Below are 57,671 nucleotides of genomic sequence, written 5' to 3'. Positions count from 1 at the left end.
GTTTCCGAGACGGTCACCACACCGTCGGCCCGGTTCAGCAGCATTCGTTGCGGCCACCAGGACAAGTGGTAGATCCGCCAGGCGAGGCGCAGCAGGCTGGGCAGGTCCCGCGGCGGGGTGCGATTGCGGTAGTAGATCAGGTCGTGCACGGTGAGGAGCAGACGGTATTGCCGGCCCCAGGAGCCCATCGTCTGCATCGGAGTGAACACGACGTCGGGCCGCAACTGATTGATCTTTCGGGCGATGAATGGTTCCCGGATGCTGGTGGGCGCGCTCACAAGCTGCCAGGGCAGGTCCGGAAGCAGGGCGAGCTGGCGGTGGTCGGAGATCAGCATGGTCACCGGGTGCAGTTTGCCCAGCTCCGTGACCAGGCCGGCGGTGTACCGACTGATGCCGTCATGCCGGTCGAACCGGGTGTAGCGACAGTCGAACACGATCCTCATGTCGTGACCTCCGCGGCGAGGAAGAGGCGCACGGCGTCGGCGGCCTGCGCCGGCACCTCGTAGTGGATCAGGTGCCCCACCTCGGGAAGGACCCGCAGGGTGGCGTCGGGGAACAGCTCCTGCAACCGGTGCTGGGCCGCGACCGGGGTGATGTCGTCTTTCTCCGCCGCGATCAGCAGCGTGCGCTGCGGGATGCCGGCGGCGAACTCGCTCACGTCGGCGCCCACCGAAGCGGTGAAGGCCTCGAGCACCACCCGGCGGTCCGCGAACGCGGAGAAATACCGGTCGTGCTGGTCGTGAATCCAGCGACGCAGCCCGGGGTCCGACGTTTTCGCCATGGTCACGCTCATCACCCTGACGATGACGCGGTTGCGCAGTAGCGCGAAGCCAAGGCCTTCCGGCAGTCGAGCAGCCGCCCAGTAGTAGAAGACAGCAAGGCGGGTGAGGATACCGCGCGGCCCGGACAGGGCGGGAGCGGCTATGGGATTGACCAGAACCACGTCGTCGGAGTGCAGTCCCCCCGCGACACCGGCGGCCACGATGATAGACCCGAACGAGTGCCCAAGCACCACCACCCGTCCGGTCAACGCCAGCGCCGCCACGAACTCCGCCAGCCACCGGCCGTAGCCGTCGATGTCGTGCTTGGCCTCCGTGAGCACCCCGGACTCGCCGAATCCGGGCAGGTCAGGGGAAATCATGCGGAATCCGGGCAGCTGGGCGACCACGGGTTCGAGGCCGTGGTGGTCCCCGCGGAACCCGTGCACCATCACAATCGTGGTGGCTGCGGCCGCATCGCCGTAGTCCCAATAACGGGTTACGCTGCCGAACACCGTGACATCCCGAACCCTCACGGGAATCCGGGCGAGCAAGGCGTCGTAAGGCGAAGGAACATTCATCAACCCAAGTTTAGGGCGGCTGATGGCCGCCGGAAGGAACGCCATGAGCTTCACCGCCCCCATCCAGCTCCCCGGGCTCACCCTGGACCCGCACTGGTATCGACGTTCCCTGTTCTACGAAGTGATGGTGCGCTCGTTCGTCGACAGCAACGGCGACGGCGTGGGCGACCTGGCCGGTCTCATCTCCCGGCTCGACTATCTGCAATGGCTCGGCGTCGACGCGCTCTGGATTCCTCCCTTCTTCACCTCCCCGTTGAAGGACGGCGGCTACGACGTCACCGACTACCGGTCGATCCTGCCTGAATTCGGCACCCTTGAGGAGTTCAAGGAGCTGGTCACAAAGGCACACGAACGCAATTTGCGCCTCATTATCGACCTGCCGCTGAACCACACTTCGGATCAGCACGACTGGTTTCAGCAGTCCAGGAAGCATCCCGACGGTGCATACGGCGATTTCTACGTGTGGAGCGACACCGACGAGAAGTACCCGCACGTCCGCATCATCTTCACCGACACGGAGGACTCGAACTGGGCCTTCGACTCGGTGCGACGGCAGTTCTACTTCCACCGGTTCTTCTCGCACCAACCGGACCTCAACTTCGACAACCCGAAGGTGCATGACTCCATTCTCGAAATCGTGCGTTATTGGCTCGACCTGGGCGTCGACGGATTCCGGCTCGACGCCGTTCCGTATCTGTACGAGTCCGAAGAGGGCAATGGGGAGGGCGAGCCGCCCACCCACGAATTCGTCCGGAAATTGCGCACGATGGTGGACCGGGATTATCCCGGCCGGATCCTCATCGCCGAGGCAAACCAGTGGCCCCGTGAGGTGGCGGCATTCTTCGGGTCCGAACCCGAACCGGAATGTCATATGGCATTCGATTTCCCGGTCATGCCCCGGATCTTCTACTCCCTGCGCTCGCAGCGCGCCGGCGAGCTCGTGCGGGTGCTCTCCGAGACTACGGATATCCCCGCGGCCGCGGGTTGGGCGGTCTTCCTCCGCAATCACGACGAGCTGACCCTGGAAATGGTGAGCGAGGAGTACCGTCAAGCCATGTACGGTTGGTACGCCTACGACCCGCGAATGCGCGCGAACGTCGGCATCCGACGTCGCCTTGCCCCCCTGCTGGACAATTCGCGTGCTGAGATGGAGCTCGCCCACGCCCTGCTCTTCGCACTTCCCGGTAGTCCGTTCCTCTACTACGGGGACGAGATCGGAATGGGGGACAACATCTGGCTCCCCGACCGGGACAGCACGCGCACCCCCATGCAGTGGACACCCGACCGCAACGCCGGTTTCTCAGCTGCAGACCCTGGGAAGCTGTTTCTTCCGGTCGTACAGTCGCTGGTCTTCAACTACACGCAGACCAACGTGGAATCGCACCTGGCGCAGTCTAATTCGCTGCTGCACTGGATGCGCAACGTCATCCATGTGCGCAAGAGCCATCCGGTCTTCGGGCTCGGCACCCTGCGGGCGGTGTCCACGAGCCACGAGTCGGTGCTGGCCTTCACCCGCGAATACACCGGGTCGGGAACGAGCCTCGGGGATCAGCCGGAGACGCTCCTCTGCGTCTTCAGCTTCTCGCACAACCCGATCGCCGTACGCATCGAGGACCCGGCCCTGACCAGCCTGCATCTCTACGACATCTTCGGCGGCTCCGTGTTCCCGAGCTTCGACGAGGAGGGCGCCGTGACCCTGACCCTGGGGGCGCAGAATTTCTACTGGCTGCACTGCGGCTGACCGGGCCTGGTTCACGGATTCGGCGGCACGGACGCGTGGACACCCGTGCATGACAGTGGTCGGCCATAGGCTTTCCCCATGAGCAACTGGAGTGACACCCTCGCCGTTTTCGACCTCGAGACGACCGGCATCGACGTGGAGACGAGCCGTATCGTGTCGGCCACCGTGGCCATCATCGATGTGGCCGGAGAAGTGCTCGAGCGCGTCGACTGGCTACTGGACCCTGGCATCGAAATCCCTGCCCAGGCCACGAACGTCCATGGAATCACGACCGAGCACGCTGCGCAGAACGGTCGGCGCGCAGCGGAGGGCGTCGCCGAGATCGTGGCGACCATCCGGGAGCATCTCGCTCGCGGGCTTCCCCTGGTGGCCTACAACGCCCCCTACGACCTCACCCTGCTCAACCGGGAGTCGATTCGCTACGGTGTAACCCCGCTCGACACCCCCTCGCCCGTGGTCGATCCGCTGGTCATCGACAAGGCCGTGGATCGTTACCGTAAAGGAAAGCGAACCCTTGAGGTAACCAGTGCGTTCTATGGCGTCACGCTCAATGCTGCCCACGACTCCGGCGCGGACGCGATCGCCGCCGGTCGGGTCGCACAGGCCATCGCCCGGGCGCATCTGACGGCACTGCCGGTCACCGTCGGCGAACTGCATGTCTTGCAGGGCCAGTGGGCCCAGCAGCAGGCGGAGAATTTCCAGGCGTATATGCGCCGCGAACGCGACCCGGAATTCACTGCTGCCGGCGGCTGGCCCGAGCGCTAGCCACGGTTCCGCGAGCAGCACGACCCGGGCTCGAACGCAGGAAGGGCGACCAGCCGAAGCTGGTCGCCCTTCCTGCGCTACACGCCGTGGTGTACAGCGCATGGTGTGGCTGTGCGGCGTGGTTACTTGCCGAAGCCCTTGTAGCGCGAGTTGAACTTCTCGACGCGTCCGGCGGAGTCCATGATGCGCTGTTTGCCGGTGTAGAACGGGTGCGACTCAGATGAGATTTCAACGTCGATGACCGGGTAGGTCGCTCCGTCAGTCCACTCGATGGTCTTAGCACTGCCGACCGTCGAACGGGTAAGGAACGTCGCACCCGACGCGAGGTCGCGGAAAACCACGGGAGCGTACGTGGGGTGAATGTCAGACTTCATGAGACTTCCTTATTGCTGTTCGATTGGTGAGTTGCGCTTCGCTGAGCGGTTTCAGACTCGCCAGGGGCGGCAGAAAAAACGTGCGGTCCTAGGACCGACTGTCGAGTTTAGCAGAATCCGGTGGCGATGACCGCCATCCGATCTCGGCCATCCGATTTCGGTTAGACCGCGCGGGCGCTGAACCGGCCTTCAGTTTCGCGCAGCTCGATCGGAAGCCCGAACGCCTCGGACAGTGTTCCCGGGGTCAGAGCATCGGCCAGGGGCCCGGCGCTGACGATGCGGCCGCCGGACAGGAGCAGCACGTGCGTGAACCCGAGGGGGATCTCCTCGACATGGTGGGTGACCATGATTATGGCTGGTGAGCCCGGCTCACTTGCATAGCCGCCGAGGAGCTGCAGCAGCTCTTCGCGGGCGCCGAGGTCGAGGCTCGCGGCCGGTTCATCCAGCAGGAGGACTTCGGGGTCGGTCATTATCGAGCGGGCGATCTGGACGCGCTTCTGCTCTCCGTCGCTGAGAGTGCCGAACTTGCGGGCGGCCAGAGCGTCAAGCTTCCACTCCCCCAGCACCCGCTGGGCGCGGCGCTCGTCGATGGTCTCGTACTCTTCCGTCCAGCGCCCGGTGACCGAGTAGGCGGCCGTCATGACGACGTCGATGACCTTCTCACTCGCCGGAACCCGGCGGGCCATCGCCGTCGACGCGAAGCCGATGCGCGGTCGAAGCTCGAACAGGTCGGTACGGCCGATGGGCTCTTCGAGCACCACGGCCTTGCCCTTCGATGGGTGGACCAGCGCGGCGGCGATCTGCAGCAGGGTGGTCTTGCCAGCCCCGTTCGGGCCGAGGATCACCCATCGCTGGTCATCATCAACACTCCAGTTCACTGAGTCGAGGATGGTTGTGCCATCCCGGACGACGGAAACGTCGGTGAATTGGAGAACGTTGACCATACAACCATGGTAGCTGCCGTCACCGATCGGCAGACACGCGAGCCGGATGCCGCGCGCGTCGCATCGGCACCCGTCGCACGAGAGTCAAAGCAGTGAGGAGTAGATCTCACGGGTGCGGGTCGCGATCTGAGCCCAGCTGAACATCTGCTCGGCCCGTACCCGGCCGGCACGTCCCATCTCGGCAGCTCTCACGGGGTCGGCGAGCACCTCGATCAGGGTGCGAGAGAGGTCTGCCACGAAGAGGTCGGGGTCAACAGGGGTACCGGTTCCGTCCGTGGCTTGGTCGATCGGCACGAGCCGGCCGGTCACACCGTCGGCAACCACTTCGGGGATGCCCCCGGTAGCCGTTCCGACGACCGGTAACCCACACGCCATGGCCTCCAGGTTGACGATCCCGAGGGGCTCATAGACAGACGGGCAAACGAAGACCGTGCCGGCCGTCAGCACGGCTGCCAGGTCAGGCTGAGACAGCAGCCGGTCGATCCAGACCACGCCCGACCGTTCCTTCTGCAGCGCCTCGACGCCGGCCGTGACCTCGGCCAGGATCCCCGGGGTGTCCGGAGCGCCGGCGCACAATACCAGCTGCACCTCCGGCGGCAGCAGGGCCGCGGCGCGGAGCAGGTACGGCAGGCCCTTCTGTCTGGTGATGCGTCCAACGAAGACCACGGCAGGCCGGTCCGGGTCGATTCCCAGTGCGCGCACGGTGTCCAGGTCGTCGGTGGGCTTCCATCGTTCGAGGTCGATGCCGTTGTAGACGACGTGAACGCGGGATGCGTCGAGCGCGGGGTAGCTGCGCAAGATGTCGCGGCGCATGCCCCCGCTGACGGCGATGACGGCATCCGCAGCCTCGAACGCCGTGCGCTCGATCCAGCTGGACACGCGGTAGCCGCCGCCGAGCTGCTCGGCCTTCCAGGGGCGCAACGGCTCCAAGCTGTGCGCCGTCACGACATGCGGGATCCCGTGCAGGAGCTGCGCGAGGTGACCGGCTCCGTTGGCATACCAGGTATGCGAGTGCACGATGTCGGCACCCTGCACGTCCTGGGCCATCTGAAGGTCGACCCCAAGCGTCGCCAGGGTCGCGTTCGCGTCGGCCAGCTGCTCGGGCACCTCGTACGCGTGCGTGTCGGGCGCGTCACGAGGCGCACCGAAACATCGCACGGACACGTCGATATCGGTCCGGAGAGCCTTCACGAGCTCTGCCACATGCACGCCAGCCCCGCCATAGATTTCCGGGGGGTATTCCTTGGTCAACAGATCCACTCGCATGAGGCAAAGCTAGCGCAGGCTGCCCCCGGACACGCCCGATCCTGCTAGATCGACGTGACGATTGGCCCTACTGTAAAGACATGCAGTCAAAGAAGATCTTTGGAATCGTGCTCGCAGGTGGAGAAGGAAAGCGGCTCATGCCGCTCACTGAGGACCGCGCGAAGCCGGCCGTGCCTTTTGGAGGGCATTACCGACTGATCGACTTCGCGTTATCGAATCTGATCAACTCGGGCCTCACCCAGATCGTGGTGCTTACGCAGTACAAGTCGCACAGCCTCGACCGCCACGTGTCCCAGACCTGGCACGTCTCCGGCGGCCTGTTCAACTCGTATATCGCATCGGTGCCCGCGCAGCAACGCTTGGGCAAGCGCTGGTTCAGCGGTTCGGCCGACGCGATTCTGCAGAGCCTCAACCTGATCCACGATGAAAAGCCCGACATCGTCGTCGTGGTCGGCGCCGACCACGTGTACCGCATGGATTTCAGCCAAATGATCGAGGCGCACATCGCATCAGGGGCAGCGGCGACCGTCGCCGCCATCCGTCAGCCGATTGCACTCGCCGACCAGTTCGGCGTGATCGAGGTCGACGCGGCCACGCCAGACCGAATCCGTGATTTCCGTGAAAAGCCGAAGGATGCGATCGGCCTCGCCGACGCGCCGCATGAGGTCTTCGCTTCCATGGGCAACTACGTGTTCAACACGGAAGCCCTGATCGAAGCAGTTTTGCGGGACGGCGAACGCCCCGACTCCAGCCATGACATGGGTGGCGACATCATTCCCGACTTCGTGTCTCGTGGCGAGGCTGGCGTCTACGATCTCAAGCTCAACGACGTCCCCGGGTCAACGGACCGTGACCGGGACTATTGGCGCGACGTGGGCACCATCGACTCCTTCTTCGAGGCGCACCAGGACCTGATCAGCGCGCTCCCGGTGTTCAACCTCTACAACCAGAAGTGGCCGATCTTCAGCCAGCAGCTCAACTCGCCGCCGGCGAAGTTCGTGCGCGACGGCCGCGGTTTCCTCGGCACCATGATCGATTCAATCGTTTCCCTTGGTTGCGTCATTTCCGGAGCTCACATCGAGCGCAGCGTTCTCGGCCCGTGGGCTGCGATCGATTCCGGCGCCCAGGTGGTCGACTCGATCGTCTTCGACCGCGTGCAGATCAAGCCGGGCGCGACGGTTCGCCGGGCGATCCTCGACAAGGACGTAGTGGTGGCTGCCGGAGCCGAGGTCGGCGTGGATCGCGATCGCGACCTGGCCCGCGGCTTCAGCGTCACCGACTCCGGCATCACCGTCGTCGGCAAGGGAGTGCACGTCCACCCGTGACCGCTCCCGCTCGTTTCCTCGTCGTTCTGGACGCCGATTCCACTCTCATCGAAGACGAGGTCATCGAGCTCCTTGCCGCGGCGGCCGGGTCACTCGACCTGGTCGCCGCTGTGACCGAGCAAGCCATGTGCGGTGAGATCGATTTCGCGGAGAGTCTGCGGCTGCGGGTCGGCACCCTGGCCGGGTTGCCCGTAACGGTTTTCGATGAGGTCGGGCGGCGCATCCGCCTGACCCGTGGAGCTCAGGCCCTCATCGACGGACTGCACGCGCACGGCAGCCGCGTCGGCGTTGTCTCGGGCGGATTCCACGAGGTGCTCGACCCGATCGCCGCCGATCTGGGCGTCGACCACTGGCGGGCCAACCGGCTGGAGGTCTCCGACGGACACCTCACCGGAGGACTGGTCGGTCCCATCATTGACGCTGCGGCCAAAGCTCGCGCACTGAGAGAATGGGCCGAGTTGGAGGACGTCGAACTCCCCCAGACCATAGCCGTCGGTGACGGCGCCAACGACCTGCAGATGATGCGAGTGGCCGGCCTGGGCATAGCCTTCAACGCCAGACCCGTCGTGAGGGCGCAGGCGGACCTGGCGGTCGACGCCCGCGACCTCAGCCAGGTCCTGCCAATGCTCGGCCTGCGCGGTTAGTGCCCCATCCCCAGTCCACCGTCGACGGGGATGACGGCGCCTGAGATGTAGGCGGCGTCGTCGCCGGCCAGCCAGGTGACGACTCGTGCCACCTCACCGGGCGTTGCGAAGCGTCCCGCCGGAATGCTGCGCTTGTAATCGGCCTGCTGCGTCTCTGACAGCTTCGCGGTCATATCCGTCTCGATGAAACCAGGAGCGACGACGTTGGCAGTGATCCCCCGGGCGCCGAGTTCACGGGTCACGGATCGGGCGAGTCCGATCAGTCCGCTCTTCGAGGCGGAGTAGTTGACCTGGCCGGCAGACCCGTAGAGGCCGACCACGCTGGAAATCAACACGATGCGCCCGAACCGGGCCTTGAGCATGCCCTTCGAAGCGCGCTTCACAACGCGAAATGCGCCGCTCAGGTTGGTGTCGATCACCGAGGTGAAGTCGTCCTCGCTCATGCGCATCAATAGCATGTCGCGGGTGATGCCCGCATTCGCGACGACAACCTCGACCGGGCCGAGAGCAGCCTCGATCTCTGTGAAGGCGGCGTCGATCGACGCTGCGTCGGTCACATCGGCGCGCACGGTCCAGCTACCCGCCGGACCTTCGCCGGAGCGGGCCGTGACAGCGACACGATGCCCCTGCCTGATGAACTCTTCGGCAATCGAGAATCCGATGCCGCGGTTGCCCCCGGTGACAAGGACAGTTCTGCCAGTCGTCATGCTGGGTCCAATCTCTTTTTCTCAGCGAACGAACAGCCGCACGCACGTATATTCCAGTTTAGGCCGTCTGCGTTTGACCCCGACGAGACGTAGAATTTAGAGGGAAATTCTTCCCCGACTGACCGAATCGATGACCCCCATGAAACAGCAGTCGATCACTTCTTTGCCTCCCTCGCCCGAGGCGGAGCGGCACGCCCGGATGGTCAAGTACCTGATTGCCATGGGTATCCGGATGGTCTGCATTGTTCTGATGCTCTTCGTTCAGGGCTGGTGGCTTCTCGTTTGCGCCATCGGGGCGATCGCGCTGCCGTACTTCGCCGTTGTCTTCGCGAATGTGCAGGGTGCGGCCGCGTCCTCCACGGTCATCCGTCCGGGAGCCGTGCAGGTGTACCGCAGGCCTGGCCACGACGAGAGCGGCACGTGATCGGTCTGGGTGTCGACCTCGAAACGACGAACTGCTCGCGCGCCGGCTGCCGAGAAATGGCCGGTTGGCGGTTGGACTGGCGCAATCCGCGCATCCATTCCGCGGACCGGGTGAAGACGTGGCTAGCCTGCGACGAGCACGTCGACTACCTCCGTGACTTCCTCACCACCCGGGACTTCCCGCTCACGGTGGGTCCGTTCAATACGACATCGGAGACGGGGTCGGCGTGACCGGTTGGAAGTTCGCGTTCACCCGGCGCTGGGCTGGCTATCTGGCACTGACCGTCCTCTTCGCTGCCGTCTGCTCGGGCCTCGGGCTCTGGCAGCTGTCGCGCCGGGCCGAGGCGTTGAGCGAGATGGGCAAGGTCGATGCGAACTACGCGGCCGACCCGGTCCCCTTGGCCGAAGCGCTACCCCGCCTGGAGTCGTTCTCCGACTCGCAGAAGTGGCAGCCGGTCGTCATGACCGGAATGTACCTTCAGGACGACGAGTTGATCGTGCGCAACCGACCGCTCCAGATCAACCCGGGGTTCGAGGTGCTCACTCCCCTGTTGCTCAGCGACGGCTCGGTGTTCATCGTCAACCGGGGCTGGCTGCCCACCGGGGAAACGGCGGAGGCCCCGACCTCGGTTCCGACCGCGCCGTCCGGTGAAGTCACTGTCGTCGCACGACTCAAGTCGGGTGAGCCGCTCCTCGCCGGGCGTTCCGCCACCGGCAACCAGATCGCCACCATCAACCTGGAGGAGGTGGCCGGTCGTCTGGATCTACCGACCTACACCGGCGCTTATGGTCTGATGGCTACAGAGGACCCGGCCCCGGAAGAACGGCCCGTCGCCGTCACCCGGCCGGTCAAGGACGAGGGCCCGCATCTGTCGTACGCCTTCCAGTGGTTCGTGTTCGCCGTGATGGGCTTCGTCGGCTTAGGTTGGGCGATGCGGCAGGAATACCGCACCGTGAACTTCGACGACCCGGGCGAGCGCGTCCGCTCCGCGGAGCGGGCCCGGCGTCAAGCGGCCAAACCGCGCAGCGACTCGGAGATCGAAGATGAACTCATCGACAGCCACTGATCAGCAAGCTGAATCGGAAAAAGCCAGCACAACGCCCGGGCCAACCGGCCCGGGCGTGGTAGTGCAGCACGGATGATTAGGCAAGCATGATCAGGTCGAGGTAGTCCTTGTTCCAGTGGTCCTCGGTGCCGTCCGGCATGATCAGGACTCGCTCGGGGTTGAGCGCTTCTACCGCGCCCTCATCGTGACTGACCAGGACCACGGCGCCGGCGTAGTGCGCCAGGGCGTCGAGGATTTCCTCACGGCTGGCCGGGTCCAGGTTGTTGGTCGGCTCGTCGAGCAGCAGGACGTTAGCTCCGGACACCACGATCATGGCCAAGGCCAAGCGGGTCTTCTCTCCACCGGAGAGCACCCCGGCCGGTTTGTGTGAGTCGTCTCCGGTGAAGAGGAATGAGCCCAAAACCCGGCGCGCCTCCATTTCGGTGATGTTGGGCGAGGAGGACACCATGTTTTCCAGCACGCTGCGCTTGACGTCGATCGTCTCGTGTTCCTGCGCGTAGTAGCCGATGCGTAGCCCATGACCAGGAACGATCTCCCCGGTGTCAGGCTTGTCCACCCCGGCGAGCATGCGCAGGAGCGTGGTCTTGCCCGCGCCGTTGAGGCCGAGGATGACGACCTTCGAGCCGCGGTCGATTGCTAGGTCCACGGCAGCGAAGATCTCGAGCGATCCGTAGCTCTTCGACAGGTCGGTGGCCATCAGCGGAGTGCGCCCGCAGGGAGCAGGCTCGGGGAAGCGCAGCTTGGCGACCCTGTCGACGGCGCGCACGGCATCCAGTCCGGACAGAAGCTTCTCGGCCCGTGCCACCATCTGATGAGCGGCAGCAGCCTTGCTCGCCTTGGCTCCGAACTTGGCGGCCTGCAGCTGCAGGGTGGACGCCTTCTTCTCCGCGTTCGCGCGTTCCTTCTTTCGACGGTCCGCATCTGCCACGCGCTGACGCTGGTAGTTCTTCCAATTCATGTTGTAGATGTCGATGACCATGCGGTTGGCATCGAGGTAGAACACACGATTGACGGTGTCGCCGACCAGCTCGATGTCGTGGCTGATGATGATGCAGCCACCTCGGTAGCTCTTGACGAATTCCCGCAGCCAGACCACGGAATCGGCGTCGAGGTGGTTGGTGGGCTCATCGAGGATCATCGTCTCTGCGGCGGAAAACAGAATGCGCGCCAGTTCGATGCGACGGCGCTGTCCACCGGACAGGGTTCGGAGCTGCTGGTCGAGGATACGATCCGGCAGGTTGAGGTTGCTGGCGATGGAGGCTGCCTCCGCCTCGGCCGCGTAGCCGCCGAGCGCGTTGAACTCATCGGTGAGGTTGCCGTAGACCCGCATGGCCTTGGCACTGACTTTGGGGTCGTCACTGCCCATGTCAATGCCAGCCTGGGCGAGACCCAGGGAAATAGTGCCGAGCCCGCGCGCATCCAGGATCCGGGTGCGGGCAAGCATGTCCGGGTCGCCCGACCGGGGATCCTGCGGCAGGTAGCCGATTTCACCGGTGCGTGAGATCGACCCATTGGTCGGAACGGTCTCCCCGGCAAGAGTCTTCGTCAGCGTCGTCTTACCGGCGCCGTTACGACCGACTAGGCCGATCTTGTCACCCGCAGAAACCCGGAAATTGACGTCTTCCATGAGCACGCGCGCCCCAACTCGGATTTCGAGATTTTGCACACTCAGCACAGCAACAGTCCGATCAGGGGAGTCGTAAGATTTCTCGGCCGAAACAGGCCAACTCTCCACTATATTTGATCGTTCGCTCCTCCGCGTGCGCCGGGCGGAGAAAGCGCCCCCTGGAGGGCCTTGCCCAGCCAATCGCGGTAGGCGGGGACGGACCATCCCAGATCCAGCACCAACGACCGATACACATGTGGATGTCCCAGCGACCACACCGCTGCGGCCGCCTCGTGATCACTCAAACCTGCACGCAGGCTGTGCCGGGACCGCAGCGCTGTCGCTACCTCCCCGTACTGCATAAGCCGCTGGGTGGATCGCCGGGTTTCCAGCTCCGTGATGTCGGTATCCACGCCGGACGCCTGAGAAATCACCCGGTGCACCCCGGACGTGCGTTCGTTCAGATCGGCGATCCATTCCGTCAGGATTCGCACGACCTCGGCAGCAGAACCGGCACTGCCGATCCGGCTGCGCAACGGTGCCGCATCGATATCGTCGTCTATCGGTTGAACGGAGGCAAGGTCCAGCACAGCGGACAGGATCGCCGCCTTGCCCCCGACCGAGTTGTAGACCGTCTGCACGGCCACACCCGCTTCCGAGGCTATCGCTACGATCGTCGTGGGAATATAGCCCCGCTCCAGCATCAGGTGCAGAGCTGACCGCACGATCAGGGCGCGAGTCGCCAGGGACTGCGCATCTCGGCGCGATTTCGAGTTCATCATGACGTCACTCATGTACTTAGAATAACGTTCTAGTCAGTGGATGGCCACTCCACCCAGGCAATCAGTCTCCAGCCACCTATCGGTTCTTGGGGCTGAGGTCTACCGTCGCCACCTGCTGCAGCATCGGCTGCGGGAAGGCGAGGATGGCGTCGATGGACAAGGACCTGCCCGCATCACCGGAACCCGGAGGGAATGAGCCTCCCCAGACAGGCCGAGTTTCCAACAGCAGTCGGGCATCCCGGTCGGCTACATGTACCAGGAAGGTGAGACCCACGTCGGACCGCTCCCGTCTCTCATCAAGTTGGAGAACTGGGAGGAATCCGATGTGGCATCGGCCGCACACACGGATGACGCGGGTCTAGGGGACACCACATAGGACGAGTGACCGGTTCGCGACCGGCGAGCGACCCTGAATGGGACATAAGAATGGGGCACCGGCCAGCTGGCCGATGCCCCGATTTCATGCGTGGACCGAGTGGCTCAGATCGAGAAGCCGAGGGCCCGCATCATGTCTCGGCCGTCGTCGGTGATCTTTTCCGGACCCCACGGCGGCATCCACACCCAGTTGATGCGGAACTGGTCGACAACGCCATCCAGCGCCTCGGCAGTCTGCTCCTCGAGCACGTCCGTCAGCGGGCAGCCGGCCGAGGTGAGAGTCATGTGAATGATCAGGGCATCGTTCTCGTCATCCCAGCCCAGGTCGTAGATGAGCCCGAGGTCAACGACGTTGATGCCGAGTTCCGGGTCCATGACGTCTTTGAGCGCCTCTTCGATTTCATCGAAACGCGCCGGAGTCAGCGTGAAGACCATCTTCTTAGCCTACGTTCGATTCCGTGAGAAAGCGATCGTAGCCCTCGTCTTCTAGGCGATCGGCAAGTTCGGGACCACCCTGCTCAGCGATGCGGCCGTCAACGAACACGTGCACGAAATCCGGCTTGATGTAGCGCAAGATGCGAGTGTAGTGCGTGATCAGGAGCAGACCCAGGCCCGTGTTCTCCTTGGCCCGGTTCACGCCCTCCGACACGATTTTGAGCGCGTCGACGTCGAGTCCGGAGTCGGTCTCGTCGAGTACCGCGAACTTCGGCTTGAGCAATTCGAGCTGAAGGATCTCGTTGCGCTTCTTCTCTCCGCCGGAGAATCCCTCGTTCACGTTGCGCTCGGCGAAGCTCTTGTCCATTCGGAGCTGCTTCATCGACTCGCGAACGTCCTTGATCCAGGTGCGGATGGGAGGAGCCGATCCGTCGATCGCGGTCTTAGCTGTGCGCAGGAAATTCGTCACGGTGACGCCGGGGATCTCGACCGGGTACTGCATGGCCAGGAACAGTCCGGCGCGAGCGCGCTGATCCACGGTCATGGTCGTGACCTCTTCGCCGTCGAGCAGGATCGAGCCGCTATCGACGGTGTACTTCGGGTGACCAGCGATCGTATAGGCGAGGGTTGACTTGCCGGACCCGTTCGGGCCCATGATGGCGTGGATCTCACCCTCGTTGATGGTCAGGTTCACTCCGTGCAGAATCTGCTTGGTGCCCTGATCGGTCTCGACGCTGACGTGCAGGTCTTTGATCTCAAGAACTGACATGAATTCGATTTCTCTTTCGTTCCCCGGCGCGCACGCCGGTAAGTTGGGTGGCCGTTCGGCCGGTTCTGGAGGTGGCCAGCGTCACACGGCCACGGTGACGGACGGGTCGATGTAGACATCTCCGTCGACCAAGTCGACCTGGTAGACGGGGACCGGCTCGTACGCCGGAAGGTTCAGCGGCTTTCCGGTCCGCAGCGAGAATTTGGATCCGTGAGCCCAGCATTCGACGGTGTCGTCCTCGACGAACCCCTCAGACAGGGAGATGTCGCCGTGCGTGCAGGTGTCACCGATGGCGAACACATCGCCGGCGGCGTCACGGACGACAACGATCGGAACGCCATCAATTTCGACCTTGACCGCCTCATTGACGCCGAGTTCGTCGAAGCCACAGATCTTGGTGGATGCCATGTTAGTTGTCCTTTGTTGCGGTCAGTTCCGCTTCGACGGCCGCCTGGAGGCGCTCTTCGAGCAGGGGGGATCCGATCTGCTGCACGATCTCACTGAGGAAGCCGCGCACGACCAAGCGGCGGGCCTCGTCTTCAGTGATGCCGCGGGATTGCAGGTAGAACAGCTGCTCGTCGTCGAAGCGGCCGGTCGCGCTCGCGTGCCCGGCACCCGTGATATCGCCGGTCTCGATTTCCAGGTTCGGGATCGAATCGGCGCGGGTGCCCTCGGTGAGCACGAGGTTGCGATTCTGCTCGTAGCTGTCGGTTCCGGCCGCTTCGCGACCGATCAGTACATCGCCGATCCAGACGGTGCGGGCACCCTTGCCCTGCAGGGCGCCCTTGTAGGTGACTCGGCTGCGAGTGTTCGGCGCGATGTGGTTGACGAACACCTGCTGCTCGAGGTGCTGATCCGCGTCGGCAAAGTAGAGGCCGAATAGCTCGGTGTCCGAGCCGATCCCGGCCAACTGCACCGACGGATTGACCCGCACGATGCTTCCGCCCAGGGTCACGACGACATGCTTGAGGCGCGCGTCGCGGCCGATGGTCGCGAAATGGTTCGTCAGGTGCACGGCCGTGTCGCCCCATTCCTGCAGACTCACGACCGTCAGGTTCGCGGCCTCACCGAGAATGATCTCAACATTCTCGGTCAGGCGAGCCTCCCCCGTGTTCTCCAGGATCAGGATCGCTCGGCTGAACGGCCTGGCCTCGATTATGGTGTGTGCACCGCGGGCACCGGAGCCCAGGCCGGCACGGGTCACCGTGACCTCCTTGGCCTCCTCGCCGCTGATGGTGATCGCGAGTGCTTTCTCGAAACTCGACCACGCGTTCGCCGACGCGCGCTCTTCTGGAGCACCGGCGGAACCAATCCGCGGATCGGCGCGATCGACCCAGTCGACGCTCACACCGGCGACGTCGGAGGCGTGGATCGGGTAGACGGATCCGTCGAGGACGCCCGCGGTCAGGTCTGCGAACTTCTTCACCGGGGAAAGCTTCCAGACCGCTTCGCGACCCGTGACGGCAGCGAAGTCGGTCACGTTCACGCTCTTGAATCGGTCGGAACGGGTCTGCACCGGCACGTAGCCGAATCGGCCGTCCGAGTGCTCCTTGATGCCGTGCTGCTCGGCGGTAGGCAGCGCTTCGGTGGCTGCGTCCGTGGTGGTTGGGGATGAATTGAGTTGTGCAGAGGCGGCGGACATTTAGCCGACGGATCCTTCCATGCCCATTTCAATGAGCTTGTTGAGTTCGAGGGCGTACTCCATCGGGAGTTCCCGAGCGATTGGTTCGATGAAACCGCGCACGATCATAGCCATCGCCTCGTCTTCAGGCATTCCTCGGCTCATCAGGTAGAAGAGCTGCTCTTCGCTGACTCGCGAGACCGTGGCCTCGTGGCCGAGTTGCACATCGTCCACCCGGATGTCGATCGATGGGTACGTGTCGGATCGGGACTGGGTGTCGACCAGCAGTGCGTCGCAGCGCACGGTGTTCGCGGAGTGGTGCGCCGTGGCATCCACCCGCACCTCGCCGCGGTAGCCGGAACGGCCGCCGCCCCGGGCAATGGACTTGGACACGATCGACGACTGCGTGTAAGGCGCCATGTGGATCATCTTCGCGCCGGCATCCTGATGCTGGCCGGGACCCGCGAAGGCCACCGACAGCGTCTCGCCCTTGGCGTGCTCGCCCATCAGGTAGATCGACGGGTACTTCATGGTGACCTTGGACCCGATGTTGCCATCGATCCACTCCATCGTCGCGCCCTCGGCGGCCGTGGCCCGCTTGGTAACCAAGTTGTAGACGTTGTTCGACCAGTTCTGGATGGTCGTGTAGCGAACGCGGGCGTTCTTCTTCACGATGATCTCGACCACGGCAGAGTGCAACGAGTCGGACGAGTAGATCGGCGCCGTGCAGCCCTCGATGTAGTGAACGTAGCTGCCCTCATCCGCGATGATCAGGGTGCGCTCGAACTGCCCCATGTTCTCCGTGTTGATGCGGAAGTAGGCCTGCAGGGGAATCTCAACGTGCACGCCCGGCGGCACGTAGACGAAGGAACCGCCCGACCACACCGAGGTGTTCAGCGCGGCGAACTTGTTGTCTCCGGACGGGATGACGCTGCCGAAGTACTCCTCGAAGAACTCCGGGTGTTCCTTCAGAGCGGTGTCGGTGTCCATGAAGATGACGCCCTGGGCGGCGAGTTCCTCGTTGATCTGGTGGTAGACCACCTCGGACTCGTACTGGGCGGCGACGCCGGAGACGAGACGCTGCCGCTCGGCCTCCGGGATGCCCAACTTCTCGTAGGTGCTCTTGATGTCGTCGGGCAGGTCTTCCCAGGTCTGGGCTTGCTTCTCCGTGGATCGCACGAAGTACTTGATGTTGTCGAAGTCAATGCCCGACAGGTCGGCGCCCCAGGTCGGCATGGGCTTGCGCTCAAAGAGTTCGAGAGCCTTGAGCCGACGCTGCAGCATCCACTCGGGCTCGCTCTTGAGGTTGGAGATGTCGGTGACCACCTCCGGCGAGATTCCACGACGGGCGGATGCGCCGGCGGCGTCGGAATCGGACCAGCCGAACTCGTAGACACCGAGCCCCGCTAGTTCGGGGCGGTCAAGCAGGACGTCAGACATATTTACCTCTTCTCCCACTCACGACAACCCGGATATTAGTCCGGTCATTCTCAGACCGGCCTCCAGCGGAGTCACAGTCAAAGAACGGGTTGTGTGGGCGGCTACGTTGCGTACCTAAGATGTTATGGACGGCGTGATCGTGCGCCACGGTTATGTCAACCGTTGTGCTGCTGCCATGAAACACCTAATTCTACAGGCTAGCGACGCGATCGGTGGTGCGATCCGGCGTTTTCACATGTGACCCATCGAAGAGGAAGCAGAACCGGTGAAGCGTATTTCGGAGTGGTTGCCGACCAGGATTGATCGGCGCGTGCGTGTGATCGCGTGGGTATACCTGGCCGCCCAGATTCTTCTGGTCGGAACGGGTGGCCTGGTGCGTCTCACCAGTTCGGGGCTCGGCTGCCCCACCTGGCCCAAGTGCACGGCCGATTCACTGGTCAACACGCCGGAGATGGGTATCCACGGTTTCATCGAATTCGGCAACCGCCTGCTTGGCGTGGCTCTCGGCCTCGTGGCCATCGCGGCATTCCTGGCCGTGGTGCGCCTGCGCAAGGAACGACCGGACCTGTTCTGGATTGCCTTGTTGGCGGGGCTGGGCATTCCCGCCCAGGCCGTCATCGGCGGGATCAGCGTCCTCGTCCAGCTGAACCCCTACGTTGTCGGGTTCCACTTCGTGATCTCCGTGATCCTGGTCGCGCTCTGCACGGTCTTCGTGCATCGGGTCTACACCGGCCGGGTAGAGCGCACCCTCGCGGTGCCACGCTGGTACCGGGCCGTTGCCTACGCCACGAGCGCCGTCATCCTCGTCACAATCCTGGTCGGCATCCTCACCACCGGCTCTGGCCCGCACGCCGGGGACGCGGACGCACCGCGCACCGGGCTGGACCCCGAGGTTGTGCAGCACGTGCATAGCTGGCCTGCCTACATCACCGTGGCTCTCACCCTGGTGCTTCTGGTCGTGGCCTTCTCGCGCAGCCTGCCGACGCAGGGTTGGGCCATGCTTCTTCTGCTGGTGGAGGCGATGCAGGTCGGCGTCGGCCTGATCCAGTCCAACACGGGGCTGCCGGCCGGGCTGGTCGGCATCCACATGGTTCTGTCCTGCGTGGTCGTGGCCGTCATGACCGTGCTCGTGCTGAACCTCAGCACACCGGTCGCCGGTCGTGTCTCCCCCGCGGCGTCGACGCCCGATTTGGTGGGGCACCGGTAGCGGACTTCGGCGACCGTTCACATCCGTCGGCGCGGAGCCTGGAACGGAAGCAGCGGGTCGATTCCCACGGCTACGAACAACAGTGTGAGATACACGATCGATCCGTGGAACACACGCATCGGTGACACCTCCGCATGGCGAATCGCGAGGCTGAACAGCCGGTGCGACTCAGAGACGAACCAGGCGCCCGTGACGAAGGCCACGAAGAGGTATACGAGCCCCATACCGGCGATGGGCACCAGCAGAAGTGAACAGGCGACGGTCGCGTTGGTTAAGGCCCAGAGCCAGACGATGGATGCCAGCCCCACCACCCATGAGAACGCGGGGGTCTGACGGTCGGTCAGTTCTCCCGTGACCAATGAACGATCCCTGGTGGCGCACGAGCGGAATCTGGGCCTTGGACGGGCAGGTGAAGATGCGTCATGGACGGACACAACACGGCGTGCCAACCGGCGTTGCCTATACTGGGGATGCTCGCCAATCACGGTGCACGCATGCATGATCCACCGGAACCGGGCATCTGCTGCGACATTGTGATGACGCTGATGTCCTCGGGCGCGCACAATAGCGGGTGCGGGTTCTCAGCAACCTTCTCCCTTGTCCTCAGAAGGGTCAATACCAAGTGGCAGCACTGCAGTGGGATTCGATTGATAGCAAGGCGGTCAACACGGCACGCCTCCTCGCGGCCGACGCCGTGGAGAAGGTCGGGAACGGGCATCCGGGTACCGCCATGAGCCTTGCTCCCGCTGCGTACCTTCTGTTCCAGAAGGTCATGCGCCGGGACCCGTCCGACAACGAGTGGATCGGGCGGGACAGATTCATTCTCTCGGTCGGTCACAGCTCGCTCACGCAGTACGTGCAGCTCTACCTGGGCGGCTACGGTCTCGAGATCGACGACCTCAAGGCGCTGCGCACCTGGGGTTCCAAGACCCCCGGGCACCCCGAGTACGGTCACACCGACGGTGTCGAGATCACGACCGGTCCCCTGGGCCAGGGGCTGGCCTCCGCGGTCGGCTTCGCCTACGCCTCCCGCTTCGAGCGGGGATTGTTCGACCCGGAAGCCCCCGTCGGCCAGAGCCCGTTCGATCACTTCGTCTACGTGATCGCCGGCGACGGCGACCTGCAGGAAGGCATTACGAGTGAGGCTTCCTCGCTCGCCGGCCACCAGCAGCTCGGCAACCTGATCGCGATCTACGACAGCAACCAGATCTCCATCGAGGACGACACCAACATCGCCTTCACCGAGGATGTCGCGGCCCGCTATGCGGCCTACGACTGGCATGTGCAGACGGTCGACTGGAAGAAGACCGGCGAGTACGTCGAAGATGTCGCCGCACTCAACGACGCGATCGAGGCAGCCAAGGCCGTCACTGACAAGCCGTCGATGATCATCCTGAAGACCATCATCGGCTGGCCCAGCCCGAAAAAGCAGAACACGGGCAAGATCCACGGGTCGGCGCTCGGCGCCGAGGAGCTGGCCGGCGTCAAGACGGTCCTCGGCTTCGACCCCGCGCAGTCCTTCGAGGTCAGCGCCGAGGTCATCGCGCACACCCGTCAGGCCGTGGACCGCGGCGCCATCGCCCATGCCGCATGGACCGCCACGTTCGACGCCTGGGCGACCGCCAACCCCGAGCGCAAGATCCTACTCGACCGGGTTCTCTCCGGCGAACTGCCCGGCGGCGTCGACGACGCCTTGCCTGTCTTCCCCGCCGGCACCGAGGTGTCGACCCGCGCCGCGTCCGGCAAGGTTCTCACGGCCCTCGGCACCGTCATCCCCGAGCTGTGGGGTGGCTCCGCCGACCTTGCCGAGTCGAACAACACGACCATCGGCGATGCCGCCTCGTTCATCCCGGCCGAGCACTCGACCGGCGCGTGGACCGGGAACGCATACGGCCGGGTCCTGCACTTCGGGATCCGCGAACACGCCATGGCTGCCATCCTCAACGGCATCGTGCTGCACGGGAATACCCGCCCGTTCGGCGGCACGTTCCTGATCTTCAGCGACTACATGCGTCCCGCCATCCGTCTCGCAGCGCTCATGAAGGCGCCGACAATCTTCGTCTGGACCCACGACTCCGTGGCTCTCGGCGAGGACGGCCCCACCCACCAGCCGATCGAGCAGCTCGCGACCCTGCGCGCCATTCCCGGACTCGACGTGGTGCGCCCTGGCGACGCCAACGAGGTGGCCTGGGCGTGGAAGACCATCCTCGAGCGCCGCCAGGGCCCGGCCGGTATCGTGCTGACCCGGCAGAACATTCCCGTGTTCGAGCGCGGTGAGGGCGACGCCAGCGGTGACGTCTTCGCGTCCGCCAAGAATGTGGCCAAGGGTGCCTACGTACTCGCCGAAGCTCACGGCGGAACCCCCGACGTGATCCTGATTGGCACCGGCTCCGAGGTGCAGCTGGCCCTGGCGGCCCGCGAGCAGCTCCAGGCCGAGGGCATCAGCGCCCGCGTCGTGTCCGCGCCCAGCCTTGAATGGTTCCGCGAGCAGAGCGCAGAGTACCGCGAAGCCGTTCTGCCTGCCGCAATCACCGCGCGGGTATCGGTCGAAGCGGGAATCGCGTTGACCTGGGACAGGTACGTCGGCGACCGCGGACGCAGCGTCTCGATCGAGCACTTCGGTGCGTCGGCCGACTACAAGACCCTGTTCCGCGAATTCGGCATCACGACGGATGCCGTCGTGGCCGCCGCCAAGGAATCCCTGGCAGCGCACTGACCCGCCGCGCCGCGACAGCCAACACACCTGACTACCTGTACTACAAGGAGATACAAAATATGACTGAGAACACTCCCCTCGCCGAGTTGTCACTGGCCGGCGTCAGCATCTGGCTGGACGACCTGTCCCGTGAGCGCATCGCTTCCGGCGGACTGGCGAATTTGATCGCCACGAAAAACGTCGTCGGCGTCACCACCAACCCGACCATCTTCGCCGGCGCCCTCAGCAAGGGTGAGGCGTATGCCGACCAGGTGGCAGCCCTCGCCGCAGCCGGCACGAGCGTGCACGATGCCGTGTTCGAGATCACCACCGACGATGTGACCGCGGCCAGCGATATCTTCCGCCCCGTCTACGATCGCACCAACGGCATCGACGGGCGCGTCTCGATCGAGGTCGAACCGGGCCTGGCACATGACGCCTCCGGCACGGTTATCCAGGCCCAGCAGCTCTGGGCCAAGGTCAACCGGCCCAACGCCATGATCAAGATCCCCGCCACCATCGAAGGCCTCGACGCGATCACCGCGACGATCGCCCTGGGTATCAGCGTCAACGTCACCCTGATCTTCAGCCTGGAACGTCACCGTCAGGTCATCAACGCGTACCTGTCCGGCCTGGAGAAGGCCAAGGCAGCGGGAATCGACCTCAGCACGATCCACTCCGTCGCGTCATTCTTCGTGTCCCGGGTCGACACTGAGATCAACGGCCGCCTCGAGGTCATCGGAACGGATGCCGCGCTCGCGCTCAAGAGCAAGGCCGGCGTCGCGAACGCCCAACTCGCTTACCAGGTCTACGAGGAGGCGTTCTCCACGGAGCGTGCTCTCGGCCTGATCCAGGCGGGTGCGAACAAGCAGCGCCCTCTCTGGGCCTCCACCGGCGTCAAGGACCCCAGCCTGCCCGACACGCTCTACGTGACCAACCTGGTCGCCCCCGAGGTCGTCAACACCATGCCCGAGAAGACCCTGGAGGCCACACTCGACCACGGCGTCATCCCCGCCAACTCCATCAGTGGAGCGTACGACGAAGCCAACCGCGTACTCGACGCCTTGGCCGACGAGGGTGTCTCGTACAACGACGTGACCCAGGTTCTCGAGGCCGAAGGCGTCGCCAAGTTCATCATCTCGTGGAATGAACTGCTTGACACCGTGACCGCCGCGCTCGACTCCGCCACGATGAACGCCACAGGGCCCGCACTGTGAGTTTCCGCATCTCCGTCAGCGGAGCTGCTGCCCACGCCGTTCGCGCCACCGTCCCGGTTCTCGTAGCCGACCTGGTCGCATCCGGCATCACCGCCCTCGACCCGGCCCTCTGGGGACCCGAGGCGGAAGCCGAGGCCGCGAAGCGCCTCGGCTGGACCGAGTCCGTGGCCGACTCTCGTCCGCTGGTCCCCGAGATCCTGGCCCTGCGCGATTCCCTGCGTGCCGCCGGCGTTACCCGCATCGCTCTAGCCGGAATGGGCGGCTCGTCGCTCGCTCCTGAGGTCATCACTCGCACCTCAGGTATGCCGCTGACCGTGCTCGACTCGACCGACCCAGGCCAGGTGCTCGCGGCTCTCGGGGACAACCTGGCAACCACGGCCCTCGTGGTGTCATCAAAGTCCGGCTCCACGGCCGAGACCGACAGTCAACGCCGAATCTTCGAACGTGCCTTCCGCGAGGCCGGTATCGATCCGATCGAACGCATCATCATCGTGACCGACCCGGGTTCCCCCCTCGACGCCGATGCTCGCTCCGTGGGCTACCGCGTCTTCAACGCGGACCCGACGGTCGGTGGACGTTTCTCGGTGTTGACGGCCTTCGGGCTCGTACCCTCCGGTCTCGCGGGGGTCGACATCGCAGAGCTGCTCGACGAGGCCGAGGCCATTTCGCTCTCCCTGGCGATTGACAGCCCCGAGAACCCCGGGTTGATCCTGGGTGCTGCCATTGCCGCCACCACGCCCCGCCGCGATAAACTCGCGATCATCGAAGACGGCACGCACATCGTCGGCTTCGCCGACTGGGCCGAACAGCTCGTCGCCGAGTCCACCGGTAAGCAGGGCGTCGGTATTCTCCCCGTCGTGCTCAACCTGAACGCCCCCGAGCTCACGCTGAGCCTGCCTGACCTGCAGGTTCTACGACTGGTTGCCGACGCCGGTCTCGACGTGTTCTCCGACAACGACGGACGGGATGAGATCCGGATCAGCGGAACCCTCGGCGCCCAGTTCCTCGTCTGGGAGTACGCGACGGCCGTCGCCGGCCGTCTGCTCGGGATCAATCCGTTCGACCAGCCGGATGTCGAGGCCGCTAAGAAAGCGACCCGCGGACTTCTCGACGCACGCCCCGAGCCTGCCCCCGCCGCGTTCATCTCCGATGGCATTGAAATCCGTGGCACCGCCCACGTGATCGGAGCCGCCAGCGACCTCGCATCCGCCGTCGACGCGCTGATCGAGGAACTGGGACCGGACGGCTACGTCTCCGTGCAGGCCTACGTAAACCGTCTGGCGCTGCCGCAGCTTGCCCAGGTCCGAGACCTGCTGGCCGCACTTGCCAGTCGCCCGGTCACCTTCGGTTGGGGACCTCGGTTTCTCCACTCCACCGGCCAGCTACACAAGGGCGGCCCCGGCACCGGCGTGTTCCTGCAAATACTCACCACCTCGGACGTCGATCTCGACATTCCTGATCGTCCGTTCACATTCGGCGAGCTGATCCGGGCCCAGGCCAGCGGTGACGCCAGCGTGCTGGCCGACCACGGTCGTCCCGTGCTGACGCTCACGCTGACCGATCCGGCACGCAACATCACCACCCTGTTCGACGCCCTGCGCTAACCCTGTTTGACCGTCCCACCCCGAAGGAGCCGCATGTCCCCGGTGGAAATCACCCCGGAGTTCAATCCTCTGCGTTCGCCGAACGACTACCGTCTGAATCGGATCGCCGGTCCCAGCAGCCTCGTGATCTTCGGAGTCACCGGTGACCTGTCACGGAAGAAGCTCATGCCGGCCGTCTATGACCTGGCCAACCGCGGGCTGCTCCCGCCTGGGTTCGCACTCGTTGGCTTCGCGCGCCGGGACTGGACCAACGAAGACTTCATGAAGGTCGTGCACGACTCTGTCAAGGAGTACGCGCGCACAGAATTCAATGAGGACGTATGGGCCCAGCTCGCCGAGGGCATCCGTTTCGTCCCAGGGTCCTTCGACGACGCCGCGTCGTTCCAACTGCTCAAGGACACGATCGCCCAGCTCGACCAGGAGCGCGGAACGATGGGCAACCACGCGTTCTACCTGTCGATCCCCCCCAAGGCTTTCCCTCAGGTGACGGAACAGCTTCGCCGTTCCGGCCTCGCCGAGCAGAAGGCCGGCCAGTGGCGCCGGGTCGTGATCGAGAAGCCGTTCGGCAGTGACCTCCAGACAGCGCGCGAGCTGAACGCTGTGGTCGAGTCGGTCTTCCCGCCGGACTCCGTCTTCCGTATCGACCATTACCTGGGCAAGGAGACGGTGCAAAACATTCTGGCGCTGCGTTTCGCGAACCAGCTGTACGAACCGATCTGGAATGCCAACTTCGTCGATCATGTGCAAATCACGATGGCCGAGGATATCGGTGTCGGTGGCCGAGCCGGCTACTACGACGGCATCGGAGCGGCCAGGGACGTCATCCAGAACCACCTCCTGCAGTTGCTGGCACTGACTGCCATGGAAGAGCCCATCTCCTTCGATGCGGCCGACCTCCGAACGGAGAAGGAGAAGGTACTCGCGTCCGTGCGTCTCCCGGATGACCTGGCCCTTGGCACGGCGCGCGGGCAGTACACGGGCGGCTGGCAGGGTGGCGAAAAGGTTCTCGGCTTTCTCGAGGAGGACGGGATGGACCCCGAATCCCGCACCGAGACGTATGCCGCACTGCGATTGACCATTGAGACTCGGCGCTGGTCCGGGGTGCCGTTCTATCTGCGCGCAGGCAAGCGCCTCGGGAGACGAGTGACCGAGATCGCCGTGGTGTTCAAGCGCGCGCCGCAGCACCTCTTCGCGAAGGGGAATTCCGCACCGCTGGGCGAGAACGCACTCGTCATCAGGGTGCAGCCCGACGAGGGCGTCACCATCCGCTTCGGTTCGAAGGTCCCCGGTGCCGGAATGCAGGTACGCGACGTGACAATGGACTTCGGCTACGGCCATGCCTTCACCGAGGCCAGTCCGGAGGCGTACGAAAGGTTGATCCTCGACGTACTCCTGGGTGACCCGCCACTCTTCCCCCGGCACGAAGAGGTCGAGTTGTCCTGGAAGATCCTCGACCCGATCGAGGAATTCTGGGCAGACCAGGGCCAGCCGGAGCAATACCGGCCCGGCACCTGGGGCCCGGCCTCGGCCGATGAACTGCTGTCCCGCGACGGCCGACACTGGAGACGCCCATGATCGTCGATCTGCCCAACACGACCACCTCCAAGATCTCGAAGGCTTTGGTGCGCATCCGGGAGGAAGGCGGTGCCGTTGCCCTCGGTCGCGTGCTCACACTGATCATCGCCTCCACCATGGGTCGGGAGGAGGAGGCCATCGAGGCAGCGAACGACGCCTCCCGCGAACACCCCATGCGCGTGATCGTGCTGTCAACGATGGATCAGGACAGGGCCGAGCCGCTGGCCGCCCGGGTCGACGCCGAGATCCGGGTCGGCGGCGACGCCGGAGCGAGCGAGGTCATCGTTCTGCGCGCCTACGGAGACGCCGCCAGCGATCCGGAAAGCCTGGTCACGGGCCTGCTCCTGCCCGATGCCCCCGTCGTGGCGTGGTGGCCAGGTGTGGCGCCGACCGTCCCGGCAGAGAGTCCGCTCGGACGCATAGCCCACCGCCGTATCACGGATGCCTCAGCCCAGCCGGACCCTCAATCCGCCCTGCACAACCTGAGCAGCTCGTACCGCCCGGGAGACACGGACTTCGCGTGGACGCGGCTCACCCTCTGGCGGGCGCAATTGGCCGCGGTCCTCGACCAGCCGCCTTTCCAGCCCGTCACGGCCGTGCAGGTCACCGGAGCCGCTGACTCGCCCTCGACGACGCTGCTCGCCGCCTGGCTGGCCCTGCAGCTGCAGGTCAGCGTCGACTACGAATTCACCACGGGTCCGCTGTCACACGGCATCCGCAGTGTTCAGCTCACCCGGGCGGCAGGTGTGATCTCTCTCGAACGCGAGGTTCCCGCCGTCGCCCGCCTTACCCAGCCTGGACAGCCCGTTCAGGACCTCACCCTCAAACGGCGCAGCCTGCGCGATTGTCTCAGCGACGAACTGCGCCGTCTCGACCCGGATGAGCTGTATGGTGAGGTCATTACGCGCGGCCTCCCGCACCTTGACGATGTGATCGTAGAACAGAACGAAGGATGACCGTGACCAACGAACGACGCGTACTCGTGCACCCGAATCGGGCGGCTCTCGCCGCCTCCGTGGCCGCCCGTTTCATCACAACGACCGTTGACATCCTGCACGAGCAGGGAGAGGTGAACGTGGTACTGGCCGGCGGTTCCGTCGCAATGGAAGTGTTGGAGGCCGTCAACGCCTCCGCCGCCCGCGACACCATCGACTGGGACCTGGTCACGTTCTGGTGGGGCGACGAGCGCTGGGTACCGAAGGAACACCCCGACCGCAACGAGCTCCAAGCACGCACCGCTCTGCTCGACCACATCTCAGTGCCGGCCGAGAACATCCACCCGTTCGCAGCCTCCGATGAAGGACTTGACCTCGAAGAAGCTGCCACCAGCTACGCCGAACTGCTGGAGTCCCGCTCCATCGATGGAACGCAGCTTCCGCGGTTCGACATCACTTTCCTGGGAGTGGGCCCAGACGGGCACGTCGCTTCCCTCTTCCCGCACTTGCCCGGCATTCGGGAGCATGACAAGAGTGTGCTCGCGGTTCTCAACTCCCCCAAGCCCCCGTTGGAGCGCCTTACCCTGAGCCGCCCCGCCCTCAACACCTCACGGTGCATCTGGATGGTCCTGGCCGGGCACGACAAGGCCTCGGCACTCGGCCTCGCCCTCGCGGGTGCCAGCCGAGATGAAGTACCGGTTGCGGGCATCAAGGGCCGTCGGTACACCAACTTCTTCGTCGACCAGGAGGCAGCCGCGGAGGTTCCGGAAAACCTCACCGCATCGACGTTCTAGAGTCGGTAATGCAACGCAGAAAGGCCCCGACGAATGTCGGGGCCTTTCTGCTTTGCGTACGAGCGATGGATGTCGACCGTCAGTTCGTCGCCGACAACTTGCCGCGACGCACGCGAAGCTGCTGCAGCGCCTCTTCGAGAAGCGACTCTGCCTCTTCCTCCGTACGACGTTCCTTCACATAGGCCAGGTGCGTTTTGTACGGTTCGAGTTTGACCACCGACGGAGGGTTCGCCTTGTCCCGCCCGGCCGGAAGCCCGGACGACGGGCAATCGATCCTTTCGGGGATCTCTTCGTCGGGGAGGTTGGCGGCGAAGTACCGCACGGTCTCGTTGCCGAGAGCATCCCAGTAGGACACCTTGATCCGGTCCGCGTGAAAACCGCGGTCCTGCTCCCCCATCGGGCCGGCACCGACCCGGGATCCCCTGATTGCGCTGCCACCAGATGCCATATTGTTCCTCCGCTTGAAAAGGGCGTTGAAGCCGATTGACCGGTTGAGCCGATGCTCGTCGAACCTGTGAAACGAGAGCTGTGAAACGGGAGGCTAAAGCCCCGTGTCGAACTTGGTGATCAAACCCAGGATCACAATGCACGTGATCCACAGCAGCCCCAGGATGACGGTGATGCGGTTGAGGTTGCGCTCGGCAACACCGGACGCCCCGAGGTTGGACGTGACACCTCCGCCAAACATGTCGGAGAGACCGCCACCGCGCCCCTTGTGGAGCAAAATGAGCATGGTCAGCAGGAGGCTCGTAATTCCGAGCAATACCTGCAGCACAACCTGGAGAATCTCCACGCGAAACCTTTCACAGTGCGATGGGCACACATGTCCCATCAAGATCAGTGATAATCATAGCCTGAGTAGCGAACCAGCCCACCGGCCCCCTATTGGGGGCCGATGGGCTGGTTCCAAGACTGCTACCTAGTTCTCGGCCGTTTCAGACCATTTAGTGCAGACCGTTCTGTTACAGCCCGACGTGCTTCTGGAACCGGACGATGCTCGAGAACTCGTCGATGTCCAGGCTGGCGCCGCCCACTAGGGCGCCGTCAACATTCGGCTCGCGCATGTAGCCCGCGATGTTGGAGCCCTTGACCGAACCGCCGTACAGGATGCGGGTCTTGTCGGCCACATCCTGGCCCAGCGATTCCTGCAGAACGAGGCGAAGCTGCGCAGCCACCTGCTCGGCCTGCTCAGGCGTTGCCGCCTGGCCGGAACCGATCGCCCAGACGGGCTCGTAGGCGACGACGAAGTCGGCCGCGTTGGACACGCCCGCAAGGGCCGCTCGCAGCTGGGCTACCGGCACGGCGCTCGGGCCGTGCAGTTCTAAGTCCGCGGCGGTCTCGCCGACGCAGATGATCGGAACGAGGTTGTGCTTGAGCGCGGCCGTGACCTTTGCCGCGACGACCTCGTCAGTCTCGGCATGCAGTGTGCGTCGTTCGGAGTGACCGATCAACACGTACTTGCACTCGAGCTGCGCGAGGAAGGCACCGGAGATCTCGCCGGTGTAGGCACCAGAGTCCTGGGCCGACAGGTCCTGGCCGCCGAAGGCGATCGGGAGCTTGTCGGCGGAAACGAGCGTCTGCACCGAGCGCAGGTCCGTGAACGGTGGGAACACCGCAACCTCGACCGCTGCGACATCGTGCTTCGCATCCTTAAGATTCCACGCGAGCTTCTGGACGAATGCGATGGCCTGGAGGTGGTCCAGGTTCATCTTCCAGTTGCCGGCAATCAGCGGAGTGCGCCGTGGGTGTTCGTTTACTGCCATCCGAGGACCTCCAGTCCTGGTAGTCGCTTGCCTTCGAGGAACTCGAGGCTGGCGCCACCGCCGGTTGAAATGTGACCGAACTGGTCATCGGTGAATCCGAGGGTGCGAACCGCGGCGGCGGAGTCTCCGCCGCCGACGACGCTCAGTCCATCGACCTCGGTCAGCGCGGCGGCCACAGCACGGGTGCCCTCCGCGAACGGCTCTAACTCGAACACGCCCATGGGACCGTTCCAGAAGACCGTCTTCGATGCACGGATGATCTCGGCGAAAGCCGCACCCGTCTCCGGTCCGATGTCCAGGCCGAGACCGGTGGCACCGAATGCGGTGTCCTCGATCGCGTTGGACGGGGTGACCGTGATCTCAGCGTCGGCCCCGAACTTCGAGGCGACGACGATGTCCGTGGGCAGCACGATCTTCACGCCCAGGCGCTCCGCTTCCAGAAGGTAACCGCGTACGGTCTCGATCTGGTCGGATTCCAGCAGGCTTGCGCCCACCTTGTGGCCTTGTGCCGCAAGGAACGTGTAGGTCATGCCTCCACCGATGAGCAGCGAGTCGACACGGGGCAGCAGGTGTCCGATAACGCCCAGCTTGTCCGAGACCTTCGATCCACCCAGAACGACCGCGTACGGCGATTCCGGCTTCTCCGTAAGACGATCGAGAACTTCGAGCTCCGCGGCGATCAGGAGCCCGGCCGCGCTGGGAAGAATCCCGGCGAGGTCGTACACACTGGCCTGTTTGCGGTGCACGACGCCGAAGCCGTCCGAGACGAGCACATCGCCCAGAGCGGAAAGCTCCGTGGCGAATGCGCCGCGCTCGGCGTCATCCTTCGCGGTCTCCCCCGCATTGAAGCGGAGGTTCTCGAGAACGACGACTTGGCCGTCAGTCAGGGCGGCTACGGCAGCCTGCGCTGAAGCCCCGACCGTGTCCGTGGCGAATGCCACGTTCGCGCCCAGGAGTTCGCCGAGACGGACCGCAACCGGGCCCAAGCTGTACTTGGCTTCCGGTGCTCCCTGAGGACGCCCGAGGTGCGACACGACGACAACGCGCGCACCCTGTTCGACAAGGGCCTTGATGGTGGGCAGGGATGCCCGTACGCGGCCGTCGTCGGTGATCTGACCGTCCTGCAACGGCACGTTCAGATCACATCGGACGATGACACGTTTTCCGCCGAGATTCCCCAGTGATTCGATAGTACGCAGCGTCACTGCGGACTCCGTTAGAGGCTCTTGGCGACGAGCGCGGTGAGGTCAACCATGCGGTTGGAGTAGCCCCACTCGTTGTCGTACCATGCGGACAGCTTGACCTGGTCGCCGATGACGCGCAGCAGGCCGGCGTCGAAGATCGAGGAGTGCGGGTCGGTGACGATGTCGCTGGAGACGATCTCGTCTTCGGTGTACATGAGGATTCCCTTGAGGGGGCCCTCAGCAGCGGCCTTGTACGCAGCCTTGATGGCTTCGACGGTAACGGGGCGCTCGGCAACGACGGTGAGGTCGGTGATGGAACCGGTGGGAACCGGAACGCGCAATGCGAAGCCGTCAAGCTTGCCCTTGAGCTCAGGCAGAACCAGGCCCAGGGCCTTGGCTGCACCGGTCGAGGTCGGGATGATGTTCAGTGCGGCGGCGCGGGCGCGACGCAGATCGGAGTGGGGGCCGTCCTGAAGGTTCTGGTCGGCCGTGTACGCGTGGATCGTGGTCATCAGGCCGTGCTTGATGCCGAAGTTGTCGTTGAAGACCTTCGCGAGTGGCGCGAGGCAGTTCGTGGTGCACGACGCGTTGGAGATGATGTCGAACTTGGCCGGGTCGTAGTCCGCCTCGTTGACACCCATGACGATCGTGGCCGCGTCGCCTGAGGCGGGAGCGGAGACGATGACCTTCTTGGCACCGGCGGTGATGTGCTTGCGCGCATCGTCGGCCTTGGTGAAGCGTCCGGTGGACTCGATCACGATGTCGACGCCCAGGGCAGCCCACGGAAGGTTGGCCGGGTCGCGCTCGGCGAGGACCTTAATCGGCTTGCCGTTGACGAGGATGGTGTCACCATCGACCTCGACGGTGGCGGGCAGGCGACCGGTGATGGAGTCATATTTAAGAAGGTGAGCCAGCGTCTTCGCCTCGGTGAGGTCGTTCACGGCGACGATCTCGATGTCGCTGCCCTGGGCCAGGACGGCGCGAAGATAATTACGACCGATGCGGCCGAATCCGTTAATACCAATCTTTACAGACACAGATGTCTCCTCATACTTGTGCGCCGAAGCGCGGTTTTTTGGTTGAACGGGACGGGCTGCCGGCCCCCGAGGGGGCCGGCTCCTCTAGGAGAGGAGCAGAAGTCCGTTGGTCTTTTCGCGTGCCACGGTGAAGCGTTCCTGGACATTCGCCCAGTTGACGATATTCCAGAATGCCTTCACGTAATCGGCACGAACGTTGCGGTAGTCGAGGTAGTACGCGTGCTCCCAGACGTCGAGCATCAGCACGGGGATCGTACCGGCAGCGAAGTTCGCCTGCTGGTCGAAGAACTGCTGGATGATCAGGCGCTGGCCGATGGAGTCCCAGGCCAGAACGGCCCAGCCGGATCCCTGAACGCCGAGCGCCACGGCCGCGAAGTGCGCCTGGAACTTGTCGAAGGACCCGAAGTTGTCATCGATCGCACTGGCCAGTTCGCCGACAGGCTTGTCGCCGCCGTCGGGCGAAAGGTTGGTCCAGAAGATCGAGTGGTTGACGTGGCCGCCAAGATTGAAAGCGAGGTCCTTCTCGAGCTTGTTCACGTAGGTGAGGGTGCCGGCGTCGCGCGCCTCGGCCAGCTGAGCGAGGGCGGTGTTCGCACCCGTCACGTAGGCCTGATGGTGCTTGCCGTGGTGAAGTTCCATGATGGTGCCGCTGATGCTCGGCGCCAGGGCCGAGTAGTCGTAGGCCAGAGCCGGAAGTGTGTATTCAGCCAATGTGCATCTCCTCTGTAGTTGTCGGCGCGAAATGCTCCGCCACCAGTTCGTGAGCAACCATTCCAGTCTACTCAGGATGGGCTGGGGCTGCGACGAACGTGGATGAACGCTGAGTGCCGAGCACGTCAGACGTCGTCGAGATCCGTGGGAAGATTCGCGTCGGTTCCGGGAATGCCCAGATCGGAGGCTTTCTTGTCGGCCATGGCCAGCAGCCGACGGATGCGTCCGGCGACGGCGTCCTTCGTCATGGGCGGTTCGGCGTGGTGGCCGAGCTCGTCCAGACTGGAATCGCGGAAGGAGAGACGTAGGTCCCCCGCGTACCGGAGGTGCTCCGGGATGTCGTCACCGAGGATCTCCATGGCACGCTGAACGCGCGCACACGCGGCCACAGCTGCCTGTGCGGAACGGCGCAGGTTCGCGTCGTCAAAGTTGACCAGACGATTGGCGGTCGCGCGCACCTCACGGCGCTGGCGGAGGGCTTCCCAGTTCAGAACGGTCTCCTGGGCACCCATCTGAACGAGCATCGCACCGATAGCGTCGCCGTCACGGATGACGACGCGGTGCACGCCGCGCACCTCGCGAGCCTTGGCGACCACCCCAAGGCGCCCGGCGGCTCCCACGAGCGCCATGGCGGATTCGTTGCCGGGGCAGGTGACCTCCAGAGCCGCGGACCGGCCAGGGTCGGTCAGGGACCCGTGGGCGAGGAAAGCCCCTCGCCAGACGGCAGCGATTTCTTCCTTCGATCCCGTGGTAAGCCGGTTCGGGAGCCCGCGGATCGGGCGCCGTCTCGCGTCGAGCAGGCCCGTCTGACGCGCGAGAGTCTCGCCCCCGTCGAGCACCCGCACCAAGTAGTGACTGGCGCGGCGCAGTCCCGCTGCGGGGATCACGGTTACGTCGCTGCGCACGCCGTACAGTTCGGCGAGGTCCTTACGCACCCGCCGGGCGAGAAGTGGGGTGTCCAGCTCCGACTCGATCGCGATCCTTCCGGAAATCATATGCAGTCCACCGGAGAAGCGAAGGATGGTCGCCAGTTCCGCTGCACGCACCGTGGTCTTTGAAATTTCGACGCGAGCAAGCTCGTCTTTGACGTCGGCGGTGAGTGCCAATCGCTTGTCCATTCTGTCGTCCTGGCCACAGGTGGCCGAGTTGTATTCGTTCTGGCCGGAGTCGGTGCCTGCTGCAAGCAGTCACCGATGGCCGGGTCATTCTCGTCCGAGGTCGCGATTCTTGATGCTGACGGCGACGCCGGGGAAATCCTTGACCAGGGCCGCGATTTCCGCGGCCATGGCGACCGAGCGGTGCTTGCCGCCCGTGCACCCGACCGCAATGGTCGCGTGGCGTTTGTTCTCCCGCTGATAGCCGGCGAGGACCGGTTCCAAAGCGGCTGCATAGTGCCGGATGAAGTCCCGCGCACCGGTCTGATCGAGAACGAAGTCCCGCACCTCCGCATCCTGGCCGTTGTGGGCCCGCAGCTCAGGGACCCAGAACGGGTTGGGTAGGAAACGAACGTCGGCGACCATGTCGACGTCGGTGGGGAGACCATATTTGAAGCCGAAGCTCATCAAGGTGACATGCACACCGGCGGCGTCCTCGGCGGCGAACCGGTCGGAGATCGCTGTGGCCAGCTGGTGGATGTTGAGGTCTGACGTGTCGATAACGAGGTCGCAGGACTCGCGCACGGCGCTGAGCTTGTGCCGTTCGGCCGAGATACCGTCGAGGATCGTGCCCTCACCCTGCAGCGGATGCGGGCGACGTACGGATTCGAACCGGCGCACGAGCACATCGTCGCGTGCCTCGAGGAAGATGACCCGAACCTGGGACGTCCTCCGCAGCGAGTACAAGATCTCCTGGAAGTCCGAGAAGAAATCCCCGCCGCGAATGTCGACAACGGCCGCGATCTTGGGCAGGCTCGTGCCGGCGCGACCCACGAGTTCGACGAGCGGACGCAGCATCTGTGGCGGCAGATTGTCGACCACGTACCAGCCCAGGTCTTCGAGGGCGTTGGCCACCGTGGAGCGACCTGCGCCGGACATTCCTGTCACGATAAGCATTTCCTGCCTGTCGTTCTCCGTTGTCATTCTGCGCTGCGCCTTCGATCGGATGGAACCTAAGTGATCAGCCTACCGATCAGCCGGGCGGTTCAGACGCGCAAGTGCCGATGAATCGCCTCCGCCAGAACCGGGCCGATGCCGCGGACCTCGGCAATCGTCTCCACCTGAGCCTCCTTGAGCCGGGCGACAGAGCCGAAATGTTGCAGGAGCACTTTCACCCGAGCCGGGCCGAGACCGGGGACCTCCCCCAGCACCGACGTGATGTCGCGCTTCCGTCTCGAGCGCTGGTGCACGATCGCGAACCGGTGCGCCTCGTCCCGGATGCGCTGGATCAGGAAGAGGGCGTCGCTGTTCCGCGGCAGGATCACCGGGTAGTCGGAGTCCGGCAGCCAGATCTCCTCAAGCCGTTTTGCGATTCCGCACAGTTGGATGCCCGTCACTCCCGACTCCCGCAGGGCGCGGGCCGCCGCGGCAACCTGCGGCTGGCCACCGTCGACGATGAGAAGATTCGGCTGGTAACGGAATTTCTTGCGCTTGCCCACGGCATCGCCCTCGGTTTCCGGGGCAGCAACCTCGTCGGGGAGCAGGTACGCCAGGCGTCGCGTGAGCGTGCGGTAGATGGAGTCCGTGTCATCCGTCGACTCGGGAATGCTGAACCGACGGTACTCGTCGGTGCGCGGCAGGCCGTCCTCGAAGACCACCATTGACGCGACGATATTGGTGCCGCTGAGGTGCGACACGTCATAGCATTCCATTCGGAGGGGTGCCGACGGCATTTCCAGTGCCTCCTGAATGTCTTCGAGTGCCTTGGACCGCGCCACGAAGTCAGAGCTTCGCCGGGTCTTGTAGAGCATCAGCGCGTGCTTGGCGTTCTGGGTGGCCGTGGCGAGCAACGCCGCCTTCTCCCCGCGCTGCGCGGCGACGAGTCTGACTTTGCGCTTGCCGACGCCGGCCAGCCAGGTCTCGAGCGCCTCGGCGTCGTCGGGTAGTTCCGGTACCACTATCTCGCGGGGTGGCACTGCCCCTGATCCGTAGGCGGTGAGCATGATCGAGTCGATCAGATCGCCCGTCGTGAGGTCGAGCTCCTTGTCGACCATCCACCCGCGAACACCGCGGATACGCCCGCCACGCACGATGAATAGTTGCACGGCGGCGGCCAGCTCGTCTTGGTCGATGGCGAAGAGGTCGATATCGACGTTGTCGCGGAGCACGACGGCGCTCTTCTCCAGCACAGCGTCCAGTGCCCGAACCTGGTCGCGCCGTTTCGCGGCGACCTCGTAGTTCTGGGTCAGCGCGGCATCCTTCATCTCCGCGGTGAGCTTGTTGATCAGCTTGCGATCCTGGCTTCCCATGAAGCTGACGAACTCAGTGACGATCGCGCGGTGCTCATCAATGGTGACCGTGCCGGAGCAGGGGCCGAAGCAGCGTCCGATCTGCCCGGCGAAACAGGGTTTGCCGGATTGCATGGCGCGTTTGTAATTGGCGTTGTTGCAGGTACGGATGGGGAAGGCCTTGAGCATGAGCTCGATGGTTTCGTGCACGGCCCAGACCTTGGGGTACGGCCCGAAATAGCGGGCCCCTCGGATGCCGGTGGTGCGGGTGACGAGGGCCCGCGGCGCCTCGTCGGCGAGGGTGACCGCCAGGTAGGGGTACGACTTGTCGTCCTTGAACTGCACATTGAACGGCGGATCGAACTCGTTGATCCAGGTCCACTCCAGTTGCAGGGCCTCCACCTCGGTGCCGACGACCGTCCACTCCACCGAGTTGGCCGTGGTGACCATGCGCCGGGTGCGCTCGTGCAGGCTGCTCAACGGAGCGAAGTAGTTGGCGAGCCGTGCCCGCAGATTCTTGGCTTTACCGACGTACAGCACCCGGCCGGTTTCGTCGCGAAACCGGTAGACTCCGGGGCTCGTCGGGATCTCGCCCGTTTTGGGGCGGTAGCTCAGCGCGTCGGACATATCGGTTTCCGAGCGCGGTCAGTGCGCCGCCAGGATCTCCTTCAGGAACATGCCGGTGTGGCTCTTCTTCACGGTAGCGACGTGCTCCGGCGTGCCGGTTGCCAACACGCGACCGCCGCCGGAGCCGCCCTCGGGACCGAGATCGATCACCCAATCGGCGGACTTGATCACGTCGAGGTTGTGCTCGATCACGATCACGGTGTTGCCCTTATCGACGAGGCTGTTCAGCACGAGCAGCAGTTTACGCACGTCCTCGAAATGCAGGCCCGTCGTCGGCTCGTCGAGCACGTAGACGCTGCGGCCGTTGGAGCGGCGCTGCAGCTCGGTGGCCAGTTTGACGCGCTGGGCTTCACCGCCGGACAGTGTCGTCGCGCTCTGGCCGAGCCGCACGTAGCCGAGGCCGACCTCGACCAGGGTGTTCAGGAACCGGTGGATGGAGGAGATCGCCTCGAAGAACTCGGCGGCCTCACTGATCGGCATGTCCAGTACCTCGGCGATGCTCTTGCCCTTGTAGCGCACCGTCAGGGTGTCACGGTTGTAGCGCGCTCCCCCGCAGACCTCGCAGGCGACATAGACGTCGGGCAGGAAGTTCATTTCGATCTTGATCGTGCCGTCACCGGAGCAGGCCTCGCAGCGGCCGCCCTTGACGTTGAAGCTGAACCGGCCGGGGAGGTAGCCGCGTGCCTTAGCCTCGATCGTCTCGGAGAACAGGGTTCGGATCTTGTCGAAGACGCCCGTGTAGGTAGCCGGATTGGAGCGCGGCGTACGGCCGATCGGGGCCTGATCGACATGGATGACCTTGTCGAGCTGATCGAGGCCGGTGACCCGAGTGTGCCGCCCGGGGAGCTTGCGGGCACCGTTGAGCCGGTTGGCCAGCACTCGGTAGAGGATGTCGTTGACGAGTGAGGACTTACCGGATCCGCTGACGCCGGTCACAGCCGTGAACGTTCCGAGCGGAAAGCTGACCGACACCTTTTTCAGGTTATTGGCCTCGGCTCCGATGACGGAGATCTCGCGCGCCGGGTCGATTTCGCGGCGGGTGGTCGGGGTCGGGATCGACTTCCGGCCGGCCAGGTAGTCCCCGGTCAGGGACTGCGTGTTGGTCAGCAGGTCGGCATACGAGCCGGAGTGCACCACGTGGCCTCCGTTGACGCCGGCGCCCGGGCCGATGTCCACGACCCAGTCGGCCGTTTTGATGGTGTCCTCGTCGTGCTCGACCACGATCAGGGTGTTTCCCAGGTCGCGCAGAGCGACGAGGGTTTCGATCAGCCGCCGGTTGTCACGCTGGTGCAGACCGATGCTCGGTTCGTCGAGCACGTACAACACCCCGGTCAGCCCCGAGCCGATCTGGGTGGCCAGACGGATGCGCTGCGCCTCACCACCGGAGAGGGTCGCCGCGGCTCTGGCCAGATTGAGGTAGTTCAGCCCGACGCGGATGAGGAAGTCCAGACGCGCCTTGATCTCACGCAGCACCTGCGCGGCGATCACGGCCTCCCGGTCGGTCAGCTCGAGCTTGTTCATGAAACCGCGAGCGTCGGTGAGGCTCAGGCTGCAGACATCCGCGATGCTGAACCCGTGCACCAACACGGCGAGGACCTCGGGCTTGAGCCGGGTGCCCGAGCAAACCGGGCAGTCCACCTCGCGCAGGTACTCACCCCAGCGGGCGCGCTGGGTGTCGGATTCGGCCTGAAGGTACTGGCGTTCGATGTAGGGCACAACGCCCTCGAAGCCGGAGGTGTAGCTCATCTCCCGGCCGTACCGGTTCTTCCACTTGACCTTGACCTCGAAGTTGTCGCCGCGCAGCACGGCGTCCTGCACCTCGGAGGGGAGCTCACCCCATGGGGTGTCCAGAGAGAAGTCCAGGTCGCGGGCGAGCCCGTCGAGGAGTTTCTCGTAGTACTGGAACAGACCCTTGCCCTGAGTGGTCCATGGCAGAACGACGCCATCCGCAATGCTCAATTCAGGGTCGCCGAGAAGCAGCTCCGCGTCGACCGACATACGGGTGCCGAGACCGGAGCATTCAGGGCAGGCGCCGAAGGGCGCATTGAAGGAGAACGTGCGCGGTTCGATCTCGGTCAGCTGCACGGGGTGATTGTTGGGGCAGGACAGTTTCTCCGAGTAGCTCTGCCAGGCCTCGTCGCCCTCCTGGTCGACGTAGTTGATCTGCACGACGCCGTCGGTCAGTTTGAGCGCCGTCTCGAGCGAGTCGGTGAGCCGACTGAGGAGGTCGGGACCCGCGACCAGGCGGTCGATGACAACGGAGATGTCGTGCTTGAGCTGTTTCTTCAGAACGGGCGGCTCGTTGAGCTGGATTTGGGTGCCGTCCACTATGGCGCGGGAATAGCCGCTGGCCGCGAGTTCCTTGAACAGGTCGACGAATTCGCCCTTTTTCTGGGACACGACCGGGCTGAGCACCTGGTAGCGGATGCCGTCGCCCAGTTCCATCAGCTGGTCGGCAATCTGCTGCACCGTCTGAGCCTGAATGACTTCCCCGCAGACAGCGCAGTGCGGCACGCCGATGCGCGCCCAGAGTAGCCGCATGTAGTCGTAGACCTCGGTGATGGTGCCCACGGTCGAGCGCGGGTTGCGGTTGGTCGATCTCTGGTCGATGGAGACGGCCGGGCTCAGCCCCTCGATGAAGTCCACGTCGGGGCGGTCGACCTGGCCCAAGAACTGGCGTGCGTATGCGGACAGGGACTCCACATAGCGCCGCTGCCCCTCGGCGAAGATGGTGTCGAACGCGAGCGATGATTTGCCCGATCCGGACAACCCTGTGAACACGACGAGGGAGTCGCGCGGAATCTCGAGGTCCACATTATGCAGGTTGTGCACGCGGGCGCCACGGACGCTGAGTTTTGAGCCGGTCTCTACCTGGGAAATTGACACCATCCGAGTCTATTCAGTGTCACCGGGCGAACCCTCCAAACCGCCACGCCCTGAGCGAACACATGTTCGATATATACCGAGTTGGGTTCGAACCAGGTGCGGATCAGATGTGCCCGGCCTTCTCCATTTGGCGCAGCTCCCGCTTCAGCTCCGACACCTCGTCACGGAGGCGGGCGGCGAGCTCGAACTTGAGTTCCCCGGCTGCCTCGAGCATTTGGCCGTTGAGGTCGGCGATGATCGATTCCAGGTCGTTCGCGCCGTTCGCGGCGAGCCCCTGACGGCGCGGCGTCGGCGCCACGCCCTTGCGCCGCGCGTCGCGGCCGGCCAGCAACTCTGCGGTGTCGGCCTCTTCACGGGCGAGCACTTCGGTGATGTCGGCGATGCGTTTACGCAGCGGGGTGGGATCGATGCCGTGCAGGGTGTTGTAGGCCACCTGTTTCTCACGTCGACGGTCGGTCTCGTCGATCGCCCGCTCCATTGAGGCCGTGAGCCGATCAGCGTACATGTGCACCTCGCCGGAAACGTTTCGGGCCGCGCGGCCGATGGTCTGGATCAGAGAAGTCGCCGAACGGAGGAAACCCTCCTTGTCGGCGTCGAGAATGGCCACCAGGGACACCTCGGGCAGGTCCAGGCCCTCCCTGAGCAGGTTGATGCCCACGAGCACGTCGTAGACGCCGGCCCGCAACTCGGTGAGGAGTTCCACGCGGCGCAGAGTGTCGACATCCGAATGCAGATAGCGCACCCGCACGCCGGCCTCGGTGAGGAAGTCGGTGAGCTCCTCCGCCATCTTCTTGGTGAGCGTGGTGACCAGGACGCGCTCGTTGCGCTCTACGCGCTTGTGGATCTCCTCGAGGAGGTCGTCGATCTGGCCCTTGCTCGGCTTGACGATGATCTGCGGGTCGATCAGCCCGGTAGGGCGAATGATCTGCTCCACGATGCCGTCGGCGATGCCCATCTCGTATTTGCCGGGCGTCGCGGACAGGTAGACGGTCTGGCCGACCCGCCCCTTGAACTCGGAGAATTTGAGCGGACGGTTGTCGAGAGCGCTGGGCAGGCGGAATCCGTGGTCGACGAGCGTGCGCTTGCGCGACGAGTCCCCCTCGTACATGGCGCCGATCTGCGGCACCGTGACGTGGGACTCGTCGATGACCATCAGGAAATCGTCCGGGAAATAATCGAGCAGACAGTGCGGCGCCTCCCCCGGTTGCCGCGCGTCGATGTGCCGGGAGTAGTTCTCGATGCCGGAGCAGAAGCCGATCTGCTCCATCATCTCGAGGTCGAAGTTCGTGCGCATCCGCAAGCGTTGGGCCTCAAGCAGTTTGCCCTCGCGTTCGAGCTGTTCTAACCGCTCGTCGAGTTCTTCCTGGATGGTGCCCATCGCCCGCTGCATGACATCGGTGCTGGCCACATAGTGCGAACCGGGGAACACGGCAACCGAGTCGAGTTTCTTCACGATGTCGCCGGTGAGCGGATGCAGGCTGTACAGCGCCTCGATCTCGTCGCCGAACATCTCAATGCGGATGGCCAGTTCTTCGTACATCGGGATGATCTCGATGGTGTCGCCGCGCACCCGGAAGTGGCCCCGGGAGAAGTCGATGTCATTGCGCTCGTACTGCATGGCCACGAACTTGCGGATCAGCCAGTCCCGGTTGACCTGCTGCCCCACCTGCAGGGCGACCATGGCCTCGAGGTAGCCCTCGGGTGTGCCCAGACCATAGATGCAGGAGACGGTGGAGACCACGATGACGTCACGCCGGCTGAGCAGGGAGTTCGTGGTGGAGTGCCGCAGTCGTTCGACCTCTGCGTTGATCGAGGAGTCCTTCTCGATAAAGGTGTCGGTCTGCGGCACGTAGGCCTCGGGCTGATAGTAGTCGTAGTAGGACACGAAGTACTCGACGGCGTTGTTGGGCATCAACTCGCGGAATTCGTTCACGAGCTGCGCGGCGAGGGTCTTGTTGTGGGCGAGCACCAGGGTGGGGCGCTGCACCTGCTCGATCAGCCAGGCGGTGGTAGCGGACTTGCCTGTTCCGGTGGCGCCGAGCAGAACGATATCGGTCTCTCCGGCGTCGATCCGGCCGGCCAGCTCGGCGATGGCGGTGGGCTGATCACCACTGGGTGTGTACTCGCTCACCACCTCGAACGGATTTACAGAGCGCGTTGGTTCCATGCCCTCAGTCTACGGAGCGCCTCTGACAGTGCGCTGCTCGCCCTCGGCGTGCACCTGGTCCCAGAGCGCGTCGACCTGCGCCACTGTCTGCTCGAGGGTGCCGCCCGTGTCGATGACGACGTCGGCGACGCTGAGGCGGTCGGCGTCACTCGCCTGCGAGCGAATTCTGCGCTCCGCCTCGCCGGCCTCCATTCCGCGCAGCTCCACCATGCGGCGGACCCGGGTCTGCTCGTCGGCCAGGGTGACCACCACGAGGTCGAACGGATGGTCGACACCGGCCTCTACGAGCAGCGGAACGTCGTAGACGACGATCGCGTCCGGGTCCTCCGCCTCCGCGTCGCGGATCAGCGCGTTCGAGAGCGCCCTCACCTCGGGGTGCACGATGGCGTTGAGGCGCTCTCGCGCCGCCGGGTCTCGGAACACGACGGCGCCGAGCGCCGGCCGGTCCAGGCTCCCGTCGGCCAGCAGGACCGCGGTACCGAACGCATCCGATATCTTCGCGAGCCCCGGCATGCCGGGCTCCACCACAACGCGGGCCAGGTGGTCGGCGTCGATGTGCACGGCACCATGCCGCACGAGCCGGCGGGCCACGGTGCTTTTTCCGGATGCGATCCCTCCGGTCAGTCCAATCAAGTACACGCCTGCCATGCTACGGCCTCGGCCACGCAGTGACGCAAAAAGGCCGGCCCCGAGGGGACCGGCCTTTCGATGTGCGGTAGCGCAAGTCACTGCTTGGAGGCAGTATCCAGTCGGATCCGAATACTAGGTGGAACCTGCTACTGGTTGGAACCTGCTACTGGTTGGAACCTGCTACTAGTTGGAACTGGAGAGCTTCTCGCGCAGTGCGGCAAGCGCCTCGTCGTCCGCGAGCGTGCCGGCGCCGGCCGTCTCGCTCGAGAAGGTGTTGCCTGCGGCGGACGGGACGTCGCCAACGGCGGTGATCTCGTCGTTCGCGGACGAAACCTGCTTCTTGTGAGCTTCCCAGCGAGCCTGGGCTGCAGCGTAGTCCTGCTCCCACTTCTCGCGCTGGGTTTCGAAGCCTTCACGCCACTCGTTGGTCTCCGGGTCGAAGCCCTCAGGGTACTTGTAGTTGCCCTGGTCGTCGTATTCGGTGAGCATTCCATAGAGTGCCGGATCGAACTCGGTGCCCTCGGGGTCGACACCATCGTTGGCCTGCTTGAGGCTCAACGAGATGCGGCGACGCTCGAGGTCGATGTCGATGACCTTGACGAAGACCTCGTCGCCGACAGCCACAACCTGCTCGGCGAGCTCGACGTGCTTGCCGGAGAGCTCGGAGATGTGAACGAGTCCTTCGATGCCCTCGGCAACGCGAACGAACGCGCCGAACGGAACGAGCTTGGTGACCTTACCCGGTGCAACCTGGCCGATGGCGTGCGTGCGGGCGAAGACCTGCCACGGGTCTTCCTGCGTGGCCTTGAGTGAAAGCGACACGCGTTCGCGCTCGAGGTCGACCTCGAGGATCTCGACGGTGACTTCCTGGCCAACCTCGACGACCTCGCTGGCGTGCTCGATGTGCTTCCAGCTGAGTTCGGAGACGTGAACCAGACCGTCAACGCCACCCAGATCGACGAACGCACCGAAGTTGACGATCGACGAAACGACGCCCTTGCGGACCTGTCCCTTCTGGAGGTTGTTGAGGAACGTGGTGCGGCTCTCAGACTGAGTCTGCTCGAGCAGCGCACGACGAGACAGCACAACGTTGTTGCGGTTCTTGTCGAGTTCGAGGATCTTGGCCTCGATCTCCTGGCCCAGGTACGGGGTCAGGTCGCGAACGCGGCGCAGCTCGATGAGCGAAGCCGGCAGGAAGCCACGAAGACCGATGTCCACGATGAGGCCACCCTTGACGACCTCGATGACCGAACCGGTGACAACGCCATCCGATTCCTTGATCTTCTCGACATCGCCCCATGCACGCTCGTACTGAGCGCGCTTCTTGGACAGGATGAGACGGCCTTCTTTGTCTTCCTTCTGAAGAACGAGGGCCTCAACCAGGTCGCCGACCTTGACGACCTCGGAGGGGTCAACGTCGTGCTTGATGGAAAGTTCGCGGGAGGGAATGACACCCTCGGTCTTGTAGCCCACGTCGAGGAGTACCTCGTCGCGGTCGATCTTCACAACGGTGCCCTCGATGAGGTCTCCGTCGTTGAAGAATTTCAGAGTCTTTTCGACCGCGGCAAGAAAGTCTTCAGCAGATCCGATGTCGTTGATGGCGACCTGCTTGGGTGCCCGTTCGGTCGTTGCGATTGTCATGTAGTAGTTGCTCCAGGATGGACATAGATAGGGCCACACACGGAAGTGGATCTCGTTCTCGTGCACCGGTATGGCAACGGATGATTCGTCACAAACGTGACAGTTAAGCTTATCGTTTTGCGGGAGGGGCCGGCAACTCGCCAGCCCCTCCCGAATCTACGCCCAACCGCTCGGAGCGCTAGCCGAGCATCGCCGCCCGGAGGGTGTCCAGTCCGACCCCACCGAGGTCCAGCGCCTTGCGGTGGAAGTCTTTGATTGAGAACGTGTCGCCTTCTCGCGCCGCGTAGATGTCCCGGAGTTCTTCCCAGATTCGCTGCCCCACCTTGTATGACGGCGCCTGTCCCGGCCAACCGAGGTACCGATTCACCTCGAACTTGACGAAGCTTGCGTTCATGTTCACGTTTCGGCCGAGGAAGTCGAAGGCATAGTCGGCGGTCCAGGGTCCGGATCCGTCGGGCAGTTGCTTCTCGAGGTGCACGCCAATGTCAAGCACAACGCGCGCCGCGCGCATGCGTTGCCCGTCCAGCATGCCGAGGCGGTCCGCCGGGTCGTCGAGGTAACCGAGCTGTTCCATCAGCCGTTCGGCGTAGAGAGCCCAGCCTTCGGCGTGGCCTGAGGTACCCGCGAGCTGGCGGCGCCAGGTATTCAGCGTCGCGCGATTGTAGACAGCCTGGCCGATCTGCAGGTGGTGACCGGGGACACCCTCGTGGTACACGGTGGTGAGTTCGCGCCAGGTATCGAATTCGGTGATCCCGACCGGCACCGACCACCACATCCGGCCCGGGCGGGAGAAGTCGTCCGTCGGCCCGGTGTAGTAGATACCGCCCTCCTGCGTGGGGGCGATCATGCACTCGAGGCGCTTGATCTCGTCGGGGATGTCGAACTGGGTCTCGCAGAGCTCGGCGACGGCACGGTCGCTCGTCTCCTGCATCCACTTCTGCAGGGCGTCGGTGCCGTGCAGTTTGCGGCTGGGATCGGTGTCGAGGAAGGCGATGGCCTCGAGCACGCTCGCACCCGGCTTGATCTGGTCGGCGATGCTCTCCTGCTCCGACACCATCCGGGCCAGCTCTTCCACGCCCCATTCGTAGGTTTCGTCGAGGTCGATGGTGGCGCCGAGAAATCGTCGGGACTGGAGTGAGTAGAGGTCACGCCCGATGGCGTCGCGCGTGGACGCCTTGTTCTCGAGCTCGGTGCCGAGAAAATCGGCCAACGTGCCGTATGCGGCTGCTGCGGCGCGCGCGCGGGTGCCGAGATCCGTGGCCAGCGAGGCCGGAAGCGATCCCGTCTCGGGGCTGGCGTTCGCGGCAAACTCGGCGAAGAAGCCGTCGTTCGCGGCGTGGCGACGGGCCTGAAGAATGACCTCCTGCACCTGCCGCCGGGCAGGCATGCTGCCGCGCTCGATTCCGAGACGCAGAGTCTCGATGTACCCGTTGATTGCCGCAGGCAGGGCGCTCAGCCGGGCCGAGACGGTGTCCCAGTCGGCGACCGTCGTGGTGGGCATGAGGTCGAAGACGTCACGGATGCTCTGGGCCGGCGAGGCGATCACGTTCAGGTCGCGCAGTGGCAAGCCGGCCTCGGCGCTCTCGACGTCGAGAGCGAGCGAGCTGCGCAGGTCGGTGCGGGTGACGACGTCGACGTCGTCAACCGCCTGGGCGGCGTCGAGACGGGCGATGAACGAGTGGGCGGCGGCGACGCTGCGGTCCAGGCCCTCCGGGGAGTAGTCGCCGAAGCGTCCGTCCGCCTCGGTGCGACCGATGTAGGTGCCCACGGTCGGGTCGATGTCGACGAGGGTGTCCACCCAGTCTTCGGCGATCCGGTCGATCGCCGTGGGGGTGCGCTGGTTATCGGTTGTCATGACCCGAGCCTAGAACACGCCAGCGACCGAGCATGGAGGGCCGGCCCACGCATTCAGGAGGACCGGCCGGGTGTCTCCTAGTGGGCCGCGGCGTCCCAGTTGTCGCCCCTGCCCACCTGAACATCGAGGGGAACCAGAAGGTCGGCGGCCGTCTCCATCCGGTGCGTCACGCGTTGGCGGAGCGCGTCCCATTCCCCCGGGGCCACTTCGAAGATCAATTCGTCGTGCACTTGCAGCAACATCCGCGACTCCAGGCCGCCTTCGACCAGGTCCTCGGCGATTCGATTCATGGCGATCTTCATGATGTCAGCTGCGGACCCTTGGATCGGCGCGTTCAGGGCCGCACGCTCGGCGTTCTCCCGCACCATCCGATTGGCGCTGTGCAGCTCGGGGAACGGGCGCCGACGGCCGAAGATGGTAGCGGTGTAGCCGTCCAGCTTCGCCTGCTCGACCACATTGCGCAGATAGTCGCGCACGGCGCCGAAACGGGCGAAGTAGTCCGTGATGAGCTGTTTGGCCTCCTTCGTGTCGATGCGCAGCTGCCGGGACAGCCCGAAGGCGCTGAGTCCATAGGCGAGGCCGTAAGACATGGCCTTAACCTTGGAACGCATCTCATTCGTGACGTCCTCCGGGGCCACCCCGAAGACGCTCGCCCCGACGAACCGGTGCAGGTCCTCTCCGGCTTTGAAGGCCTCGATCAGGCCCGGGTCCCCGGAGAGGTGCGCCATGATGCGCATCTCAATCTGAGAGTAGTCGGCGGTGAGCAGGCACTCGGCCCCGTTTCCGGCTTGGAAGGCGGCACGGATGCGACGGCCTTCTTCGGTGCGCACCGGAATGTTCTGCAGGTTGGGGTCGGTGGAGGAGATTCGGCCGGTGGCGGTGCCGATCTGCACGTAGGTCGTGTGGATGCGGCCCGTCGCATCGACGGCCTTGTCCAGCGTCTCCACAATCTGTCGCAGCTTGGTGGCGTCGCGGTGCTGCAGCAGCATGTCGAGGAACGGATGCGGGTTGCTGGCCTGCAGGTCGGCAAGAGCTCCGGCATCCGTGGAGAAGCCGGTCTTGTTCGCCCGGGTCTTGGGCATGCCGAGTTGGTCGAACAAGACTTCCTGCAGCTGCTTGGGTGAGCCGAGGTTCACCTCACGGCCGATCTCGGCGTAGGCGCCGGCGGCCAGCCCGGCGGCGCGCTCACCCAGCTGGCTGGACAGGGCGGCCAGCTGTTCGTGTGACACGGCCACGCCGGCCAGCTCCATGTCGACCAGGGCCAGCAGGGTCGGCATCTCAATGGCGGTGAGCACCTCGCGCGACCCGGCGTCGAGCAACGCCTCGATGGCCGCGGCCACCCGGAAGGTGTACCAGGACTCCACCGACACGCCTCCGGCTTCGTTCTCGTCCGGGACCAACTGATTGGGATCGCTCACCGGCAGGGTCTCGTCGAGGTAGCGCATGACGAGGGAGGCGAGGGTTTTGTCCGGCACACCCGGACGCAGCAGCCAGGCCGCGACCAGGGTGTCGAACACCAGGCCGGAGACGGACAGGTTGCTGCGACGCAACGCCTTGATCTGGCTTTTGGCGTCGTGCATGATCTTGGGCGAGTCGCTGGCCAGCCAGGCCTCGAACGCGAGGTAGTCCGCACGTCCGGGTTGCCAGGGCAGGTTGACCGATTCGGTCGGGCCGGACAGGCCGAAGCCGATGGCCAGGCCGTCCTGCACCTCCACGCACAGGCCGAGCCCCCGCGGGGACGCGGCTGACACGCGGGCGATCCACGCCCCCAGCTCCTCGTCGAGCAGGTCCTGGGCGAGCGGAGCCCGAGGAGCGGTAACGACAGCCTCTTCGGGCACGACCACGGCTGCGCCCTCGGCGGTGCCCTGGGCCTCACCGGCACCGGCACCCTCGAGCTTGATCACCCTCTCGAGCAGGGTACGGAACTCGAGTCGGCCGAACACATCGCGCACGGCTGCCTCGTCGATGGCGCGCCGAATGAGGTTGGGCAACTCCACCGGTAGGTCAAGGTCGGTGACCAGGTGGTTGAGGCGGCGGTTGCGGATCGCGTTCTCCTTCTGCTCTCGAAGGTTGTTGCCGACGACGCCCTTGATCTCGTCGGCATGCTCGAGGATCCCGTCGAGGCTGCCGTAGAGACCGAGCCACTTCACGGCGGTCTTCTCCCCCACCTTGGAGATGCCGATCAGGTTGTCGCTGGTCTCGCCGACGAGCGCTGCTACATCCGGGTACTGGGCCGGCTCGATGCCGTACTTCTCCCTGACCCGAGCCGGGTCGTACCGGGTGAGTGCCGATACACCCTGACTGGAAGGGTAGAGCAGCGTGACGTTCTCGTTGACGAGCTGGATCGTGTCCCGGTCGCCGGAGACCACGAGCACATGGAAACCCTCCCGGTTGCCTCGAACGGACAGTGTCGCCAGGATGTCGTCGGCCTCGAAGTCCTCCTTGGTGAGCGTCGTGATGTTCATCGCGGCCAGGGCTTCCTGCAGCAGCGGAACCTGTCCGATGAACTCGCTCGGCGTGCTGGCCCGGGTGCCCTTGTAGTCGGCGTATTCCCGGGTGCGGAACGAGTACCGGGAGATGTCGAAGGCCACAGCGATGTGCGTGGGTCTTTCGTTACGCAGCAGGCTGAGAAGCATGGACAGGAAGCCGTGGATGGCGTTCGTGTGCTGCCCGTCGTGGGTTTGGAAACTGTCCACGGGCAAGGCGTGGAACGCCCGGTAGGCCAGGGAATGGCCGTCGATGATCATCAGGGTAGGCTTTTCGGAATCTGACACAGAGACAGCCTACAAGCGTCATCCGGCGCGGGCTGGTGCAGCGACCGAAGGTTAATATGATCGAGCAGACCACGGACGCCCTCGAGTGGGTCCAGCAGCGGGGAGCCGGCTCCCTGGCCGAAAAAATGGGCATCGAGTTCGTCGAATTCACCATCGAGCGTGCGGTGGCACGGATGCCCGTCGAGGGCAACACGCAACCGGCGATGCTCCTGCACGGTGGCGCCTATGTCGTGCTGGGCGAATCGCTGGGCTCGATGGCGGCCAATCTGCACGCCGGCCCCGGCCGCTTGGCGGTGGGCATCGAGATCAACGCCACGCACACCCGGTCGGCGACGTCGGGTTTCGTCACGGGAGTGTGCACGCCGTTGCATCTGGGCCGCACGCTCACGACCCACGAGATCACCGTGACGGATGATCAGGGCCGGCGATGCTCGACGATCCGCATCACGAACCTGATCAAGGAACTGCCGAACCGCCCGCAGCCCTAAACGAAAGGCCGAGCAGACCGCCGCGAGGTGCGTCTGCTCGGCCGATAACGACTGAGTTCTGGAACTACTTCTTGGCGCTCAACTGCTCGATGATCGCTTGGGCGACGTCGTGCATGGTGAGGCGTCGGTCCATGGACGCCTTCTGGATCCACCGGAAGGCCTCGGGCTCGGTGAGTCCCATCTTCTCGTTCAGCAGCCCCTTGGCCCGGTCGACGAGCTTGCGAGTCTCGAACCGCTCGACCAGGTCGGCCACCTCGGCCTCGAGGGTGATGATCTGGCTGTAGCGCGACAGTGCGATCTCGATGGCGGGCAGCAGGTCGTTCGGGGTGAACGGCTTGACCACGTAGGCCAGAGCGCCGGCCTCCGTCGCCCGCTCGACGAGCTCCTTCTGGCTGAAGGCGGTCAGCAGCACGACGGGTGCGATGTGCGCCTTGGTGATGCGCTCGGCCGCGGAGATACCGTCGAGGTGAGGCATCTTGACGTCCATGATGACCAGGTCGGGCCGCAGCTCGGTGGCTAGGGCGACAGCGGTTTCTCCGTCGCCGGCCTCGCCGACCACCTCGAATCCGGCGTCGCGGAGAATTTCGACGATGTCGAGGCGGATCAGGGACTCGTCCTCGGCAACGACAACGCGGCGAGGAGGAACTGGGGTTGAATCTTGGTCGGTCACGGCTCAAAGCCTACGGTATTCTGATGCAGGTGTTGTGAGCCGGTGTGGCGGAATGGCAGACGCGGAGCACTCAAAATGCTTTGTTCGAAAGGACGTGTGGGTTCGAGTCCCACCACCGGTACCAACACCTTGTCGATAAAACCCCTGTTCAGCAGATGTTTTTTCGTCGCGATCCGTTCCGCGGCCTAGTCAGCGGGCGGTCGCCGCACAGCGTCGCCGGCCTGCATGTCTTCTTCCAACAGTGCTGTGATCGATCGAAGCGTCTCCGGTGAGACATCGCCGAGAGTGCGCGCCGCGAAGCTGACGACGCGCCTGGCGCGCAGGCTTTTCACGAATGCGAGCTGTGAATCTACGCGCTCCGGCAGGTCGTCGTCGGATCCTAGGAGGTATTCCGGCGGGATGCGGAAGAACTCTCCGATTCCGGTGAGCAAGTCGACGTCGGTGACGAGCGGCCCGTCCCCCGTGATCATGTAGGCCCAGCGGGCACGGGAGAGGGACAGCCCCCGCTCCTGGAGGCCTGCCGCGATCTGCTTGTAGGTATGCGGCGTGTTCCCCTCGGCAACGACCACGTCGAGCAGGAGATTGAGTTTGCGCGCCAGCTCGCGCTGGGGGCTGATCGGCTCACCGGGGATGCCTGGCCTGTCGCCGGCTACTCGCGGGTCAATCACGATGTGTGGTCCTGTCGGGGTGTCACGGGGCGGGCAAGGGAGGTGACAGTAGAGGCTGCGCCGGGGATGCCCCGCACGTGGTCCTCGGCGGCGTTGATGAGCATCCGTTCGGATACCGACAAACTCTGGTCCGGGTCGACGAGCAGGCTATCCCGTACCTCGACGTACCGCCGGTACAGGTGAGCGCCGGGAGCCCGCACAAGAAGCAACCCGGCGCGCGAAAGGTCGCGCTCGATGCTGAGCTCCGGAGACCCTGCCAGCAGACGCTCCCACAACGGGGTGATCCGCCACAGCAGCACCCGGTCGCGGCTGGTCTTCGACAGTGCCTGGATACCCACTTCCATGGCAGTCAGACCGAGCCCCAGACCGAGGCAGACAGGCGCGGTGGCGAGGGCGATGTGGTACACAGTGAAGGGCCACCCCTCAAAGGAAAAGCTCGGACTGAAAAGGGCTGCGGTCACGCTGGCGAAGCTGACGATGGTGTAGATCAGAACCCCGAGGCAACCGAGCACAACGAGAGCGATAGACGCCCGAGTGATCAACCGATGCTGATGGCGCAGATCGGACAGGCATGCCGAACCGACCGACACGGAGAAGAGTGCCATCGCAATCCAGGTGGTGGACGAGTAGGCGGCGAAATCCCAACGATTCGGAAATGCCTCGTGGATCTGGTCTCGAAAACGCCAGTCTCCGCCGAAGAACAGGACAGCCTGGGCGGTGACAATCGCGCCGGTGACGACTGCGGTCACCTGGTTCCTCCGCCGCGTGAGACCGCCCACGGACACGGCCTCCTGCACGATGCCGTCCAGGAGGCCAATGGTAACGATCGCAGTGGCATGAAAGCTGAAATAGGCAACGTTGTTCCCACCCAGCAGTCCGTCGACGGCGTTGTACACGACGTACGGTTGCAGGGTCATTGTCGTCCCGAAAGCAACGAGTACCCAAAAGAGCCGGCGACGACGACCGCGAAGGACCGACGGCACGCACAATATTGTGGCGATCCAGATCAATGCCGACACAGACAGCAGGATGATCTGCACTACAGCACCCGGCCGAATCCGGTCCGAGGACCGTTGGCCGCGTCGGTGCTGTCGCGCAGCATGAGCAGGGCCAGCCGGTCACCGATCGCCTCGGCCAGAGCCTCCTGCTCGTCGGTGAAGTTGCTGCGGGACAACGCGTAGGCGATGGAGTCCAGCGGAATGAGCGGAGCAAGCAGCGCGACCCGCTCCGACGGCACGAGCACAGTGTCATGCCGCAATATCATGTGCCCGAACTCGTGGTTGATGAACTGCTGCCGGTGAACAGCGGAGTCGGTGGGCACATGGTGGATGCGCTCGAAGTTCTCCCCCGTGACCGCGATCCACAGGCCACAGACGCCGGATGCGATCAGCGCAGGGCTGGCCGCGCGGATGACGATGGGCTTTCCACGCAGGCCCTCCATGTGGCGGTGGAGCGTCTGGACCGTCAACGGACAGGGCAGTCCGAGAGCATCCACCAGCTCGCGCGCCCGCTCCGTGCGTGTTTCGTAATTCAGGCTGGGTCCCCCACTCCGTGACGCCTTCACCCCCTTCGGGGGCCCTCCAGCGAACGTTAGACATGTACAACAGGTGCTAACGTGAACCCTGATTGAACATGTCTACGCTACCGGGTCGGGGGACCTGCGCAAGCCACGGGAAGTTCGGTCACGCTCCATCACGGAGTTTACGCGCACAGCCTCATGGGCGGCACCGAAGGGGAACAGGGTGCCGCCCGAGGCGGTGGGTTCGACTATCGCCGGCTGTGTCCCGAGAACGAGAAAGCCCCGCCGTCCGTGAGTGTCACGGGCGTCGGGGCATTCCCGGCAGACGCTAGTTCTTCGCGTACGCCGGGTGAACTTCATTGTGGGCATCGCCGACGCGGTGCACACGGATGTCATTCGTGGAACCCGCGATTCCGGGAGGGGACCCGCTGATCACGACGACCTTGTCACCGAGCTGAGCCAGACCCTGGCCGAGCAGGATGTCGTCGACCTGACCGAACATGGCGTCCGTGTGCGTGACACGGTCGACCAGGTAGGTCTGGATACCCCAGGTGAGGGCCAGACGTCGACGGATACCGGCCTCCGGCGTGAAGGCCAGCATGGGAATCTTTGACCGCAGACGGGACATCCGTCGCACCGAGTCACCGGACTCGGTGAAGATGCAGAGGAACTTCGCCTCGACGAACTCGGCAACCTCGATGGCGGCAAGGGTGATCGCGCCGCCCTGCGTGCGCGGCTTGTTCGTCAGCGGGGCGATGCGCTCCAGACCGTGGTCCTCGGTCGACGCGACGATGCGCGCCATCGTCTGGACCGTCACGACGGGGTATTCACCGACGCTGGTCTCGCCGCTGAGCATGACCGCATCCGCACCGTCCAGCACGGCGTTGGCGACGTCGGACGTCTCCGCGCGCGTCGGGACCGGGCTGTGGATCATGGACTCGAGCATCTGCGTCGCCACAATGACCGGCTTGGCCATCCGGCGGGCCAGCTCCACGGCGTGCTTCTGCACGATCGGAACGGCCTCGAGGGGCAGTTCCACACCCAGGTCGCCACGGGCGACCATGATGGCGTCGAACGCATCGACGATGCCCTCGAGGTTCTCGACGGCCTGCGGCTTCTCGATCTTCGCGATCACGGGAACGCGACGACCTTCTTCTTCCATGATTTCGTGCACGCGGGTGATGTCGGCGGCGTCGCGCACGAACGACAGGGCGATCAGGTCTGTGCCGAGGCGGAGACCCCAGCGCAGGTCGGCCTCGTCCTTTTCGGACAAAGCCGGCACATTCACGGCGACACCGGGAAGGTTGATACCCTTGTTGTTCGAGACGGGGCCCGCGACGATGACCGTGGTCGTCACGACGGTGTCGTTTGTGGCTACGACCTCGACCTTGACCTTGCCGTCGTCAATCAGCAGGAAGTCGCCCGGCTTGACGTCTTGAGGAAGACCCTTGTACGTGGTGCCCGAGAGATCCTTGTTGCCAAGGATGTCTTCCGTCGTGATCTTAAAAATGTCACCCACGGCCAGTTCGTAAGGGCCGCCCTCGAATTTTCCGAGACGGATCTTCGGCCCCTGCAGGTCGACCATGACGGCAACGGCGCGACCGGAGTCGTTCGCGGCTTTGCGTACATTCGCATAAACACCCTCGTGGACTTGGTAGTCCCCGTGGCTGAGGTTCATCCGGCAAACGTCGACGCCGGCATCGATCAGAGCTCGAATCTGGTCATAGCTGGAAGCTGCCGGCCCAAGGGTGGCGACGATTTTGGCGCGTCTCATGCTAAAAAAACTCCGGTTTCCGCGCTGTATTGGCGCATATTCACTGTTGATGGGTGGGAGACCACAAGGTGGTGGATCTCTTGGAATTGAATCACTGGATCAGCGACCAATCAGATTGCGAAGGCATGATCGGTCGGCTTGACCGGTGCAGGCAATTGCGTCTCGCCTTCGAGGAATTTGTCGACTGCTGCCGCGGCAGCACGGCCCTCAGCGATCGCCCAAACGATGAGCGACTGGCCACGGCCGGCATCACCAGCCACAAACACGCCCTCGTGACTGGTCTGGTAATTAACGTCACGCTCGACATTACTCCGCCCATCGACCGGCACGTGCAGCTGCTCGGTCAGCGCGCGTGACTCGGGACCCGTGAAACCCATGGACAGGAGCACCAGGTCCGCGGGGATCTCACGCTCCGTGCCCGCTTTCGGCACGCGACGCCCGTCTAGGAACTCGGTCTCTGCCACGCGAATGGCGCGCACCTCCCCGGCCTCGTTGGCCAGGAATTCGACCGTTGACACCAGGAATTCCCGGATACCGCCCTCTTCGTGGGCACTTGACACCTCGAACAGAGTCGGCGACAACGGCCAAGGCTGGTGTTCGGGTCGTTCGGTGCCGGGCTGGCGCCCGATGGCGAGATTGGTCACGGATGCGGCGGACTGGCGGTGCGCCGTGCCGATGCAGTCCGCGCCGGTGTCGCCGCCGCCGAGCACAACCACGTGCTTGCCCTCCGCAGTGATCTGCTGGTCGACCGTGTCGCCGGCGCCGACTCTGTTCTGCTGCACCAGGTATTCCATGGCGAAGTGCACGCCGGGCAGGTCGCGTCCGGGGATGGGCAGGTCGCGAGGAACCATGGCGCCCGTCGCGATGACGACGGCGTCATAGCGGGCTCGGAGGTCGTCCCAGGTGATGTCCTCGCCTATCGTGACGCCCGCCCGGAAGCGGGTTCCCTCGGCGGTCATTTGGGCCAGTCGGGTCTCGAGGTGCCTCTTCTCCATCTTGAAGTCGGGGATGCCGTAGCGCAGCAGCCCGCCGATCCGGTCGTCCCGTTCGAAGACCGCCACCGTGTGACCGGCCCGGGTGAGCTGCTGGGCCGCCGCGAGGCCGGCCGGCCCCGAGCCGACGACGGCGACGGTCTTGCCGGTCAAACGTCCTGGAGGCTGAGGCTGCACCCATCCGTTGGCAAACGCCTGATCGACGATGGAGACCTCGACCTGCTTGATCGTGACCGCGGGCTGGCTGATGCCAAGAACACAGGACGATTCGCACGGCGCCGGGCAGAGGCGCCCGGTGAACTCCGGGAAGTTGTTGGTGGAGTGCAGCCGCTCGATCGCCTGCCGACCCTCGCCGCGCCAGGTGAGGTCGTTCCATTCGGGGATGATGTTGCCCAGCGGGCAGCCCTGCTGGCAGAACGGCACTCCGCAGTCCATGCACCGACCGGCTTGGCGCTTCAGCACGGCAGAGTCGCGCTGCTCATAGACCTCTTTCCAGTCCATCAGGCGCACGGACACAGGACGACGGGCCGGAAGCTCCCGCTCCGTCGTCTTCAGGAATCCCTTCGGATCAGCCATTGGTTGCCTCCAAGATTCGGTTCCAGACGACGACTCCGTCAGGGTCGAGCCCCTCCGTTACGGCGGTCTGTCTGGTTGCCAGGACCGCTGCGTAGTCACGCGGCAGAACCTTGACGAAAGTGGACATGGTGTTGTCTACGTCGGCCAGCAGCCGGGCCGCCAGGGCGGAATCGGTCTGGTCCCGGTGCTGCTCGAGCAGGTCGCGCACGATCTCCCGATCCGCGCTGCCGAGCGGCAGGAGCGCGAGCTCGCCGGAATCAAGGGCCTGACGGTTGACGTTCTCGGTGCTGAGCCCGTAGACGTAGGCCGTTCCGCCGGACATCCCGGCCCCGAGATTGCGCCCGGTATCGCCCAGAATGACGGCCAGTCCCCCCGTCATGTACTCGAGGGCGTGGTCGCCGACGCCCTCGACGACGGCGGTGGCGCCGGAGTTGCGGACCAGGAAGCGTTCACCCACGATGCCACGGATGAACATGCTGCCCTGCGTGGCGCCGTAGCCGATCACGTTGCCCGCGATCACGTTCTGTTCTGCCTTGAACAGGCTGCCCCGGTCGGGCCGCACGGTGATCTGGCCACCGGAGAGCCCCTTGCCGACGTAGTCGTTGGAGTCGCCCTCCAGCCGCAAGATGATCCCACTGGGCAGGAAGGCGCCGAAGGATTGGCCGGCGCTTCCGGTGAGGGTGACGTCGATAGAGCCTGATGGCAGACCGTTCTCGCCATGACGAACCGTGACCTCGTGCCCGAGCATGGTGCCCACGGCGCGTTCGGTGTTGCGAATGGGCAGCGACAGGGTGATCTGGCCGCCATGCTCGAGCACACTCGCACTCTGGCGGATCAGTTCATTGTCGAAATGGAGTTCGAGCTCGTGCTCCTGCGCTCGGCCGGACTGTCGTGGTTCTCCCGCCGAGAAGTCCGGGCCGACCAGGATGGGCGATAGGTCGAGGCCCGAGGCCTTCCAGTGGGTCAGCGCGCCGTTGACGTCGAGAACCTCGCGGTGGCCGATGGCCTCGTCCAGGCTGCGGAACCCGAGTTCGGCGAGGTATTCGCGCACCTCCTGGGCGATGAACTCGAAGAAGTTGACGACATGCTCGGCCTTGCCCGTGAAACGCTTGCGCAATTCGGGGTTCTGGGTGGCCACGCCCACCGGGCAGGTGTCCAGGTGGCAGACGCGCATCATGACGCAGCCCTCCACGATCAGCGGTGCCGTGGCGAAGCCGAACTCCTCGGCGCCGAGCAGGGCGCCGATGATGACGTCGCGACCGGTCTTCAACTGCCCGTCGACCTGCAGCACGACGCGGTCACGCATCCCGTTGAGCATCAGGGTCTGCTGGGTCTCGGCCAGGCCGAGCTCCCAGGGAGTGCCGGCGTGCTTGAGGGAGTTCAGCGGGCTGGCGCCCGTGCCGCCGTCGTGACCGGAGATCAGAATTACATCGGAGAGCGCCTTTGCCACGCCCGCGGCCACCGCGCCGATGCCCGACTGGCTGACGAGCTTGGTGTGGATGCGTGCGGACGGGTTCGCCCGCTTCAGGTCGAAGATGAGCTGTTTGAGGTCTTCTATCGAGTAGATGTCGTGGTGCGGGGGCGGCGAGATGAGGCCGACGCCGGCAGTCGCGTGCCGGGTGCGCGCGATCCACGGGTAGACCTTGGTGGGCGGCAGCTGGCCGCCTTCGCCGGGCTTGGCGCCCTGGGCGAGCTTGATCTGGATGTCGTCGGCATGGGACAGGTACATACTGGTCACGCCGAACCGCCCGGATGCGACCTGCTTGACCGCGCTGCGCCGTTCCGGGTCGAGCAGGCGGTCGAGATCTTCGCCGCCCTCACCCGTGTTGGACTTGCCACCGAGGCGATTCATCGCGATCGCGAGGGTCTCGTGCGCTTCGGCGGAGATGGATCCGTAGCTCATCGCGCCCGTCGCGAACCGCTTCACTATGGCGGAGACGGGTTCGACCTCGTCGAGCGGCACGGGGTGGCGCTTGCCGCTGGTGAAGGTGAACATGCCGCGTAGCGTCATCAGGCTCGATGCCTGGTCGTCGACGAGCTTGGTGTACTCGCGGAAGATGTCGTACCGGCGGGTGCGGGTGGAGTGCTGGAGCCGGAAGATGGTGTCCGGGTTGAACAGGTGCGGTGAGCCGTCGCGGCGCCACTGGTATTCTCCGCCGGTGGCGAGGCGCTCGTGGGCGGTGACCGCGGCGTCCTCGGGGTACGCCGCCCGGTGACGGGCCTCGTTCTCGGCTGCGATGACGTCGATGCCGATGCCGCCGAGTTTGCTGGTCGTGCCGGTGAAGTACTGGTCGACGAATTCCTGATTCAGGCCGACGGCTTCGAACGTCTGGGCGCCGGCATAGGACGACACGGTTGAGATGCCCATCTTGGACATGATCTTGAGCACACCCTTACCGAGGGCCTTGATCACGTTGTGCACGGCCTGTTCCGGGGTGCCGTCGGTGATGTAGCCGCTACGCACGAGGTCCTCGCAGGTTTCCATTGCAAGGTACGGGTTGACGGCGGAGGCGCCGTAGCCGATGAGCAGTGCGACGTGGTGAACCTCGCGCACATCGCCGGCCTCGACCACGATGCCGACCTTCATCCGGTTCTCGGTACGGATCAGGTGGTGGTGCACCGCGGCGATCATCAGCAGCGACGGGATGGGGGCCAGGTCCTTGTTGGAGTCCCGGTC

51 protein-coding genes, 1 tRNA gene and 1 pseudogene (2 of these 53 running past the window's edge) are annotated in these 57,671 nt (G+C 64.6%); 16 read left to right on the top strand and 37 right to left on the bottom strand.

Annotation, left to right across the window (positions count from 1 at the left end; genetic code table 11):
* Together E3O65_RS10735 and E3O65_RS10730 are read right to left on the bottom strand one after the other, a co-directional pair.
* Window positions 1-443: the start of a glycosyltransferase family 4 protein gene (locus E3O65_RS10735; RefSeq protein WP_134363717.1), read on the bottom strand. 682 nt of this gene lie to the left of the window's left edge; only the first 443 of its 1,125 coding nucleotides appear in the window; the start codon lies at window positions 441-443; its stop codon lies off the left edge, out of view.
* Entirely contained in the window at window positions 440-1,339 is a 900-nt protein-coding gene (locus tag E3O65_RS10730; protein WP_134363716.1) for an alpha/beta fold hydrolase, read from the bottom strand. The genes E3O65_RS10735 and E3O65_RS10730 overlap by 4 nt, the downstream gene beginning before the upstream one ends.
* A gap of 43 nt (window positions 1,340-1,382) precedes the next feature.
* Between E3O65_RS10730 and treS the strand changes: the two genes are divergently transcribed.
* Together treS and E3O65_RS10720 are read left to right on the top strand one after the other, a co-directional pair.
* A complete protein-coding gene (gene treS, locus E3O65_RS10725) occupies window positions 1,383-3,080 on the top strand; it encodes a maltose alpha-D-glucosyltransferase (protein WP_134363715.1) in 1,698 nt (565 codons plus the stop codon).
* A 78-nt stretch (window positions 3,081-3,158) separates the two neighbouring features.
* Window positions 3,159-3,845: a 3'-5' exonuclease gene (locus tag E3O65_RS10720; RefSeq protein WP_134363714.1), complete on the top strand. Its 687-nt coding sequence runs from the start codon at window positions 3,159-3,161 to the stop codon at window positions 3,843-3,845.
* Window positions 3,846-3,967: 122 nt separating this feature from the next.
* On the opposite strand, the gene E3O65_RS10715 is transcribed toward E3O65_RS10720, so the two are convergent.
* The 3 genes from E3O65_RS10715 to glgA form a co-directional block, all read right to left on the bottom strand.
* The gene (locus tag E3O65_RS10715; RefSeq protein ID WP_134363713.1) at window positions 3,968-4,219 is read right to left on the bottom strand and encodes a type B 50S ribosomal protein L31; all 252 of its coding nucleotides are present in this window, start codon (window positions 4,217-4,219) and stop codon (window positions 3,968-3,970) included.
* A gap of 161 nt (window positions 4,220-4,380) precedes the next feature.
* A complete protein-coding gene (locus E3O65_RS10710) occupies window positions 4,381-5,163 on the bottom strand; it encodes an ABC transporter ATP-binding protein (RefSeq protein ID WP_134363712.1) in 783 nt (260 codons plus the stop codon).
* A gap of 84 nt (window positions 5,164-5,247) precedes the next feature.
* Window positions 5,248-6,429, bottom strand: a complete 1,182-nt coding sequence (gene glgA / locus E3O65_RS10705; RefSeq protein ID WP_134363711.1) for a glycogen synthase — start codon at window positions 6,427-6,429, stop codon at window positions 5,248-5,250.
* Window positions 6,430-6,509: 80 nt separating this feature from the next.
* Between glgA and glgC the strand changes: the two genes are divergently transcribed.
* Together glgC and serB are read left to right on the top strand one after the other, a co-directional pair.
* Window positions 6,510-7,754: a glucose-1-phosphate adenylyltransferase gene (glgC, locus tag E3O65_RS10700; protein ID WP_134363710.1), complete on the top strand. Its 1,245-nt coding sequence runs from the start codon at window positions 6,510-6,512 to the stop codon at window positions 7,752-7,754.
* Window positions 7,751-8,398, top strand: a complete 648-nt coding sequence (gene serB / locus E3O65_RS10695; RefSeq protein ID WP_134363709.1) for a phosphoserine phosphatase SerB — start codon at window positions 7,751-7,753, stop codon at window positions 8,396-8,398. The genes glgC and serB overlap by 4 nt, the downstream gene beginning before the upstream one ends.
* Here serB and fabG read toward each other — a convergent pair.
* On the bottom strand, window positions 8,395-9,105 hold the full coding sequence (fabG, locus tag E3O65_RS10690; RefSeq protein ID WP_134363708.1) for a 3-oxoacyl-ACP reductase FabG: 711 nt from the start codon (window positions 9,103-9,105) through the stop codon (window positions 8,395-8,397). The genes serB and fabG overlap by 4 nt on opposite strands.
* Window positions 9,106-9,244: 139 nt before the next feature.
* Here fabG and E3O65_RS10685 point away from each other — a divergent pair, with 139 nt between their 5' ends.
* Genes E3O65_RS10685 through E3O65_RS10675 form a run of 3 tightly spaced genes read left to right on the top strand, consistent with a single transcriptional unit; the run spans window position 9,245 to window position 10,595 of the window.
* Window positions 9,245-9,529 (top strand): DUF3099 domain-containing protein, encoded by a 285-nt coding sequence (locus E3O65_RS10685; protein WP_134363707.1) that lies wholly within the window; start codon window positions 9,245-9,247, stop codon window positions 9,527-9,529.
* Entirely contained in the window at window positions 9,526-9,759 is a 234-nt protein-coding gene (locus tag E3O65_RS10680) for a hypothetical protein (RefSeq protein ID WP_134363706.1), read from the top strand. The genes E3O65_RS10685 and E3O65_RS10680 overlap by 4 nt, the downstream gene beginning before the upstream one ends.
* Entirely contained in the window at window positions 9,756-10,595 is an 840-nt protein-coding gene (locus E3O65_RS10675) for an SURF1 family cytochrome oxidase biogenesis protein (RefSeq protein ID WP_134363705.1), read from the top strand. Before E3O65_RS10680 ends, E3O65_RS10675 begins: the two co-directional genes overlap by 4 nt.
* Before the next feature lie 76 nt (window positions 10,596-10,671).
* Here E3O65_RS10675 and E3O65_RS10670 read toward each other — a convergent pair whose 3' ends face one another.
* The 8 genes from E3O65_RS10670 to sufB form a co-directional block, all read right to left on the bottom strand.
* On the bottom strand, window positions 10,672-12,270 hold the full coding sequence (locus E3O65_RS10670; RefSeq protein WP_134363704.1) for an ABC-F family ATP-binding cassette domain-containing protein: 1,599 nt from the start codon (window positions 12,268-12,270) through the stop codon (window positions 10,672-10,674).
* A gap of 59 nt (window positions 12,271-12,329) precedes the next feature.
* The gene (locus E3O65_RS10665) at window positions 12,330-12,995 is read right to left on the bottom strand and encodes a TetR/AcrR family transcriptional regulator (RefSeq protein ID WP_134363703.1); all 666 of its coding nucleotides are present in this window, start codon (window positions 12,993-12,995) and stop codon (window positions 12,330-12,332) included.
* A gap of 64 nt (window positions 12,996-13,059) precedes the next feature.
* Window positions 13,060-13,257, bottom strand: coding sequence for a hypothetical protein (locus E3O65_RS16720; RefSeq protein WP_166785725.1), 198 nt, complete (start codon window positions 13,255-13,257; stop codon window positions 13,060-13,062).
* A gap of 206 nt (window positions 13,258-13,463) precedes the next feature.
* Window positions 13,464-13,793 (bottom strand): metal-sulfur cluster assembly factor, encoded by a 330-nt coding sequence (locus E3O65_RS10660; RefSeq protein ID WP_134363702.1) that lies wholly within the window; start codon window positions 13,791-13,793, stop codon window positions 13,464-13,466.
* Window positions 13,794-13,797: 4 nt separating this feature from the next.
* Complete coding sequence (gene sufC / locus E3O65_RS10655) at window positions 13,798-14,562, bottom strand: Fe-S cluster assembly ATPase SufC (protein WP_134363701.1); 765 nt, start codon at window positions 14,560-14,562, stop codon at window positions 13,798-13,800.
* Between the two features lie 81 nt (window positions 14,563-14,643).
* A complete protein-coding gene (locus E3O65_RS10650; RefSeq protein ID WP_134363700.1) occupies window positions 14,644-14,970 on the bottom strand; it encodes a non-heme iron oxygenase ferredoxin subunit in 327 nt (108 codons plus the stop codon).
* 1 nt (window position 14,971) lies between these two features.
* The gene (gene sufD / locus E3O65_RS10645) at window positions 14,972-16,204 is read right to left on the bottom strand and encodes a Fe-S cluster assembly protein SufD (RefSeq protein ID WP_134363699.1); all 1,233 of its coding nucleotides are present in this window, start codon (window positions 16,202-16,204) and stop codon (window positions 14,972-14,974) included.
* Window positions 16,205-17,623: a Fe-S cluster assembly protein SufB gene (gene sufB / locus E3O65_RS10640; protein ID WP_134363698.1), complete on the bottom strand. Its 1,419-nt coding sequence runs from the start codon at window positions 17,621-17,623 to the stop codon at window positions 16,205-16,207.
* A gap of 265 nt (window positions 17,624-17,888) precedes the next feature.
* Here sufB and E3O65_RS10635 point away from each other — a divergent pair, with 265 nt between their 5' ends.
* Window positions 17,889-18,830 carry a COX15/CtaA family protein gene (locus tag E3O65_RS10635; protein WP_134363697.1) on the top strand — a complete coding sequence of 314 codons (942 nt, stop codon included), beginning with the start codon at window positions 17,889-17,891 and terminating at the stop codon, window positions 18,828-18,830.
* Between the two features lie 17 nt (window positions 18,831-18,847).
* On the opposite strand, the pseudogene E3O65_RS10630 reads toward E3O65_RS10635, so the two are convergent.
* Window positions 18,848-19,138 (bottom strand): annotated as a pseudogene (locus E3O65_RS10630) (hypothetical protein); the annotation flags it as partial.
* 314 nt (window positions 19,139-19,452) lie between these two features.
* Here E3O65_RS10630 and tkt point away from each other — a divergent pair.
* Genes tkt through pgl form a run of 6 tightly spaced genes read left to right on the top strand, consistent with a single transcriptional unit; the run spans window position 19,453 to window position 27,650 of the window.
* Window positions 19,453-21,546 carry a transketolase gene (gene tkt, locus E3O65_RS10625; protein WP_134363696.1) on the top strand — a complete coding sequence of 698 codons (2,094 nt, stop codon included), beginning with the start codon at window positions 19,453-19,455 and terminating at the stop codon, window positions 21,544-21,546.
* Between the two features lie 59 nt (window positions 21,547-21,605).
* Window positions 21,606-22,742, top strand: coding sequence for a transaldolase (tal, locus tag E3O65_RS10620; RefSeq protein WP_134363695.1), 1,137 nt, complete (start codon window positions 21,606-21,608; stop codon window positions 22,740-22,742).
* On the top strand, window positions 22,739-24,346 hold the full coding sequence (locus tag E3O65_RS10615) for a glucose-6-phosphate isomerase (protein ID WP_134363694.1): 1,608 nt from the start codon (window positions 22,739-22,741) through the stop codon (window positions 24,344-24,346). Before tal ends, E3O65_RS10615 begins: the two co-directional genes overlap by 4 nt.
* 33 nt (window positions 24,347-24,379) lie before the next feature.
* Window positions 24,380-25,921 carry a glucose-6-phosphate dehydrogenase gene (gene zwf, locus E3O65_RS10610; RefSeq protein WP_134363693.1) on the top strand — a complete coding sequence of 514 codons (1,542 nt, stop codon included), beginning with the start codon at window positions 24,380-24,382 and terminating at the stop codon, window positions 25,919-25,921.
* Window positions 25,918-26,877 carry a glucose-6-phosphate dehydrogenase assembly protein OpcA gene (locus E3O65_RS10605; RefSeq protein WP_134363692.1) on the top strand — a complete coding sequence of 320 codons (960 nt, stop codon included), beginning with the start codon at window positions 25,918-25,920 and terminating at the stop codon, window positions 26,875-26,877. Before zwf ends, E3O65_RS10605 begins: the two co-directional genes overlap by 4 nt.
* 2 nt (window positions 26,878-26,879) lie before the next feature.
* Complete coding sequence (gene pgl, locus E3O65_RS10600; RefSeq protein WP_134363691.1) at window positions 26,880-27,650, top strand: 6-phosphogluconolactonase; 771 nt, start codon at window positions 26,880-26,882, stop codon at window positions 27,648-27,650.
* A gap of 79 nt (window positions 27,651-27,729) precedes the next feature.
* On the opposite strand, the gene E3O65_RS10595 is transcribed toward pgl, so the two are convergent.
* From E3O65_RS10595 to polA, 15 genes are all read right to left on the bottom strand, one after another.
* Complete coding sequence (locus tag E3O65_RS10595) at window positions 27,730-28,098, bottom strand: RNA polymerase-binding protein RbpA (RefSeq protein ID WP_134363690.1); 369 nt, start codon at window positions 28,096-28,098, stop codon at window positions 27,730-27,732.
* A 93-nt stretch (window positions 28,099-28,191) separates the two neighbouring features.
* Window positions 28,192-28,443: a preprotein translocase subunit SecG gene (gene secG / locus E3O65_RS10590; RefSeq protein WP_104170978.1), complete on the bottom strand. Its 252-nt coding sequence runs from the start codon at window positions 28,441-28,443 to the stop codon at window positions 28,192-28,194.
* Between the two features lie 169 nt (window positions 28,444-28,612).
* A complete protein-coding gene (tpiA, locus tag E3O65_RS10585) occupies window positions 28,613-29,413 on the bottom strand; it encodes a triose-phosphate isomerase (RefSeq protein ID WP_134363689.1) in 801 nt (266 codons plus the stop codon).
* Window positions 29,404-30,618 (bottom strand): phosphoglycerate kinase, encoded by a 1,215-nt coding sequence (locus E3O65_RS10580; protein WP_134363688.1) that lies wholly within the window; start codon window positions 30,616-30,618, stop codon window positions 29,404-29,406. The genes tpiA and E3O65_RS10580 overlap by 10 nt, the downstream gene beginning before the upstream one ends.
* A gap of 11 nt (window positions 30,619-30,629) precedes the next feature.
* A complete protein-coding gene (gap, locus tag E3O65_RS10575; RefSeq protein ID WP_134363687.1) occupies window positions 30,630-31,634 on the bottom strand; it encodes a type I glyceraldehyde-3-phosphate dehydrogenase in 1,005 nt (334 codons plus the stop codon).
* A gap of 84 nt (window positions 31,635-31,718) precedes the next feature.
* Window positions 31,719-32,345 (bottom strand): superoxide dismutase, encoded by a 627-nt coding sequence (locus tag E3O65_RS10570; RefSeq protein ID WP_134363686.1) that lies wholly within the window; start codon window positions 32,343-32,345, stop codon window positions 31,719-31,721.
* 125 nt (window positions 32,346-32,470) lie between these two features.
* On the bottom strand, window positions 32,471-33,451 hold the full coding sequence (gene whiA, locus E3O65_RS10565) for a DNA-binding protein WhiA (protein ID WP_134364096.1): 981 nt from the start codon (window positions 33,449-33,451) through the stop codon (window positions 32,471-32,473).
* 96 nt (window positions 33,452-33,547) lie between these two features.
* Window positions 33,548-34,423 carry an RNase adapter RapZ gene (rapZ, locus tag E3O65_RS10560; RefSeq protein WP_134363685.1) on the bottom strand — a complete coding sequence of 292 codons (876 nt, stop codon included), beginning with the start codon at window positions 34,421-34,423 and terminating at the stop codon, window positions 33,548-33,550.
* Window positions 34,424-34,485: 62 nt separating this feature from the next.
* The gene (gene uvrC, locus E3O65_RS10555) at window positions 34,486-36,354 is read right to left on the bottom strand and encodes an excinuclease ABC subunit UvrC (RefSeq protein WP_134363684.1); all 1,869 of its coding nucleotides are present in this window, start codon (window positions 36,352-36,354) and stop codon (window positions 34,486-34,488) included.
* 18 nt (window positions 36,355-36,372) lie between these two features.
* Window positions 36,373-39,240: an excinuclease ABC subunit UvrA gene (gene uvrA / locus E3O65_RS10550; protein WP_241985597.1), complete on the bottom strand. Its 2,868-nt coding sequence runs from the start codon at window positions 39,238-39,240 to the stop codon at window positions 36,373-36,375.
* Between the two features lie 103 nt (window positions 39,241-39,343).
* Window positions 39,344-41,407, bottom strand: coding sequence for an excinuclease ABC subunit UvrB (gene uvrB / locus E3O65_RS10545; protein WP_134363682.1), 2,064 nt, complete (start codon window positions 41,405-41,407; stop codon window positions 39,344-39,346).
* Between the two features lie 9 nt (window positions 41,408-41,416).
* Complete coding sequence (gene coaE, locus E3O65_RS10540; RefSeq protein ID WP_134363681.1) at window positions 41,417-42,046, bottom strand: dephospho-CoA kinase; 630 nt, start codon at window positions 42,044-42,046, stop codon at window positions 41,417-41,419.
* A 174-nt stretch (window positions 42,047-42,220) separates the two neighbouring features.
* The gene (rpsA, locus tag E3O65_RS10535) at window positions 42,221-43,678 is read right to left on the bottom strand and encodes a 30S ribosomal protein S1 (RefSeq protein ID WP_134363680.1); all 1,458 of its coding nucleotides are present in this window, start codon (window positions 43,676-43,678) and stop codon (window positions 42,221-42,223) included.
* A 178-nt stretch (window positions 43,679-43,856) separates the two neighbouring features.
* Window positions 43,857-45,533, bottom strand: coding sequence for a DUF885 domain-containing protein (locus tag E3O65_RS10530; protein ID WP_134363679.1), 1,677 nt, complete (start codon window positions 45,531-45,533; stop codon window positions 43,857-43,859).
* 77 nt (window positions 45,534-45,610) lie between these two features.
* Complete coding sequence (polA, locus tag E3O65_RS10525; protein ID WP_134363678.1) at window positions 45,611-48,307, bottom strand: DNA polymerase I; 2,697 nt, start codon at window positions 48,305-48,307, stop codon at window positions 45,611-45,613.
* Window positions 48,308-48,363: 56 nt separating this feature from the next.
* Here polA and E3O65_RS10520 point away from each other — a divergent pair, with 56 nt between their 5' ends.
* Complete coding sequence (locus E3O65_RS10520; protein ID WP_134363677.1) at window positions 48,364-48,795, top strand: hotdog fold thioesterase; 432 nt, start codon at window positions 48,364-48,366, stop codon at window positions 48,793-48,795.
* A gap of 64 nt (window positions 48,796-48,859) precedes the next feature.
* On the opposite strand, the gene E3O65_RS10515 is transcribed toward E3O65_RS10520, so the two are convergent.
* Window positions 48,860-49,465: an ANTAR domain-containing response regulator gene (locus E3O65_RS10515; RefSeq protein ID WP_104100541.1), complete on the bottom strand. Its 606-nt coding sequence runs from the start codon at window positions 49,463-49,465 to the stop codon at window positions 48,860-48,862.
* 38 nt (window positions 49,466-49,503) lie between these two features.
* Here E3O65_RS10515 and E3O65_RS10510 point away from each other — a divergent pair.
* Window positions 49,504-49,589, top strand: a tRNA-Leu gene (locus tag E3O65_RS10510).
* Between the two features lie 61 nt (window positions 49,590-49,650).
* On the opposite strand, the gene E3O65_RS10505 is transcribed toward E3O65_RS10510, so the two are convergent.
* From E3O65_RS10505 to gltB, 6 genes are all read right to left on the bottom strand, one after another.
* On the bottom strand, window positions 49,651-50,133 hold the full coding sequence (locus E3O65_RS10505; RefSeq protein WP_241985598.1) for a hypothetical protein: 483 nt from the start codon (window positions 50,131-50,133) through the stop codon (window positions 49,651-49,653).
* Complete coding sequence (locus E3O65_RS10500) at window positions 50,130-51,050, bottom strand: DUF6545 domain-containing protein (protein ID WP_134363676.1); 921 nt, start codon at window positions 51,048-51,050, stop codon at window positions 50,130-50,132. The genes E3O65_RS10505 and E3O65_RS10500 overlap by 4 nt, the downstream gene beginning before the upstream one ends.
* 122 nt (window positions 51,051-51,172) lie before the next feature.
* Window positions 51,173-51,628 carry a hypothetical protein gene (locus E3O65_RS10495; RefSeq protein WP_206750829.1) on the bottom strand — a complete coding sequence of 152 codons (456 nt, stop codon included), beginning with the start codon at window positions 51,626-51,628 and terminating at the stop codon, window positions 51,173-51,175.
* Between the two features lie 352 nt (window positions 51,629-51,980).
* Window positions 51,981-53,426: a pyruvate kinase gene (gene pyk / locus E3O65_RS10490; protein ID WP_134363674.1), complete on the bottom strand. Its 1,446-nt coding sequence runs from the start codon at window positions 53,424-53,426 to the stop codon at window positions 51,981-51,983.
* Between the two features lie 110 nt (window positions 53,427-53,536).
* Window positions 53,537-54,994, bottom strand: a complete 1,458-nt coding sequence (locus E3O65_RS10485; RefSeq protein WP_134363673.1) for a glutamate synthase subunit beta — start codon at window positions 54,992-54,994, stop codon at window positions 53,537-53,539.
* A protein-coding gene (gene gltB, locus E3O65_RS10480) for a glutamate synthase large subunit (protein WP_134363672.1) crosses the window boundary here: on the bottom strand, window positions 54,987-57,671 show its 3' portion. Its footprint extends 1,893 nt past the window's final position; 2,685 of the gene's 4,578 nt are visible here — the last part of the coding sequence; the start codon falls outside the window, past its right edge; the stop codon is at window positions 54,987-54,989. Before gltB ends, E3O65_RS10485 begins: the two co-directional genes overlap by 8 nt.

This window comes from Cryobacterium breve (genome assembly GCF_004402375.1).
Lineage (GTDB): Bacteria > Actinomycetota > Actinomycetes > Actinomycetales > Microbacteriaceae > Cryobacterium > Cryobacterium breve.
This window is presented reverse-complemented; position numbering and strand designations above follow the sequence as displayed.

Coding starts and splice junctions, on each gene's coding strand:
- E3O65_RS10730 (WP_134363716.1), bottom strand. CDS start 1,339: ATGAATGTTCCTTCGCCTTACGACGCCTTGCTCGCCCGGATTCCCGTG.
- E3O65_RS10710 (WP_134363712.1), bottom strand. CDS start 5,163: ATGGTCAACGTTCTCCAATTCACCGACGTTTCCGTCGTCCGGGATGGC.
- sufC (WP_134363701.1), bottom strand. CDS start 14,562: ATGTCAGTTCTTGAGATCAAAGACCTGCACGTCAGCGTCGAGACCGAT.
- zwf (WP_134363693.1), top strand. CDS start 24,380: ATGTCCCCGGTGGAAATCACCCCGGAGTTCAATCCTCTGCGTTCGCCG.
- E3O65_RS10665 (WP_134363703.1), bottom strand. CDS start 12,995: ATGAGTGACGTCATGATGAACTCGAAATCGCGCCGAGATGCGCAGTCC.
- E3O65_RS10715 (WP_134363713.1), bottom strand. CDS start 4,219: ATGAAGTCTGACATTCACCCCACGTACGCTCCCGTGGTTTTCCGCGAC.
- pyk (WP_134363674.1), bottom strand. CDS start 53,426: ATGAGACGCGCCAAAATCGTCGCCACCCTTGGGCCGGCAGCTTCCAGC.
- E3O65_RS10530 (WP_134363679.1), bottom strand. CDS start 45,533: ATGACAACCGATAACCAGCGCACCCCCACGGCGATCGACCGGATCGCC.
- rpsA (WP_134363680.1), bottom strand. CDS start 43,678: ATGACAATCGCAACGACCGAACGGGCACCCAAGCAGGTCGCCATCAAC.
- E3O65_RS10485 (WP_134363673.1), bottom strand. CDS start 54,994: ATGGCTGATCCGAAGGGATTCCTGAAGACGACGGAGCGGGAGCTTCCG.
- E3O65_RS10660 (WP_134363702.1), bottom strand. CDS start 13,793: ATGGTCTTCACGCTGACTCCGGCGCGTTTCGATGAAATCGAAGAGGCG.
- glgA (WP_134363711.1), bottom strand. CDS start 6,429: ATGCGAGTGGATCTGTTGACCAAGGAATACCCCCCGGAAATCTATGGC.
- tal (WP_134363695.1), top strand. CDS start 21,606: ATGACTGAGAACACTCCCCTCGCCGAGTTGTCACTGGCCGGCGTCAGC.
- uvrC (WP_134363684.1), bottom strand. CDS start 36,354: ATGTCCGACGCGCTGAGCTACCGCCCCAAAACGGGCGAGATCCCGACG.
- sufD (WP_134363699.1), bottom strand. CDS start 16,204: ATGTCCGCCGCCTCTGCACAACTCAATTCATCCCCAACCACCACGGAC.
- fabG (WP_134363708.1), bottom strand. CDS start 9,105: ATGACGACTGGCAGAACTGTCCTTGTCACCGGGGGCAACCGCGGCATC.
- uvrB (WP_134363682.1), bottom strand. CDS start 41,407: ATGGAACCAACGCGCTCTGTAAATCCGTTCGAGGTGGTGAGCGAGTAC.
- E3O65_RS10500 (WP_134363676.1), bottom strand. CDS start 51,050: ATGACCCTGCAACCGTACGTCGTGTACAACGCCGTCGACGGACTGCTG.
- E3O65_RS10685 (WP_134363707.1), top strand. CDS start 9,245: ATGAAACAGCAGTCGATCACTTCTTTGCCTCCCTCGCCCGAGGCGGAG.
- E3O65_RS10605 (WP_134363692.1), top strand. CDS start 25,918: ATGATCGTCGATCTGCCCAACACGACCACCTCCAAGATCTCGAAGGCT.
- E3O65_RS10650 (WP_134363700.1), bottom strand. CDS start 14,970: ATGGCATCCACCAAGATCTGTGGCTTCGACGAACTCGGCGTCAATGAG.
- E3O65_RS10595 (WP_134363690.1), bottom strand. CDS start 28,098: ATGGCATCTGGTGGCAGCGCAATCAGGGGATCCCGGGTCGGTGCCGGC.
- treS (WP_134363715.1), top strand. CDS start 1,383: ATGAGCTTCACCGCCCCCATCCAGCTCCCCGGGCTCACCCTGGACCCG.
- glgC (WP_134363710.1), top strand. CDS start 6,510: ATGCAGTCAAAGAAGATCTTTGGAATCGTGCTCGCAGGTGGAGAAGGA.
- E3O65_RS10720 (WP_134363714.1), top strand. CDS start 3,159: ATGAGCAACTGGAGTGACACCCTCGCCGTTTTCGACCTCGAGACGACC.
- tpiA (WP_134363689.1), bottom strand. CDS start 29,413: ATGGCAGTAAACGAACACCCACGGCGCACTCCGCTGATTGCCGGCAAC.
- E3O65_RS10520 (WP_134363677.1), top strand. CDS start 48,364: ATGATCGAGCAGACCACGGACGCCCTCGAGTGGGTCCAGCAGCGGGGA.
- sufB (WP_134363698.1), bottom strand. CDS start 17,623: ATGTCTGACGTCCTGCTTGACCGCCCCGAACTAGCGGGGCTCGGTGTC.
- rapZ (WP_134363685.1), bottom strand. CDS start 34,423: ATGACAACGGAGAACGACAGGCAGGAAATGCTTATCGTGACAGGAATG.